General features: G+C 62.2%; 34 protein-coding genes. 9 read left to right on the plus strand and 25 right to left on the minus strand.

Translation table 11 applies throughout. The features are described from left to right. From NP534_RS07355 to NP534_RS07370, 4 genes are all read left to right on the plus strand, one after another. Positions 1 to 355 (plus strand): polysaccharide biosynthesis C-terminal domain-containing protein (locus NP534_RS07355; RefSeq protein WP_274098298.1); only part of this gene is annotated, 355 nt, incomplete at its 5' end. Further along, positions 342 to 1,247 carry a glycosyltransferase gene (locus tag NP534_RS07360; RefSeq protein ID WP_274098299.1) on the plus strand — a complete coding sequence of 302 codons (906 nt, stop codon included), beginning with the start codon at positions 342 to 344 and terminating at the stop codon, positions 1,245 to 1,247. The genes NP534_RS07355 and NP534_RS07360, both read left to right, overlap by 14 nt. A 60-nt stretch (positions 1,248 to 1,307) precedes the next feature. Then, positions 1,308 to 2,927, plus strand: coding sequence for a hypothetical protein (locus tag NP534_RS07365; protein WP_274098300.1), 1,620 nt, complete (start codon positions 1,308 to 1,310; stop codon positions 2,925 to 2,927). A 250-nt stretch (positions 2,928 to 3,177) separates the two neighbouring features. Next, positions 3,178 to 4,482 (plus strand): hypothetical protein, encoded by a 1,305-nt coding sequence (locus NP534_RS07370; RefSeq protein ID WP_274098301.1) that lies wholly within the window; start codon positions 3,178 to 3,180, stop codon positions 4,480 to 4,482. Positions 4,483 to 4,530: 48 nt separating this feature from the next. Here NP534_RS07370 and NP534_RS07375 read toward each other — a convergent pair whose 3' ends face one another. From NP534_RS07375 to mtnA, 16 genes are all read right to left on the minus strand, one after another. Then, positions 4,531 to 5,661: a glycosyltransferase gene (locus NP534_RS07375; RefSeq protein ID WP_274098302.1), complete on the minus strand. Its 1,131-nt coding sequence runs from the start codon at positions 5,659 to 5,661 to the stop codon at positions 4,531 to 4,533. Further along, positions 5,658 to 6,584, minus strand: coding sequence for an NAD-dependent epimerase/dehydratase family protein (locus NP534_RS07380; RefSeq protein WP_274098303.1), 927 nt, complete (start codon positions 6,582 to 6,584; stop codon positions 5,658 to 5,660). The genes NP534_RS07375 and NP534_RS07380 overlap by 4 nt, the downstream gene beginning before the upstream one ends. Positions 6,585 to 6,779: 195 nt before the next feature. Then, positions 6,780 to 7,904 (minus strand): non-hydrolyzing UDP-N-acetylglucosamine 2-epimerase, encoded by a 1,125-nt coding sequence (gene wecB, locus NP534_RS07385; RefSeq protein ID WP_274098304.1) that lies wholly within the window; start codon positions 7,902 to 7,904, stop codon positions 6,780 to 6,782. Continuing rightward, positions 7,897 to 8,907: a polysaccharide biosynthesis protein gene (locus NP534_RS07390; RefSeq protein WP_033700690.1), complete on the minus strand. Its 1,011-nt coding sequence runs from the start codon at positions 8,905 to 8,907 to the stop codon at positions 7,897 to 7,899. The genes wecB and NP534_RS07390 overlap by 8 nt, the downstream gene beginning before the upstream one ends. Before the next feature lie 21 nt (positions 8,908 to 8,928). After that, positions 8,929 to 9,789, minus strand: a complete 861-nt coding sequence (locus tag NP534_RS07395) for a dTDP-4-dehydrorhamnose reductase family protein (RefSeq protein ID WP_274098305.1) — start codon at positions 9,787 to 9,789, stop codon at positions 8,929 to 8,931. Further along, a complete protein-coding gene (locus NP534_RS07400; RefSeq protein ID WP_274098306.1) occupies positions 9,786 to 11,045 on the minus strand; it encodes a glycosyltransferase family 4 protein in 1,260 nt (419 codons plus the stop codon). The genes NP534_RS07395 and NP534_RS07400 overlap by 4 nt, the downstream gene beginning before the upstream one ends. Positions 11,046 to 11,563: 518 nt before the next feature. Further along, positions 11,564 to 12,991, minus strand: coding sequence for an MBL fold metallo-hydrolase RNA specificity domain-containing protein (locus NP534_RS07405; RefSeq protein ID WP_274098307.1), 1,428 nt, complete (start codon positions 12,989 to 12,991; stop codon positions 11,564 to 11,566). A 102-nt stretch (positions 12,992 to 13,093) separates the two neighbouring features. Next, the gene (locus NP534_RS07410; RefSeq protein ID WP_274098308.1) at positions 13,094 to 13,357 is read right to left on the minus strand and encodes a lipopolysaccharide assembly protein LapA domain-containing protein; all 264 of its coding nucleotides are present in this window, start codon (positions 13,355 to 13,357) and stop codon (positions 13,094 to 13,096) included. 19 nt (positions 13,358 to 13,376) lie between these two features. After that, positions 13,377 to 13,673, minus strand: coding sequence for an integration host factor subunit beta (ihfB, locus tag NP534_RS07415; protein ID WP_003252675.1), 297 nt, complete (start codon positions 13,671 to 13,673; stop codon positions 13,377 to 13,379). A gap of 502 nt (positions 13,674 to 14,175) precedes the next feature. Then, on the minus strand, positions 14,176 to 15,852 hold the full coding sequence (rpsA, locus tag NP534_RS07420; RefSeq protein ID WP_003252673.1) for a 30S ribosomal protein S1: 1,677 nt from the start codon (positions 15,850 to 15,852) through the stop codon (positions 14,176 to 14,178). 124 nt (positions 15,853 to 15,976) lie between these two features. Continuing rightward, the gene (gene cmk / locus NP534_RS07425) at positions 15,977 to 16,663 is read right to left on the minus strand and encodes a (d)CMP kinase (RefSeq protein WP_033700694.1); all 687 of its coding nucleotides are present in this window, start codon (positions 16,661 to 16,663) and stop codon (positions 15,977 to 15,979) included. Further along, positions 16,660 to 18,867 carry a bifunctional prephenate dehydrogenase/3-phosphoshikimate 1-carboxyvinyltransferase gene (locus tag NP534_RS07430; protein ID WP_274098317.1) on the minus strand — a complete coding sequence of 736 codons (2,208 nt, stop codon included), beginning with the start codon at positions 18,865 to 18,867 and terminating at the stop codon, positions 16,660 to 16,662. The genes cmk and NP534_RS07430 overlap by 4 nt, the downstream gene beginning before the upstream one ends. A gap of 109 nt (positions 18,868 to 18,976) precedes the next feature. Beyond that, a complete protein-coding gene (gene pheA, locus NP534_RS07435) occupies positions 18,977 to 20,071 on the minus strand; it encodes a prephenate dehydratase (protein WP_033700696.1) in 1,095 nt (364 codons plus the stop codon). Next, a complete protein-coding gene (gene serC, locus NP534_RS07440; RefSeq protein ID WP_033701507.1) occupies positions 20,071 to 21,156 on the minus strand; it encodes a 3-phosphoserine/phosphohydroxythreonine transaminase in 1,086 nt (361 codons plus the stop codon). Before serC ends, pheA begins: the two co-directional genes overlap by 1 nt. 124 nt (positions 21,157 to 21,280) lie before the next feature. After that, positions 21,281 to 24,043, minus strand: a complete 2,763-nt coding sequence (gyrA, locus tag NP534_RS07445; protein ID WP_274098309.1) for a DNA gyrase subunit A — start codon at positions 24,041 to 24,043, stop codon at positions 21,281 to 21,283. Between the two features lie 289 nt (positions 24,044 to 24,332). After that, positions 24,333 to 25,409, minus strand: coding sequence for an S-methyl-5-thioribose-1-phosphate isomerase (gene mtnA, locus NP534_RS07450; RefSeq protein WP_274098310.1), 1,077 nt, complete (start codon positions 25,407 to 25,409; stop codon positions 24,333 to 24,335). A gap of 110 nt (positions 25,410 to 25,519) precedes the next feature. Between mtnA and ubiG the strand changes: the two genes are divergently transcribed. The 3 genes from ubiG to NP534_RS07465 are packed head-to-tail and all read left to right on the plus strand — an operon-like array spanning position 25,520 to position 27,675. Beyond that, a complete protein-coding gene (ubiG, locus tag NP534_RS07455; protein ID WP_227696853.1) occupies positions 25,520 to 26,218 on the plus strand; it encodes a bifunctional 2-polyprenyl-6-hydroxyphenol methylase/3-demethylubiquinol 3-O-methyltransferase UbiG in 699 nt (232 codons plus the stop codon). 2 nt (positions 26,219 to 26,220) lie between these two features. Then, a complete protein-coding gene (mupP, locus tag NP534_RS07460; RefSeq protein ID WP_186659278.1) occupies positions 26,221 to 26,892 on the plus strand; it encodes an N-acetylmuramic acid 6-phosphate phosphatase MupP in 672 nt (223 codons plus the stop codon). A gap of 42 nt (positions 26,893 to 26,934) precedes the next feature. Further along, positions 26,935 to 27,675, plus strand: coding sequence for a YciK family oxidoreductase (locus tag NP534_RS07465; protein WP_186659275.1), 741 nt, complete (start codon positions 26,935 to 26,937; stop codon positions 27,673 to 27,675). A gap of 65 nt (positions 27,676 to 27,740) precedes the next feature. Here NP534_RS07465 and NP534_RS07470 read toward each other — a convergent pair whose 3' ends face one another. The 7 genes from NP534_RS07470 to NP534_RS07500 all read right to left on the minus strand — a co-directional run bounded on the left by NP534_RS07470 (position 27,741) and on the right by NP534_RS07500 (position 35,511). Further along, positions 27,741 to 28,526 (minus strand): TenA family transcriptional regulator, encoded by a 786-nt coding sequence (locus NP534_RS07470; protein ID WP_274098311.1) that lies wholly within the window; start codon positions 28,524 to 28,526, stop codon positions 27,741 to 27,743. A 62-nt stretch (positions 28,527 to 28,588) separates the two neighbouring features. Beyond that, on the minus strand, positions 28,589 to 31,045 hold the full coding sequence (locus NP534_RS07475; protein ID WP_274098312.1) for an EAL domain-containing protein: 2,457 nt from the start codon (positions 31,043 to 31,045) through the stop codon (positions 28,589 to 28,591). A 124-nt stretch (positions 31,046 to 31,169) separates the two neighbouring features. Continuing rightward, positions 31,170 to 33,002, minus strand: a complete 1,833-nt coding sequence (locus NP534_RS07480) for an ABC transporter ATP-binding protein (protein WP_033700706.1) — start codon at positions 33,000 to 33,002, stop codon at positions 31,170 to 31,172. After that, positions 32,995 to 33,627: a DsbA family protein gene (locus NP534_RS07485; RefSeq protein ID WP_274098313.1), complete on the minus strand. Its 633-nt coding sequence runs from the start codon at positions 33,625 to 33,627 to the stop codon at positions 32,995 to 32,997. Before NP534_RS07485 ends, NP534_RS07480 begins: the two co-directional genes overlap by 8 nt. 3 nt (positions 33,628 to 33,630) lie before the next feature. After that, a complete protein-coding gene (gene trhO / locus NP534_RS07490) occupies positions 33,631 to 34,563 on the minus strand; it encodes an oxygen-dependent tRNA uridine(34) hydroxylase TrhO (protein ID WP_186659271.1) in 933 nt (310 codons plus the stop codon). Between the two features lie 116 nt (positions 34,564 to 34,679). Then, a complete protein-coding gene (locus tag NP534_RS07495; protein WP_033700710.1) occupies positions 34,680 to 34,976 on the minus strand; it encodes a BolA family protein in 297 nt (98 codons plus the stop codon). 10 nt (positions 34,977 to 34,986) lie between these two features. Next, positions 34,987 to 35,511 (minus strand): DUF2059 domain-containing protein, encoded by a 525-nt coding sequence (locus NP534_RS07500; RefSeq protein ID WP_274098314.1) that lies wholly within the window; start codon positions 35,509 to 35,511, stop codon positions 34,987 to 34,989. Between the two features lie 154 nt (positions 35,512 to 35,665). Here NP534_RS07500 and NP534_RS07505 point away from each other — a divergent pair, with 154 nt between their 5' ends. Next, positions 35,666 to 37,060, plus strand: a complete 1,395-nt coding sequence (locus NP534_RS07505) for a class II fumarate hydratase (RefSeq protein ID WP_033700713.1) — start codon at positions 35,666 to 35,668, stop codon at positions 37,058 to 37,060. 37 nt (positions 37,061 to 37,097) lie between these two features. Here the strand turns inward: NP534_RS07505 and NP534_RS07510 are convergent, their stop codons facing one another. Together NP534_RS07510 and pap are read right to left on the minus strand one after the other, a co-directional pair. Further along, positions 37,098 to 38,063 carry a DMT family transporter gene (locus tag NP534_RS07510; protein WP_033700714.1) on the minus strand — a complete coding sequence of 322 codons (966 nt, stop codon included), beginning with the start codon at positions 38,061 to 38,063 and terminating at the stop codon, positions 37,098 to 37,100. Between the two features lie 130 nt (positions 38,064 to 38,193). Next, positions 38,194 to 39,687, minus strand: a complete 1,494-nt coding sequence (pap, locus tag NP534_RS07515; protein WP_274098315.1) for a polyphosphate:AMP phosphotransferase — start codon at positions 39,685 to 39,687, stop codon at positions 38,194 to 38,196. A gap of 121 nt (positions 39,688 to 39,808) precedes the next feature. Here pap and mnmC point away from each other — a divergent pair, with 121 nt between their 5' ends. Next, positions 39,809 to 41,776 (plus strand): bifunctional tRNA (5-methylaminomethyl-2-thiouridine)(34)-methyltransferase MnmD/FAD-dependent 5-carboxymethylaminomethyl-2-thiouridine(34) oxidoreductase MnmC, encoded by a 1,968-nt coding sequence (gene mnmC / locus NP534_RS07520; protein ID WP_274098316.1) that lies wholly within the window; start codon positions 39,809 to 39,811, stop codon positions 41,774 to 41,776. Positions 41,777 to 41,779 lie beyond the last annotated feature (3 nt).

Genomic DNA, 41,779 nt, shown 5'->3' on the forward strand with positions numbered 1-41,779 from the left:
CAGCGATTATGCCGATGCTTACTATATTTTCGCCATATTGGGCATGTCGCAACTGGCGCAGACCTACGCCGGCACTGCCGGCTTCGTACTGATGATGCTGCAGAAACAACATGTCGCCATGCGCATTTCGGTAGTCAGTGGCGCGTGCATGATCGCCGCCGGGCTACTGGCGATGTGGCTGTATGGAATCATCGGATTAGCCGTGGTATACAGCCTCGGCGGGGTCTGCCAGTCACTGGCGCAAATCTATTGCGTCAAGCGGATATTCAATCTGAACACCACCGCGGATTACACTTCATTGCGCCGCTTCGTGCGCCTTTATTACCGTCGAAAGGTCTCTCATGGTCGCCAGTAACATACAGCCCAAGGTTTCGATCGTCATTCCTACCTACAATACTGGGCGTTATGTGCTGGATGCGATCGACAGTGTGCTTGCGCAGACCTATCCGCATGTCGAGCTGATCGTCGTCGACGATGGTTCGAGCGACGAGACCCCTGCCCTGCTCGAGCAGCACCCAGGCAATTTCATTCGCTATCGGCAGGCCAACGCCGGGCAGAGCGCAGCGATGAACTTTGGCTGGCAACAGAGCAGCGGTGAGCTGCTGGGCTACCTCAGCGCTGATGATCGGCTGCATCCGGGCGCGGTCGAGGCCATTGTCGCTGCCATGGCCCAAGCGCCCGAGGCGGTGCTGGCCTACCCGGACTTCTGCGTCATCGACGAAGACTCCAAACCTGTACGCACCGTGCACACCCCTGATTATGAAGAGCGCCTGCTGATCGCCAACTTCCAGTGCCTGCCTGGGCCGGGGGCGTTGTTCCGCCGTTCGGTGTGGGAGCAGGTGGGCGGCTGGAACACTGGCCTGCGCAACATCCCAGACATGGACTTCTTTCTGCGCCTTTGCCAACACGGGCCATTTACCCGCGTGCCTACACCGCTTGCAGATTTTCGCATCCATTCCGGCTCGACCACTTACAACCCCTGCAACGCCGAACGCTCCGACGAGCCGCTGCGGGTAATCAACAGCCTGTACCAGACGCGCGGGCTGTCGCCCTCCATCCTGGGCTGGAAGCGCAAGGCGCTGGCCAATGCCCTGATGCTGTCTGGCTTCATGCACGGCTTCTCTGGCCGCTATGCGCTGTTCCTGGCGCGCATGGGCAAGGCGGCCCTGCTCGACCCTTCATCGCTCCTGTCGCGCAAGATGGTCAGCTATGTATTGACCATCGTCAGGCCTAAATCCAAAGCCTGAACATTGGCCAGGGCAGTGTCTGCGCAACACTCAACTGAACAGCAACACCGGGGTGCGTCAATGATTCAAGCTGTCCAAGGGCACTTGCTGGGCAATCGCTACCTGCAAGCCACGGCGATGATGATCGTGGCCATTGCCACGGTCGCGGCAGCCTTGAATTATCCTGCCTCGCTGCTGCCGCTGTTGCTCAATGGCGCGCTGGCGGCGCTGCTGGTGCGCAGCGTGCTGAACAACCGCACCAGCTTCTTTTCGTTCTTCCTGCTGGCCTTTCTGATCCTTGGCTGCTGGGCAAAGCTGGTGCTGCACTTCATTCTGGATACCCAGTTTATCGAACCGATAGGCGCCTTCGACGACTCACCGCAGTTGTGGGACGCCGCGCTGATGGCGCTGAACATCACCTTCGCCACACTGCTGGTCTGCCAAACCATCGCCTCACGCCAGCGGCCCCCGGTGGCCATCTCTGTCGACAAGCCCCGGGCACTGCTGGTGCCCGCCCTGTGGCTGGCGTTGGCGCTGACTGGCCTGCTGCTGGCACTCAACTTCAAGTACGCCATTCTCAAGGTAGGCACCGAACCCGCCCTCAAGCTGCCCAGCGTCGTTTATGTGCTGGTATCGTTCATGATCGCCTGGGGCAACCTGATCCTTCTGGCCACCCTGGGTTACTGGCTGGTGCAGGCACGCAGGATGAAGCTGGAGGTGCTGTTCTACATTCTCATTCTGGAAGGCGCGATAACGGCGGTGTCCATGGGCAGCCGGGCGCAGATGATCCTCCACGTCGCGGCTCCATTCGTGGTCTACCTTACCCACAGCCGTGAGCTGGTCACGGCGTTACGCGTGGTCCAGTGGGTCAGGATCCTGGCCGTCACCGCAGCGCTGTTCGTGGCTTCGCTGCTGCTGGTTTCCGCCGATCGCCTGCATTCGTTCGCCCAGGCCAGGCCGGTCGGGGCGCCGGTTGCCGTCAGCAGCCAGCTACTGGCCAGCGCCGCCAACCAAACCAGCGCCCAACCGAACCTCGCGCTCAGCGGCATGACCCTGGTCCCCGCCGACGCCGCCCAAGCCGTCACGGCCATGCTCGCCCCCGCCATGCCGTTGTTGCGCATCGCCGCCCAGGCAGTACCGCTGCCTGTGATGCCACCCGAAGAAACAGCCCAGATCAAGCGCGAACGCTGGAAAGGCATGCTCATGGAACTGAGCAAGCTGGTGGTGGACCGTTGGGTAGGCCTGGAAGGCGTACTGGCGGTCGTCAGCCACGAGGACACCGGCTGGCCGCTGTTTGTCCGCAGCCTCGCCGAGCGCCCGGAAAGCGGCACCCAGGCAATCTACCAGCGGATGTCGGATGCGCAGTACCAGACCTTCGAAAACTTCACCTTCATGACCATTCCGGGCCCGATTGCCATCCTGCTCTACAGCGGTAATCTTGCCTTGCTGGCAGGAGGCCTGGCGTTGTTGTTCCTGGTCGGCACCCTGGCCGAACGGCTGGCCAGCCAGCTGGTCGGCAATATCTTCACCCAAGCCACCATAGGCGTAGCGTTGGCGTATCTGGTGGTGCAAACCAACTTCCCCCGCGTGCAGTTCTTCTTCCTGATCGAACTGGTGGGTTTCATCGCAGGGTTATATCTGGCACGCATCCTGGTGACTGCGCCACGGCCAGGTCAGGCATCCCTCATACCGACCCCTTAGCCCCTGTCGCAGTTGTAAGAAAATTCCGACGAACGTCGTGTTTTGCACCGCACACTTTCGCTCAACTTTTGTCACAGTTAGGTCAACCCTCATTATTACAGACCAGGCACATGCCGCTGCTGAACCCAGCAAGCGGCATGCCCAGGTGTGATCAGGCAGATCCCCTACGATGACAGCAGCTATCAGGACTTACAGCGCGACCCCGTCCCTCGATGCATGCGTAGCGCCGCTTTTTGCGCTGTGTGCATGGGTGACGCTGAACCCGTATTTTCTCTGGTATTCGTTGCGCCATATGGCGGTTGCAGGGCTGCTCTCAGGTTGCCTGGCCGTCGTTGCATTCCTGCTCGGTGATCGGCCACGCCGGCGCGAGCTGCCAGGGTTCATCCTGATCTGCCTGTTCGTGGTCTATATCAGCATGCTGCCCAAGATCGACGGCACCACCACACGCTGGTATTTCGTACTCCCAACGCTGATGGCATTGTGTGTGTTTTCCGACCAGCGACGCGGCAAGGTGCTGCAGTGGTTTGGCTGGATCTTTGCTATCAGCCTGATCCCCGGCATCGTTGTGTCCCTGTGCGCCATCGCCAACATCCCCATTACGCTGGACCGCGTGCCCCTGCTCAACCCGACAATGGCCGAAGCGGGCGGGTACTACTTGCATGCCCCGGGCGCGTTGCTGTTGTCGGGCAACAACCTGTCGCTTCCCTGGGGAGGCGAACTGTATCGGCTGTGCGCGATGTACGATGAACCCGGCATGGTCGGCACCCTCGCCGCCTTCCTGTTGGCGGGCAACCGGTTCCGCCTCAAGCCCTTCCCGTTTCTGATCATCTTCGTCGGCGGCGTGCTGTCGTTCTCGCTGGCTTTTATCGTCATGGCATCGCTGGGCTTCCTGTTCCGCCTGGTACAGGCCCGTTCACCGATCACGTTGCTGCCCTTGGCCGTGCTTGGCCTGTTCGGCCTGCTGGTGCTGGGCATCATCAAGCCCAGCGCACCGCCGCCACCTGTCGCGCAGGCAGCCACGCAGGCAGCCGATGAAAAAGCAGTGACTCAGAGTGGGGATCTACTGTTCTCACCCGCCGCCGACTCCGCCAACGGGTCAGCCAATGATGCTGCGACAACGCCGCAAGTGCCGGCAGCCCAGCAGCCAGAGCAGCACCTTCGCCAGACTCAGTACCTCAATAACCGGTCGCTGCCGGAAATGGACAAACTGTTGGCGCGCTATTTCGATGCTGACACCAAAACCCTGCTGTTCGGCATGGGCGCTGACTCCAGCGTGGTGTATGGCGGGGTGTCCCAGGTTGTCACGCGATTGCTCACGGACTTCGGCCTGATAGGGGCGCTGTTGTTCGCCCTGAGCATGATCAGCCTGACCTTGGCCATTACGCACAATGCCAAGCGCCGGTTGTGGGTGTTGCTGTTCTTCGTGCTGTTCGCGCTGAGCATCTACCAGCGGCCCATCGTCTGGATGCCCTATGCCTTCACCATGTTCATCTGCAGCTCGACCCTGGCCGGGCGCCGCAAGTCTGCATCGAACCTGCAGCAGCCAGCTACCTGAAGCCGCTGACGCCGTGCACGTAGCCCATGCTACGTGCACGGCGCAACCTCAATCCTTCATCGACCCACTGCGCAGCAGTTGGGTGAAGCGACGCAGCATGACCTGAACCGTCGCCGACCAGGTGTAATGCTCAAGGATGAAGGCTTTGAGCCGCGCGCCCTTGGCCTTGAGCTCAGCCTCATCTTCCAGCATCCGTTGCAGCCCTGAAGCGATGCCCTCGGCATTGGCTGGAACCACCATGCCGCCCTGTACATCCTCGACCTGGTTGAACCCGCAGGTGTCGGTCAGCAGTACCGGCAGCCCGACCACCCCTGCCTCCAGTGCAACCAGCGACATGGCTTCCGAGCGCGACGGGATGACCAGCAGCATCGCCTGGCGATAGACCTGGGTGCGTTGCGCCTCATTCAGAAAACCGATGAAGTGGATCCGCTCGGCCAACCCTGACGCGCTCACCTGTGCCTGCAGTGCTTGTTGCATGCCAAAATCCGGCCCCGCCATCACCAGCGGGTACCGCTGCGCGGCCGGCGTATCGAGGTAGGCCTGAATCAGATAATCCGGCCCCTTGACCGGGGCTAGCCGCCCCATGAACAGAATGAAGGGTTCGTCGGGAACAACGACGGTGGGTGCCTGTTGCTGCTCGCCTGGCTCGGCCACGGCATTGCCGATCACCGGCACACTGGCCTGAGGGACGTCAGCTACCTGCGCGATCACGCCCTGCTCCAGGTCGGTAATCGCGATGAAGCCCGAGGCGCCTTTGATCAGCCAGCGCCCGACGCTCAAGTGGAAGGCTTTCTTGATCGTTGATGGCGCCCCCACCGAAGCGAATTCCCCTGCCGGGCACAAAACGTAGGGGCGCCTTGCGAACAGCGCGAGCAGGCCCATGGCCACGCTCAGCAGGTTCCAGTAACCCATGATGTGCAGCACATCGGCATTCCGCACTAGGCGCCAGGCACGCCAGGGGTTGAGCAACGGGATGGGAAAGTGCCGGCCGATACGGCCGGTGATGTAGCTTTGCACGCCGTGCTCATCGAACTCGCGCTGCCAGGAGTTGCCGGTCATGGCGATGGCTGCACAACCGCTCCCCGCCTTTGCCAGATGGGTGGCCAGGTGGCGGGTACGCTCGGCCGTGCCACCGCCCAGCTTGGCATCGAGTGAAATGTTGACCAGCAGTACCTTCATGCCGACTCCTTGAGCACTGCAATGTAGCGGTGCAGTTGTTGCTTGAAGTCTGCCGTCGGGGGTTGCCGCCATTCGGCAAGCCGGGCTTCGCTGAAGCGTCGCATGGGGTTGGCATTGCTGACCTTGCGCAGGCGTAGCAGCAGCCCTAACAAGGCCTGGGGCACATGCGGCAGGTAGCTGATCGATGGCCGCCCGAATGCCTTCAGCAGGGCATCCTGCAGGTAGCCGAAGTTGTTCTCGGCCGCCGCATCATCGGTCACCAGCACCACCTCGCCTTGACGTATCTCGGGCACTTGCGCCACGAACACCAACGTCTGCCCCACCTTTTCGACACTGACCAGGTGCATCCGCCGCGGCCCGTACAGCACCCGGCGCAAGCCCAGCTTCCAGGCCGGGGCACTGGAAACTTCACGCACGAACGACACGATGTTCAACCCACCATCGCCAAACACCGCACCCAGGCGCAGCACCAGTACTTCAAAACGGCTGGCCGCCACCGCCCGCACCAAGGCCTCGGCAGCGGCATGCTCGCGCTCGTAGGGGGTTCGGGGCTGGATCGGGGTAGCGGCATCGACCACCGGGTCCGGGGCAGCGCCGAAGACATCGATACTGGATACATGCACGTAGCGCTTCACCCGCACTTGCTCGCAGGCTTTCAGCACATTGACGATGGCAGGTTCGAACCAGCCGCTGCCATCCGGCCTGAGCAGGTTGATCACGGTACAACCGGGCGCCAGGATGACCGCCAGCGATTCGGGGTCATCCACATCGAACCGTTCGATGCGCACATTGGCGGCGCACAACCAGTCAGGTTCGGTACGGTGAATCGCATAGACGACTTCGGTGTCACGAAGTGCACTGCATGAATCAAGGAAGTGCCGGCCGACAAAGCCGCTTCCCCCAATAACCACCAGCTTGTTCATGTGCTGTTCAATCCTCCATGCGGCCTGTTTCGGCAGTCGCCTTTGCCCCACTCGGTCGCACCACCGGGCCTCGCGTAACAGAGGGGCAGGCATTGCGGGGGTCAGTGGGCGGCACGCCGGGGCATGCCGGTGCTGGGCACGGCAGAGATGCAGGGCTGCCCGCGATCAACCGACGGGCAGCCTTGGCGAGGTGCTTTACTTGGACCAGACCGTGCGGTTGATGTAGTCCGTGTAGCTGTAGACGATACGCACGACCTGCTTGGACACCGGGCCGCCGAGGTAGTCCTGCACAACCGGTATCACCCGCTGGGTGCGGTCATGCTGACTGATCACCACGCGAACGGCATCCAGTACGCGATCCGGCGTGAGGCCGCACATGATCAGGGTACCTTCGTCCATGCCTTCGGGCCGCTCATGGGCATTACGAATGGTCACTGCTGGAAGATTGAGCAGCGAAGCCTCTTCGGTAATGGTCCCGCTGTCGGAGAGCACGCACAACGCACCCATCTGCAGGCGGATGTAGTCCAGCAGGCCGTAGGGTTTGACGAAGCGGATCAGCGGGTGATCGAGGCTCTCGCCCAGGTCTTCGAGGCGCTTGCGGGTGCGTGGGTGGGTCGAGACGATGATCGGATGGCCATAGGCATCGGCAAGCGCGCGCAACGAGGCAAGCAGGTCGCGCAAGTTCTGCGGCGTGTCGACGTTCTCTTCGCGGTGCGTGCTGACGATGAAGTACTTGCCCTCCTCCAGCGCCTCGCGCTCCAGCACCGTCGAGGCATCGATCCGCGGCCGGTAGTAGTCGAGCACTTCCTGCATGTGCGAGCCGGTCTTGATGATGGTTTCCGGGCGGATACCTTCATCCAGCAGGTAACGCCGGGCATGCTCGGTCAGTACCATGTTGATGTCGCTGAGGTGGTCGAGCACCTTGCGGTTGAGCTCCTCCGGCACGCGCTGATCGAAACAGCGGTTACCCGCTTCCATATGGAAAACAGGAATCTTCCGACGCTTGGCGGCAATTACCGCCAGGCAAGTATTGGTATCGCCGTAAAGCAGCAGCGCATCGGGCTTTTCCAGCTCGAAGATTTCATCCGACTTGGCAATCACTTCGGCGATCGTACCGGCCGCCGTCGTACCCACGGCGCCCAGGAAGTGGTCCGGCTTGCGAATGCCCAGGTCGTCGAAGAACACCTGGTTGAGCTCGTAGTCGTAGTTCTGCCCGGAGTGCACCAGGATGTGGTTAGCCTGCTCATCGAGTTCAGCGATGACGCGGCTCATCTTGATCAATTCGGGCCGAGTACCGACCAGGGTCATGACCTTAAGCATTGAGTTCTTCCTGGATGTAGTCGAGTTTCAGCAGCAGGGCCTTGATGCCCTCGATATCAAGCCGCTCGGTATTGTGGGAGGTGTAGTCATCGAGCTCGGAGATATGCTGCTCGCCTTCGACAAAGTACTTCTTGTAGTTCAGGTCGCGGTTGTCGGCAGGGATGCGGTAGTAACGGCCCATGTCATCGGCCTTGGCCATCTCTTCCCTGGAAATCAGCGACTCATAGAGCTTCTCGCCATGGCGGGTGCCGATCACTTTTACCGGGTTTTCCCGCTTGAACAGCTGCTTGAGTGCTTCTGCCAGGTCTGCGACGGTCGACGCTGGCGCTTTCTGCACGAAGATGTCGCCCTGCTCGGCATTTTCGAATGCGTGCAGCACCAGGTCGACGGAGTCTTCCAGCGACATGAGGAAGCGCGTCATGTTCGGGTCTGTCACCGTCAGCTCGTTACCGGCCTTGAGCTGGTCGACAAACAGCGGAATTACCGAGCCACGCGAAGCCATGACGTTGCCGTAACGGGTCGCACAAATCACCGGGCCTTGCTGAGGGATCATCCGCGACTTGGCGACCATGAGCTTTTCGGCCATGGCCTTGGAGATGCCCATCGCATTGATCGGGTACACCGCCTTGTCGGTACTGAGTACCACGACGCGCTTCACGCCATTGGCAATGGCCGCGTTCAACACGTTCTCGGTGCCGATGACATTGGTCTTGACCGCTTCCATGGGGTAGAACTCGCAGGACGGTACTTGCTTGAGCGCTGCGGCATGGAAGATGTAGTCGACCCCGACCATCGCCTCGGCAACACTTTGATAGTCGCGCACGTCGCCGATGTAGAACTTCACCTTGTCATTACCCAGGGCGATACGCATGTCTTCCTGCTTCTTCTCGTCACGGCTGAAGACGCGGATTTCCTTGACCCTGGTGTTTAAAAAACGCTTGAGTACCGTATTGCCGAAAGAGCCGGTACCACCGGTGATCATTAGAATTTTGTTATCGAACACGTGTGCGCTCCTTGTAATACGTTATTGACGCTGTGCGTGCATGAATTCTATGAGCGCCGGCCAGGTTGGCGGCTGGTAGCCGGCATCGGCGCGAAAACGCGAGGAGTCCAGCGAGCGGTCGATCACCAGCTTGTCATCCGGCACGATCTGGATGTCCTTGCCGTATACCTGCGCCACTTGCTTGAGCAGCTCATATTTGTCGATAGGCTCGGCCGAGACGTGATAAAGCCCCTTCAAGGTGGGGTTTGGAATCACGTACTCCAGCATGACCCGGGCCAGCTCGGCAGTCGGCAGCCCAGAGAAGATCGCTTTGTTGAAACCTTTGACGCTGCCTTGCTGGGACAGGAACCAGTCAACCAGCGAGGCGTTGCTCTGCAATTCATGGCCAATGATCGAAGTGCGCAGCGTCACCGCATCGTCCAGGTCATGCAGTTCGCCGATGAACTTGGATTTACCGTACAGGTCGGTGCAATCGGACTCATCCTGCTCACGGTACATGCCCTTGGTACCTGAAAACACACAGTCGGTGCTGACATGGATCAGGCGCGCGCCCGCTACCCGGCACAAGGTTGCCAGCCGATGAGGCAGCATGGCGTTGATGGGCAAGGCGGTCAGCGGGTCCTTGGCATCGGCCAGTTGCTTGATCAGGCCCACGCAGTTGATCACCACGTCGGGGCTGGCTTTGGCAAACGCCGCCATCAGCGCGTCGGCATCGAGCACGTCGACCCCGGTCAACAGGCACTCTGACTGTTGTGGCGTGAAATGCCTGAGCGCGGACGAGGACCGCAGGGTGCCCAATACACGATGTTGTGAATTCGCCGAGAAATACCGGAAGACGGCGCTCCCCAACATGCCCGAGACACCCAATACCAATATGTTCATCGCGTCGTCTTGTCCTGTTCAATCCGTTGTTCGAACATTCGCACCAGTGTCTTGCACTGCGCCCTGAGTTCGAAATGTTTCAAGAAGTAGGCACGTGCCTTGGCGCCCATCTGCTCGCGCCGCTCCATGGGCATCGTCTGCATCGACTGTATGCAGGCTGCGAGCCCGGCACCGTCTTGCGCCGGGCAGGTTATACCGGCGCCAGCGTCGTTGATCACGCGGGCACCCTCGCCGTCCAGGCAACCAATGATCGGCCGGCCGGCTGCCAGATAAGCCTGCACCTTGCTTGGAATTGTAAAACTGAAAATCTCATCACGCTTGAGTGTAACCAGCAACGCCGAACTGAGCGCGAAGAGTTCAGCCATTGCCGACCGCGGGTAGGCTCCGGTGATGATCAGGTTATCCAGCCCCCACTTGTGTTTTTCTTCGCTCAGCCATGCCGCCTTGCTACCCGTGCCAACCATCACGATCCTGGCTTGCGACTGCTCGGCCTGCAGGATACGTGCGGCTTCGATGACGGTTGACAGCCCCTGGGCACTGCCCAGGTTGCCGGCAAAGACGACGCAGAAATGTGCTCGCAGCAGTGCCGTCAGCGATTCGGGCAAGGGGCTGACTTCGCCAGACTCGTCTTGCTGCAGGTAGGAATTGGGGTAGTAGTTGATCTTGTCTGCCCGCGCATAGCGCTTGACCGGCTCGATGAACGCCCGCGACTGCACCAACAACACATCGACCGCCCAGTACAGCCCGCGCACCAGCAGCCCGACAATGGACAGGAGGAACTTGTTACGCACGAAGCCGGTAGCTTCCAGGCTTTCTGGCCACAGATCCTGAACCCACAGAAAAACCGGCGCGCGGTGTACGCGCTTCATGGCGAGGGCAGGGATGACGGAAATGATCGGTGACGGCGCAAAGACGAAATAGATATCGAACTTGCTGCGCTTTGCGTGGCGCCTGAAATACCTGACACCATTGGCAACAAACGACAGGTAATTAAGGATGAGGTTTTTCGCCCCACCGTGCTTGCGCGGCCGCAGGGGCGCACGGTGAACTGTAACCGTGTCGGCGAAGCGATCTTCGACAGGATCATTGGCGGTATAACCTGGGAAAACCTCTCCACCTGGATAGTTAGGTTTGCCCGTGAACACTTCAACATGCACGCCCAGCGCACTCAACTCCCGAACGATATCATTGATGATGAAGTTCTCAGGGTAGAAATACTGGCTGACCACAGCAATTTTCAAAGGGGCTTGCGTCACACTGACTTATCCTTCTGGGCGTGGCGGTATCGGTGCTGCATGAAGTGCCCTGAACCCTCGCGGTAGCGGGCGCGGATGCTATCAGATGGCAAGCGCTGGCCTGCGGAATACAACCATTTCGCCATCACCACTAATCCACCGCCATTCCACGAACCTCGGAATACCAGGAGACAAGCAGCCCACTACTATTGTCCTAGCCACTTCCCGATGTTGACGCATGTTATTGTAGTTACCCAAGGATCGCCATCCTTTGGCCATCAATTAATAAACTGTAGCTTGCTAATGTTTTGCTGCAACCCATGCCAACACACGGCCATCAAGCTACTACCCTGCGCCAGCGGCTTCAACCCCTTGGCGCAACACCCACGATAAGTCTCTCATTTGCGATTGCAAGTTCCACACACGCGTGAAAAAAAGCTGCCATCCATCGGATCGTACGTAGCATTTCGCCGCCCAGTGTGGAGATAGATCCCTATTTGGCGAAATTGCCAACCTGCCTCTGTGCATAGCCCGGCCCGTCAAGGAACACTGACCGATACCGTATATCCCTGCTGCTTGGATTGCGCTTCAATAGCCTTGCCCAAGGTTTTTTTTGCCGCCTGCTCACCGTGAACCAGCACCACACGCCTGGCCGGCTGCGGGCCTTGCGAAGCGAACCGCACCAGCCCCGCCTGGTCGGCATGCCCCGAGTAGCCTTCGACGGTCATCACCTTCGCACGTATCTCATACCCCTGCCCGTCCAGATCAATCTGCACCAAGTCCTGTTTGCCTTCGCTTGCCTGTATGGCGGCGCCAGGCGTGCCTTTTGCCTGATAGCCAACAAAAAGCACCTCATGCCGCGGATCTTCCAGCATCGCCTTCAGGTAGTTGACGATACGGCCGCCCGAGCACATGCCATTACCCGCTAGCACGATCGCTGGGCGGCCCGTACTCTTGAGGTAATTGACCACCTGTTGGTGCCGGGCATGGGTATCAACGGCAACGAGTTGGTCGAACCCCAGCGGATTGCGCCCCTCACCCACGCGCTCCCTGGCCTCGGAGCTCCAGTAATCGTGCAGTTCACGGTAGGCGCTGGTGATGCGCTGTGCCAACGGCGAGTCGAGGATGACGGGCAACTGTGACCAATCGAGGCCATCGCGCGCGGATGCTGCCGTATCAGACAGCAATGACTTGTGATGCAGGATGTCCTCGATCTCGTACAGCAATTCCTGGGTCCGGCCGAGACTGAATGCGGGGATAAGCAGGGTTCCGTGGTCTGCCAGCGCATGATCGATGGCGGTTTCCAACTGCTGCCGGCGATTGCTGCGTTGCGGGTGCAGACGGTCACCATAGGTGCTTTCGAGTACGAGCACGTCGGCACGTTCTGGCGGCTGCACAGGGCGCAACATGGGATTACGACCGCTGCCCAGATCCCCCGAGAACACCCAACGACTATCACCCCCAACCAAGCGCACATCGCACTCTACATAGGCAGAGCCCAGCAGGTGGCCAGCGCGCTGCAAGCGGATGCGGCAGTCGACACCAGCGCGTTCGACAACATCATGCCAATGCCCGAACGGCACCGATATGATCAGCGCATCAAGGATGTCGAGATAATGTGCCACGTGTACCGGTTCACGACTGATGCTCAACCTGTACGCATCCTCCAACACCAGCGGAAGAAGCTTTGCAGAAGGTTCGCTACAGAAAATGGGGCCTCGGTAGCCGGCTGCCAGCAGCGCCGGAATACGGCCAACATGGTCGATGTGCACGTGGGTGAGGATTAGCGCCTGAACGCTACCCACGTCGAAACCAAGGGGGGCGGACTCTGCGCCCGGCGACGCATCGGCACCTTGCTCCAGACCGCAATCGATCAGCAGGCTGACACCGTGGTCAAGGTGAAGCTGGTGACAAGACCCGGTGACACCTCGGGTGCCGCCATGATGAGAAAGGACGGGGAATTCCATGCTGCCGCGTACTCGCCTGGGCCGACAATGAAGTCCGCTATTACTTCACGACAGCCGTTCCAGGCATAGAGGAAATGCCCCAAGCATGCGTAAGAAATTTCCTTAGTTACCGCTTAGTGCCGCCTCACGGGCAGAAGCGCGAATTTTGCGTTTGCTGCGCTGCACACCGTAGGCGCCCAGCAGTGGGCCGACCGCCAACCCGACGACCAGCGCCGCCAGCACGAGCACCGCAACCGGCACGGCCGGTGCCGCCCAGCCGAACAGGACCAGCGAGACAGCCTGCTGATTCTCCAGCACGAAGAACAGCACCACAGCCGCCAACAACAGCACGAACACCGCCGCCAGGGCGCGCTTGAGGTTCCGCATCAGATTGCTCCTTGGTTGATCAGGCTTCAGCCTCGTCTTCTTCATTGACCCGATCACGCAGCTCTTTGCCGGGCTTGAAGTGCGGCACGAATTTGCCTTCGAGGCTGACCGACTGGCCGGTCTTGGGGTTGCGGCCGACACGGGGCGCACGATAGTGCAGCGAGAAGCTGCCAAAACCGCGAATCTCGATGCGATCGCCCGTGGCGAGGCATTGTGACATCTGCTCAAGCATGGTCTTGATGGCTAGCTCCACATCCTTCGAGGAGAGCAGCCCCTGATGGGTGACAATACGTTCGATCAGCTCCGACTTCGTCATATTTTTCCCTTCGTTATCAAGCAGCTAGATCATTGCTTAACCAGTTTGTAGCACGCCGGGAAGGATTTGAACAGGGTGGTTCTTGACTTAATAAAAAAATTCAAGATTGAAGTTTTACAAGAATGGTCTAGCCGGCAAGGGCCTATGGGTGTTCTGCTGTGGATTTACGGTGACACGGCAATCGAGCGCCGCCCGCGCGGCGCATCGCGAGCTGCGCTCGCTCCTACGTTTGTTGCGGGCCAGTTTTTCCTGCGAGATTTGCGCGCGAACGCCTTGGCGCATGGCTCGATATCGCGTCGTACAAACAAGGCGGTCGCGCGCGACTGTCACAGGCATGACTGGCCCAAAACAAACGTAGGAGCGAGCGCAGCTCGCGATGCGCCGCGCGGGCGGCGCTCGATCGTCCAGGCGCCCCAAAACTAACGGCGAACACCATAAAACCCGCGCAAACACAAAAAAAAAGGCGACCCGAGGGTCGCCCTTTTTACCGATCAAACAGAACTTAGTTCTGCTTGGCCATTGCTTCGCGCAGCAGCGCAGCCATGGTGGTGTCGGCAGCCGCTTCCGGAGCGTTTTTCAGGCTCTGGATGGCTTCACGCTCTTCAGCGTCGTCTTTCGATTTGATCGACAGGCTGATAACGCGGGACTTGCGGTCAACGCTGATGATCTTGGCTTCGATCTCTTCGCCTTCCTTCAGAACGTTACGCGCGTCTTCAACGCGGTCACGGCTGATTTCGGAAGCTTTCAGAGTGGCTTCGATGTCGTCGGCCAGGGTGACGATGGCGCCTTTGGCGTCAACTTCTTTCACAATGCCCTTGACGATAGCGCCCTTGTCATTGACAGCAACGAAGTTGGAGAACGGATCGTCTTCCAGCTGCTTGATGCCCAGGGAGATGCGCTCGCGCTCTGGATCGACCGACAGGATGACGGTTTCCAGCTCGTCGCCCTTCTTGAAACGACGTACGGCTTCTTCGCCGGTTTCGTTCCAGGAGATGTCGGACAGGTGAACCAGGCCGTCGATGCCGCCGTCCAGGCCAATGAAGATACCGAAGTCGGTGATCGACTTGATGGTACCGGTGATCTTGTCACCCTTGTTGAACTGGCCGGAGAAGTCTTCCCATGGGTTGGACTTGCACTGCTTGATGCCCAGGGAGATACGACGACGCTCTTCGTCGATGTCCAGAACCATGACTTCCACTTCGTCGCCAACCTGAACGACTTTCGACGGGTGGATGTTCTTGTTGGTCCAGTCCATTTCGGAAACGTGTACCAGACCTTCAACGCCTTCTTCCAGCTCAGCGAAGCAGCCGTAGTCGGTCAGGTTGGTAACGCGAGCTTGTACGCGAGTACCTTCTGGGTAGCGGGCAGTGATAGCAACCCACGGATCTTCGCCCATCTGCTTCAGACCCAGCGAAACGCGGTTGCGCTCACGGTCGAACTTCAGAACGCGAACGTCGACTTCGTCGCCAACGTTAACGATTTCGGAAGGATGCTTGATGCGCTTCCAGGCCATGTCGGTGATGTGCAGCAGGCCGTCGATACCGCCCAGGTCCACGAAGGCGCCGTAGTCGGTGAGGTTCTTGACGATACCTTTGACTTGTTGGCCTTCCTGCAGGGTCTCCAGCAGGGCTTCGCGCTCGGCGCTGTTCTCGGCTTCCAGCACGCTGCGACGGGAAACGACAACGTTGTTGCGCTTCTGGTCCAGCTTGATGACCTTGAATTCCAGCTCTTTGCCTTCCAGGTGGGTGGTGTCGCGCACAGGGCGGACATCAACCAGGGAGCCCGGCAGGAACGCACGGATGCCGTTAACGTCGACAGTGAAGCCGCCCTTAACCTTACCGTTGATAACGCCCTTGACCACTTCTTCGGCGGCGAAAGCTGCTTCCAGAACAATCCAGCACTCGGCGCGCTTGGCTTTTTCACGGGACAGTTTGGTTTCGCCAAAGCCGTCTTCGACCGCGTCCAGCGCAACGTGAACTTCGTCACCGACCTTGATGGTCAGCTCGCCAGCTTCGTTGTAGAACTGCTCGAGCGGGATGACGCCCTCGGACTTCAGGCCAGCGTGTACGGTAACCCAGTCGCCGTCGATGTCGACAACGATACCGGTGATGATCGCACCCGGCTGAAGATTGAGGGTTTTCAGGCTTTCTTCAAAGAGTTCTGCAAAGCTTTCGCTCATTTTAATTCCTGTAGATTCGGGCGAAACAGACGCCCATCGCCACATTCCAGACAATGTGGGTTTCGTTATTTAAAAGGAAAGCCGGCAGGACGTTGACTGGTGCACCTGCCTGCTCTCCTGGCTATCAGTGAAGGTCGCGTAGTGCGATCTCACTCCTGATACGTTGCAACACCTGCTCGATGGACAACTCGGTGGAGTCCAACTGAATGGCATCGGCCGCTGGTTTCAGCGGGGCCACTGCACGTTGGGTGTCACGCTCATCGCGTGCACGAATCTCATCCAGCAGACTCGACAGACTAACATCTTCGCCCTTGCCCTTCAACTGCAGGTAACGGCGACGTGCCCTCTCCTCCGCGCTGGCGGTGAGAAAGACCTTCAATGGCGCATCCGGGAACACCACGGTGCCCATGTCACGCCCGTCGGCAATCAGGCCTGGAGCTTCCTGGAATGCGCGCTGACGCATCAGCAATGCATCGCGCACGGCGGGCAGCGAAGCCACCATCGAGGCGCCCGCGCCGACGGTTTCGGTGCGGATGACGTTACTGACGTCCTCACCCTCGAGGATGATCTGTTGCAGCTTACCGGGCTCGGCCGCGATGAACTGCACATCCAGATGGGCGGCAAGCTGCTTGAGCAGCTCTTCGTTGGTCAGGTCGACACCGTGATTGCTCGCGTTGAAGGCCAGCAGACGGTACAGCGCGCCAGAGTCCAGCAGCCGCCAGCCCAGCTCGCGGGCCAGCAGCCCGGCAACCGTGCCCTTACCCGAACCGCTTGGCCCGTCGATGGTGATGACTGGCGCCTGGGTGTTCACGACTTGCCCTCTTCAGCCACACGAATGCCAACTTCGGCACACAGCGCCAGGAAGTTGGGGAACGAGGTGGCGACGTTGGCGCAGTCATGGATACGGATCGGCGCACTGGCGCGCAGCGAGGCAACGCTGAAGGCCATGGCGATTCGGTGGTCACCGTGGCCGTGCACTTCACCGCCGCCAATCTGGCCGCCGTCGATGATGATGCCATCCGGGGTCGGCTCGCACTTCACGCCCAGGCTGATCAGGCCGTCGGCCATCACCTGGATACGGTCGGATTCCTTGACCCGCAGCTCTTCGGCACCGCGCAGCACGGTGCGCCCTTCGGCGCAGGCCGCGGCAACGAACAACACCGGGAACTCGTCGATGGCCAATGGCACCAGGTTTTCAGGGATATCGATACCCTTCAGCTGGGCGCCGCGCACGCGCAGGTCGGCCACCGGCTCGCCGCCGACTTCACGCTGGTTCTCCAGGGTGATATCGCCGCCCATCAGGCGCAGGATGTCGATTACACCGGTACGGGTCGGGTTGATGCCGACATGCTCGAGCACCAGCTCCGAGCCCTGGGCGATCGAGGCCGCGACCAGGAAGAACGCCGCCGACGAGATATCGGCAGGCACTTCGATGCGGGTTGCAGTGAGCTTGCCGCCGGACTGCAGCGACGCCACCGGGCCATTGGTCTGCACCGCATAACCAAAGCCACGCAGCATGCGCTCGGTGTGGTCACGGGTCGGCGCAGGCTCGGTGACGGTGGTCTTGCCTTCGGCGTACAAGCCGGCCAGCAGCAGGCACGATTTGACCTGGGCACTGGCCATCGGCAGCGTGTAGGTGAGCGCCTTGAGCTTGTGACCACCACGAATGGTCAACGGTGGGCGGCCTTCGGGGCCGGTCTCGACCACTGCGCCCATTTCACGCAGCGGGTTGGCCACACGGTTCATCGGGCGCTTGGACAGTGAGGCGTCACCGGTCATGGTCACGTCGAACGCCTGGCCAGCCAGCAGGCCGGACAACAAGCGCATCGAGGTGCCGGAGTTGCCCACGTAGATTGGCCCGGGTGGCGCCTTGAGGCCGTGCAGGCCGACGCCGTGAATGGTCACGCGCCCCTGGTTCGGGCCTTCGATGACCACACCCATGTCACGGAAGGCCTGCAAGGTCGCCAGCGCATCCTCACCTTCGAGGAAGCCTTCGACCTCGGTCGTGCCTTCGGCCAGCGAGCCGAGCATGATCGAGCGGTGGGAAATCGACTTGTCGCCCGGTACACGGATTCGCCCGGACAGGCGGCCACCCGGTTGGGCCAGGAAAATCAGATCGTTGGCGTTCATAGCGTCCACATAGGCCCGGCGGGCCAGGATTTTACTGAAATGCTCGCGGGCAACACGTGCGCGGGTGAATACACCCAGCAACTGGTGCCCGTCCCCTGCATCGATCGCGTCGCGCAAGGCGTCGAGATCGCTGCGATATGTATCAAGCGTGCGCAGGACAGCTTCGCGGTTGGCGAGGAAGATGTCGTGCCACATGGTCGGGTCGCTGCCAGCGATTCTCGTGAAATCGCGAAAGCCCCCCGCAGCGTACCGGAAGATCTCGAGGTTTTCATTGCGCTTGGCCAGCGAATCGACCAGGCCGAAGGCCAGCAGGTGCGGCAGATGGCTGGTGGCAGCCAGCACTTCGTCATGGCGCTCGACCGGCATGTGTTCGACATCGGCATCCAGTGCGCGCCACAGGCGGTCGACCTTGGCCAGGGCGACCGGGTCGGTTTCCGGCAGCGGCGTGAGGATGACTTTGTGGCGGCGGAACAGGGTGGCATTGGAGGCCTCTACCCCACTTTGCTCGGACCCAGCGATCGGGTGGCCGGGGACGAAGCGCGACAGCCGCTCACCCAGCACCTGGCGCGCAGCGCGAACCACATTGCCCTTGGCGCTGCCGACGTCAGTGATCACGGCGCTGCCAAGGTCGAGCGGGGCCAGGCGCGCGAGGAGCTTTTCCATGGCCAGGATGGGGACGGCCAACTGGATGACGTCGGCGCCGACACAAGCGGCGGCGAGGTCTTCTTCGCAGCGGTCGACCACGCCCAGGGCCACGGCCTGCTTGCGCGAGGGGGCATCCAGGTCGACGCCGACCACTTCGCGACACAGGCCGCTTTCACGCAGGCCCTTGGCGAAGGAGCCGCCGATCAGGCCCAGGCCTACGACGACCAGGCGCCCGATGATTGGCGCGGGTTTGTTTGTTACGGCATCTACCACGAGTGCGAACCCTGTTCAGAAATCAAGACAGTCTGTGGGGCCACTGGGGCCGCTGTGCAGCCCCCAAGGCCATCAATCAAAGCACCGCCTTCGGATACGACCCCAGCACCTTCAGCCCCACAGCCTCCTGGCTGATCTGCTCCAGCACCGCCTTGATCAACGGGTCACGGTGGTGGCCGACGAAGTCGATGAAGAACACGTAGGTCCACTTGCCGCTGCGCGACGGACGGGTCTCGATGCGGGTCAGGTCGATACCGTTCTGATGGAACGGCACCAGCAGCTCGTGCAGGGCACCTGGCTTGTTGCTCATCGAAACGATGATCGAGGTCTTGTCGTCGCCGGTCGGCGGCACTTCCTGGTTGCCGATCATCAGGAAGCGCGTCGAGTTGTCCGGACGGTCTTCGATCTTCTCGGCCAGGCGGGTCAGGCCATACAGGTTCGCCGCCATGTCGCCGGCGATCGCTGCCGAGTTCCACTCACCCTTGACCCGTTTGGCCGCCTCGGCATTGCTCGAGACCGCCACGCGCTCAACGTTCGGGTAATGCGCATCCAGCCACTTGCGGCACTGGGCCAGGGACTGAGCGTGGGAGTAGATACGGGTGATGCTGTCGGTCTTGGTGCTCTCGCCCACCAGCAAGTGGTGGTGGATGCGCAGCTCGACCTCACCACAGATCACCATGTCGTGCTCGAGGAAGCTGTCCAGGGTATGGCTGACCGCACCCTCGGTGGAGTTTTCCACCGGCACCACGCCGAAGTTGACGGCGCCAGCCGCCACTTCGCGGAACACTTCGTCGATGGCCGCCATCGGGCGGCTGATCACGGCATGGCCGAAGTGCTTCATCGCCGCGGCCTGGGTGAAGGTGCCTTCAGGGCCCAGGTAGGCGATTTTCAGCGGCTCTTCCAGGGCTAGGCAGGACGACATGATCTCGCGGAACAGCCGCGCCATCTCTTCATTGCCCAGCGGCCCCTTGTTGCGCTCCATGACCCGCTTGAGCACAGCTGCTTCGCGCTCAGGGCGGTAGAACACCGGCTTTTCGCCCTCGGCGAGCGTGGCGGTCTTGACCCTGGCCACTTCCTGGGCACAACGGGCGCGCTCACTGATCAGCTCGAGGATCTTCTCGTCGAGGCTGTCGATGCGAACGCGCAGCGCCTTCAACTCGTGTTCGGACATCAGCCGTGCTCCTTCTCGAATTCCGCCATGTAGCCAACCAGCGCCTCAACCGCTTCCAGGCCCAGGGCGTTGTAGATCGAGGCGCGCATGCCGCCGACCGAACGATGGCCCTTGAGGTTGAGCAGGCCACGGGCGTCGGCACCGGCCAGGAAGGCTTTGTCCAGGCGCTCGTCGGCCAGGCGGAACGGCACGTTCATCCACGAACGGGCATTGATGCTGATCGGGTTGGTGTAGAAGTCGCTGGCGTCGATGAAGCCGTACAGGCGGTCTTTCTTGGCGCGGTTGCGCTGCTCCATCGCTTCGACACCACCCTGCTCCTTGAGCCACTCGAAGACCAGGCCCGAGAGGTACCAGGAATAGGTGGCGGGGGTGTTGTACATCGAGCCGTTGTCGGCCGAAACCTTGTAGTCGAGCATGGTCGGGCAGCTGCTGCGGGCCCGGCCCAGCAGGTCTTCGCGAACGATCACCACCACCAGGCCGCTTGGGCCGATGTTTTTCTGCGCGCCGGCGTAGATCAGGCCGAACTGCGACACATCGATCGGGCGGGAGAGGATATCGGACGACATGTCGACCACCAGCGGAACGTCGCCGGTCTCGGGAACCCAGTCAAATTGCAGGCCACCAATGGTCTCGTTGGACGCATAGTGGACGTAAGCCGCGTTCTTGGTCAGGTTCCAGTCGTTCTGACCCGGGATAGCCAGGTAATCGTAGGGCTTGGCACTGGCGGCGACATTGATGTTGCCGAAACGACGCCCTTCCTCGATGGCCTTCTTCGACCAGATGCCAGTTTCGACGTAGTCGGCGGTACCGTTTTCCGGCAGCAGGTTCAGTGGGATTTCGGCGAACTGCTGGCTGGCACCGCCCTGCAGGAACAGGACCTTGTAGTTGGAGGGGACGGACAGCAGGTCACGCAGGTCCTGCTCGGCCTTCTCGGCGATGGCCACGTAATCGTCGCTGCGATGGCTCATTTCCATCACCGACAAGCCCTTGCCATGCCAGTCCAGCATTTCGGCCTGGGCGCGCTGCAGGACAGCGTCAGGAAGCGCAGCAGGGCCTGCGCAGAAGTTAAAGGCTCGTTTGCTCACATCCACTCTCGCTCTGCCAAAATAGAACAAATCGTCACTTGCTGGCCCCGCCCCTGTAGGAGCGGCCTGCTCAATCAGTCAAACGGGGCGACCTTGGTCGCCCCGTTCGGGTTGTTGCGTGTGCTTACTCTTGCGGTGCCTCTTCGGCGCCCGCGCCGTCATCATCGACAGCCTCCGGCGCGTCACCTTCCGGGTCCGCCTCGACCAACTCGTCGAGCTCTTCCTCGGATGGCTCCTGGATACGCTCCAGGCCGACCAGCGTTTCGTCCGCCGCCAGCTTGATCAGCGTAACACCCTGGGTGTTACGGCTCAGGCTGGACACCTCGCCAACCCGTGTCCGCACCAAGGTACCCTGGTCGGAGATGAGCATGATCTCTTCACCTTCCTGGACCTGGATGGCACCGATCAACAGACCGTTGCGCCCCTTGGTGCCCATGGCGATCACGCCCTGGCCACCACGGCCGCGACGCGGGAACTTGGACAACGGCGTACGCTTGCCGAAGCCACGCTCGGAGGCGGTGAGGATCTGCGCGCCGGACTCAGGAATCAGCATCGAAATGATCTGCTGCCCCTTGCCCAGCTTCATGCCACGCACACCACGGGCGGTACGGCCCATTTCGCGCACCACGCTCTCGGCGAAGCGGATCACCTTGCCGGCGTCGGAGAACATCATGACTTCCTTGGCACCATCGGTGATGGCCGCGGCAATCAGGGTGTCACCTTCTTTGAGCTTCAGGGCGATCAGGCCGTTGGTGCGTGGACGGGCGAACTGCACCAGCGGGGTTTTCTTGACGGTACCCGAAGCAGTCGCCATGAAGATGTACGCGCCAGTCGGCTCAGCTACCCACTCAAGGGTGTCGCCCTCTTCTTCATCGATTTCTTCCGCTTCGACCACTTCGCCTTCGATCACGCTTTCGTCGCCGTCTTCCAGCTCTTCATCCGGATCGGCGCTTTGCTGCAGGGCTTCGAGATCGATCTGCAGCATCGCGGTGATGCGCTCACCTTCTTCCAACGGCAGCAGGTTGACCAGCGGGCGGCCACGGGCAGCGCGGGAGGCCTCCGGGATCTCGTAGGTCTTCTTCCAGTACACCTTGCCCTTGCTGGAGAACAGCAACAGGGTGGCGTGGCTGTTGGCGACCAACAGGTGCTCGATGTAGTCCTCGTCCTTCACACCGGTCGCCGACTTGCCTTTGCCGCCACGGCGCTGGGCCTGGTAGGCGGACAGCGGCTGGGTCTTGGCATAGCCACCGTGGGAGATGGTCACCACGCGCTCTTCTTCCGGGATCATGTCGCCGTAGTTGAGGTCGTGGCTGGCGTTGAGGATTTCGGTGCGGCGGGCATCGCCGTATTCGGCGCGGATCGCTTCCAGCTCTTCGCGGATCACTTCCATCAGGCGCTCGGCGCTGCTGAGGATGCGGATCAGTTCGCCGATCTGCTCGAGGATTTCCTGGTACTCGGCCAGCAGCTTCTCGTGCTCGAGGCCAGTCAGGCGGTGCAGGCGCAAGTCGAGGATCGCCTGGGCCTGTTCCGGCGACAGGTAATACTTGCCTTCGCGCAGGCCGAATTGCTCTGGCAGGTCTTCAGGGCGGCAGGAGTCGGCGCCGGCGCGCTCGACCATCACCTGCACAGCGCTGGATTCCCAGGCAGTGGCAATCAACGCTTCCTTGGCTTCAGACGGCGTCGGCGAAGCCTTGATCAGGGCGATGACCGGGTCGATGTTGGACAGCGCAACCGCCTGGCCTTCAAGGATGTGGCCACGCTCGCGGGCCTTGCGCAGCTCGAACACGGTACGGCGCGTGACCACTTCACGGCGGTGACGGACGAACGCTTCGAGCAGGTCCTTGAGGTTGAGCAGGCGCGGGCGACCGTCGATCAATGCCACGACGTTGATGCCGAACACGCTCTGCAGCTGGGTCTGCTGATAGAGGTTGTTGAGCACCACCTCCGGCACCTCGCCGCGACGCAGCTCGATGACGATGCGCATGCCGTCCTTGTCGGACTCGTCGCGCAGCTCGGTGATGCCTTCGATCTTCTTCTCTTTGACCAGCTCGGCGATCTTCTCGATCAGGCGCGCCTTGTTCAGCTGGTACGGCAGCTCGGTGACGACGATCTGCTGGCGGCCACCGACCTTGTCGATGTCCTCGACCTCGGAGCGGGCACGCATGTAGATGCGGCCACGGCCGGTGCGGTAGGCCTCGATGATGCCCTGACGGCCATTGATGATGCCGGCAGTCGGGAAGTCCGGGCCCGGGATGAACTGCATCAGTTCATCGATGGTGATTTCCGCATTGTCGATCAGCGCCAGGCAGCCGTCGATGACCTCGCCGAGGTTGTGCGGCGGGATGTTGGTCGCCATGCCCACGGCGATACCGCTGGAACCGTTGACCAGCAGGTTGGGGATCCGGGTCGGCATGACCGCAGGGATCTGCTCGGTGCCATCATAGTTGGGCACCCAGTCGACAGTCTCTTTGTGCAGGTCGGCCAGCAGCTCGTGGGCCAGCTTGGCCATGCGCACTTCGGTGTATCGCATGGCTGCAGCGTTGTCGCCGTCCACCGAACCGAAGTTGCCCTGGCCGTCGACCAGCAGATAGCGCAGCGAGAACGGCTGGGCCATACGCACGATGGTGTCGTAGACCGCAGTGTCGCCGTGCGGGTGGTACTTACCGATCACGTCACCGACCACACGGGCGGACTTCTTGTACGGTTTGTTCCAGTCGTTGCCCAGTTCGCTCATCGCATAGAGAACGCGACGATGCACGGGCTTCAAGCCGTCACGTGCATCGGGCAGCGCTCGCCCGACAATCACGCTCATCGCGTAGTCGAGGTAAGACTGTCTCAGTTCGTCTTCGATATTGACCGGGAGGATTTCTTTGGCCAGTTCGCCCATGAGAAGCCTGATTCCTTTTTCTGGTGAAACTTCGCAGCTCCATCAAGGGCCGAACGAAGCTCGCCGCCGCGACGCGCAGTGGTGCGACGACTTACGACAAATCAATGAGTTGTGCCATGGATCTGCGCAAATTTGGCCGCCGTGATGGGCGGTCTTGGAAACTGCCGGATGTTATCACAAAGGCGGCCGGCAAGTGTACGCCATGGTTTCTCTGGCGCGGCGTAAATCGAGCGCCGCGCGGGCGGCGCTCGATCTCACAGCCGCCAATGATGCCGCGCCGGATACCCCTTCAGTGCAGGCGCTTGCGGCACATCAATTGAGCCAGCTTGGCGGTATCCGGGCGCTCGATCATGCCACGCTCGGTCACGATCACGTCGATCAGGTCCGCCGGGGTCACATCGAATACCGGGTTGAACACCTCGACATCCGGTGCCACGCGGGTGCCAGCGTAATCCAGCAACTCGTCGGCATCGCGCTCTTCGAGGGGGATATCCTCGCCCGTGGCCAGGTTCAGGTCGATGCTGGTGCTCGGCGCCACCACCATGAAGCGCACACCGTGGTGCATGGCACTGACCGCCAGTTGATAGGTGCCGATCTTGCTCGCCACATCGCCATTGGCGGCAATGCAGTCGGCACCGACCACCACCCAGGTAATGCCCTTGGTCTTCATCAGGTGGGCCAGGGCCGAATCGGCGCACAACGTGACCGGGATGCCTTCGTTGGCCAGCTCCCAGGCAGTCAGGCGCGAGCCCTGCAGCCAGGGGCGGGTCTCGCCGGCGTAGACCCGCTCGACCATGCCTTCCAGGTACCCCGCGCGGATCACCCCCAGCGCGGTGCCGAAGCCACCGCTGGCCAGGGCACCGGCATTGCCGTATGTGAGCAGGGTCTGGGCATTGCCCTGATGACGGCGAATCAGCTCGATGCCGTGCTGGGCCATGGTCAGGTTGGCTTCGCGATCGCTTTCATGGATCGCCACTGCTTCGGCCTCCAGCACCGCCAGCACGTCGTCTTCCGGGCGCAGGCGCTGCAGGCGCTCGCGCATGCGGTTCAGCGCCCAGAACAGGTTGGCAGCGGTGGGGCGCGCTTCGGCCAGGCTGAGGAAGTCCTCTTCAAGGTCGAGCTCCCAGTCGCCGCCCTCGGCCAGTCGCTCTTCCAGGGCCAGGACCAGGCCGTAGGCCGCGGCAATACCGATGGCCGATGCGCCGCGCACGGCCATGTCACGGATCGCTGCCACCACCTGCGCAACATTGTCGCAGGCCAGCCAGCATTCCTGCGACGGCAGCAAGCGCTGGTCGAGCAGATGCAGAACGCCGCCTTGCCAGCGGATCGCGGTCACCTTCTCCGCCGCCAAAAGTCGCTCGCGCATCGCCTCTCCCCGTCGTTCGGATATCAAAAGCCGGCGATTATAGCGACCCTCGGCCTTGAGCGCTCGGGTATACTCCGGCCCAATTTAGCGAAGTTTCAGAGGACTCTTAAATGAGCAACGTCGACCACGCCGAAATTGCCAAGTTCGAAGCCTTGGCCCACCGCTGGTGGGACCGTGAAAGCGAGTTCAAGCCGCTGCATGAAATCAACCCGTTGCGCGTCAACTGGATCGACGAGCGGGTCGGCCTGGCTGGCAAGAAGGTACTGGACGTGGGCTGCGGTGGCGGCATTCTCAGCGAATCCATGGCCCTGCGTGGCGCCAAGGTAACCGGCATCGACATGGGCGAGGCACCGTTGGCGGTGGCCCAACTGCACCAGCTGGAATCCGGTGTCGAAGTGGAGTACCGGCAGATCACCGCCGAGGCGCTGGCCGAAGAGATGCCCGAGCAGTTCGACGTGGTCACCTGCCTGGAGATGCTCGAACACGTCCCCGACCCTTCGTCGGTGATCCGCGCCTGCTACCGCATGGTCAAGCCCGGCGGCCAAGTGTTCTTCTCCACCATCAACCGCAACCCCAAGGCCTACCTGCTGGCCATCGTCGGCGCCGAGTACGTGCTGAAGATGCTGCCGCGCGGTACCCACGACTTCAAGAAGTTCATCCGCCCCTCGGAGCTTGGCGCCTGGAGCCGCGTTGCCGGCCTTGAGGTCAAGGACATCATCGGCCTGACCTACAACCCGCTGACCAAGCACTACAAGCTGTGCGGCGATGTGGACGTCAACTACATGATCCAGACCCTGCGCGAGGAATGAGCATGCGTTTGCGAGCGGTACTCTTCGACATGGACGGCACCCTGCTCGACACGGCGCCGGACTTCATCGCCATCTGCCAGGCCATGCTCGCCGAACGCGGCTTGCCGGCAGTGGACGACAACCTGATCCGCGGAGTGATTTCCGGTGGCGCCCGCGCCATGGTCGCCACCACCTTCGCCATGGACCCGGAGGCCGAAGGTTTCGAGGCCCTGCGCCTGGAATTCCTCGAGCGCTACCAGCGCGACTGCGCGGTGCACAGCAAGCTGTTCGACGGCATGAGCGAGCTGCTGGCCGACATCGAAAAAGGCAACCTGCTGTGGGGCGTGGTCACCAACAAACCGGTGCGCTTCGCCGAACCGATCATGCAACGCCTGGGCCTGGCCGAGCGCTCGGCGCTGCTGATCTGCCCGGACCACGTGAAAAACAGCAAGCCCGACCCCGAGCCGCTGATCCTGGCCTGCAAGACCCTGAACCTGGACCCGGCCAGCGTTCTGTTCGTCGGCGATGACCTGCGCGACATCGAGTCTGGCCGCGATGCCGGCACCCGCACGGCGGCGGTGCGCTACGGCTATATTCATCCAGAGGACAACCCCAACAACTGGGGTGCCGACGTGGTGGTGGACCACCCGCTGGAACTGCGCAAGGTGATCGACAGCGCGCTGTGCGGCTGCTAAGCGTCAAGCGCCAGCACCGCCCATAGAGATAGGGAATAGACAATGTTCGACTACACCGCCCGCCCCGACCTGCTCAAAGGCCGGGTCATCCTGGTCACCGGTGCCGGCCGCGGCATCGGTGCCGCGGCCGCCAAGGCCTATGCCGCACTGGGCGCCACCACGCTGCTGCTGGGCAAGACCGAGGCCAACCTCAACGAGGTCTACGACCAGATCGAGGCCGCCGGGCACCCGCAACCGGTGGTGATCCCGTTCAACCTGGAAACCGCCCTGCCCCACCAATACGACGAGCTGGCGGTCATGATCGAAGACCAGTTCGGGCGCCTCGACGGCCTGCTCAACAACGCCTCGATCATCGGCCCGCGTACGCCACTGGAGCAGTTGTCGGGTGACAACTTCATGCGCGTGATGCACATCAACGTCGATGCCACCTTCATGCTCACCAGCACCCTGTTGCCGCTGCTCAAGCTGTCGGAGGACGCCTCGGTGGTGTTCACCTCCAGCAGCGTCGGGCGCAAAGGCCGGGCTTACTGGGGCGCTTACGGAGTGTCGAAGTTCGCCACCGAAGGCCTGATGCAGACCTTGGCCGACGAACTGGAAGGGGTTGCACCGGTGCGCTCCAACAGCATCAACCCGGGCGCCACGCGCACGGCGATGCGGGCCCAGGCCTACCCGAGCGAGAACCCGCAGAACAACCCGCTACCGGAAGAGATCATGCCGGTGTACCTGTACCTGATGGGGCCGGACAGTACCGGGGTGAATGGGCAGGCGTTCAACGCTCAGTGATTTGTGGGTTGTCGGTACCGGCCTCTTAGCGGGTAAACCGCGAACAGGCCGGTACCGGCAAACGATCAGCCAGCCGCCAACACCGGCCGCACCCGCCCCTGCTGACGCCCTTCCAGCTGCATGCAGCGCTCCAGGAACAGGTACATGCAGTCGTAGCTCTTGCAGATCGCCCGGCGCAGCTCGGTACGCAAACCCAGCGTCGGGTTTTCCCCCGCCAAGGTACAGATGATTTCCAGCGCTTCCCACGGGTGCGCATCGTCGTACTGCGCATGCATCTTCAGCCACTTCATGGCGCGCTTGCGCTGGTCCTCGGGGAAGCCCATGGCATAGGTGTCATTGGCGCACACCACCGCTGACCACTCCCCGGTCGCGCCTTCGATGGCATAGTTGGTCGCCGCCATGGAGATCGCCAGGTTTTCGGTGGCACACACCCGCCAGCACCAGTCGTTCAGCCCGTTCAATTCAGGCGGCACTTCCTGGGCTTGCAGCTCATGCAGGTGAATGCCATGGGCGTGGCACCAGTGCACCCAATAGTCGGCATGGTTCAGCTCGACCCGGATATTGCGCATCAACCAGCGCCGCGCCATGTCTTCACCAGGGTGCCGGCCATAGCGGGTCTTGGTCAGGTTATGGGCCATGTACAGCGAGAACTGCTCGACCACCGGCCAGCCGCCGATCAGGTACTGACGGATGGTCGATGGCTTCAGCCGACCATCGCGCAGGCGCTCGTACAGCTCATGCTCGACCACCCGGCGCTTGCTTTCGCGGCACTCTTCAATCAGTTGCTGAGCCCATTGGGGGTAACTGGCGGGGTCCATCAATGGCCCGATACGAACGAATGCATCAATCACTTTCAGCTCCTTGATCCATGTGATTTTTCGGACGTCTTGTGTCAGCGAAAGCCGCTGTCTAGCTAGCGAAATGTGCCAGGTGCCCGCTGCAACAGAGGCCTGGCGGCGATCCGTTGGCGTTGCAGACTGTCACAGGTGAACACCTGGGGGCGTTCGATCAGGTAGCCCTGGGCGTAATCCACGCCGATTTCCTGCAGGGCCTGCTCGATCAAGGGGGTTTCGACGAACTCGGCAATGGTCCGCTTGCCCATCACATGACCGATGTGGTTGATGACCTCCACCATGGCTCGATTGACCGGGTCGTCGAGCATGTCTTTGACGAAACTGCCGTCTATCTTCAGAAAATCCACGGGCAAATGCTTCAAATAGGCAAACGACGACATGCCGGCACAGAAGTCGTCGAGCGAGAACCTGCAGCCCAGCCCTTTCAGTTCGTTGATGAAGCGAATGGCACTGCCAAGGTTGGCAATCGCACTGGTTTCGGTGATCTCGAAGCAGATCATGCGCGGCGGGATGGCGTACTCGACAAACAACCGCTGCAGGTACTCGAGAAACTTGTCGTCACCGATGCTCGACCCCGACAAGTTGATCGCGCAGATGGACAATGGCCCTTCGCGGCCTTCATCCAGGCACTGGCGGATGACCTGGAACACATTGCGAACCACCCAGCGGTCGAGGGCGGTCATCAGGCCGTAACGCTCGGCCGCCGGGATGAAGCTGCTGGGCAGGATGGTACGGCCACTCTCATCATGCAGGCGCAGCAGGATCTCGATATGCCCAGGGCCTTCGATGGCCTTCAACGCGGCGATTTCCTGGGCATACAGGCAGAAGCGGTTTTCTTCCAGGGCCACGTGCAAGCGCTGTATCCAGGCCATCTCGCCAAAGCGCATGGACAGCTCGCTGTCGTCGGCGTGGTACACCTGAACCCGGTTGCGGCCCTTTTCCTTGGCCATGTAGCAGGCCATGTCGGCAGCGCGCAGCAAGGTTTCCAGGGTGCCGGGCGCCTGCGCCATGTTCACCAGGCCAATGCTCACCGTGGTGACGAACGGCCGCCCCTTCCATACAAAATGCAGGCTCTGGACCATCTGGCGCAACTGCTCGGCAATGCGCTCGGCCTGGTCCGGCGGGCAGTTTTCCAGCAGCACGCCGAACTCGTCACCGCCCAGCCGGGCCAGGGTGTCGCCTTCACGCAGGCCGGACTGCAACACGGCGCAGATATGCCGCAACAGCTCGTCACCCGCAGCATGGCCACAGGTATCGTTGACCAGCTTGAACTGGTCCAGATCGAGGAACATCAGCGAATGCCGCCCCGCCTGGCGCGCCAGGCCGTTGAGCGCCAGCTCCAGGCGGTATTCGAACTCGCGGCGGTTGGCCAGGCCGGTCAAGGCGTCATGGGTCGCCTGCCAGGACAGATTGGCGATGTACTGGCGCTCCTGGGTCATGTCGTGCAGCACCAGCACGATGCCGCTGACCTGCCCGTCGCTGACAATGGGCGAACCCACCAGGTTGATCGACACGGTGCTGCCATCCAGGCGCTGGATCAGCCTGGCATGCTCGGCGCCACCCCTAAGGCTGCCGCTGAGCACCTGCTCGACCAGGCTGCGGCCATCTTCCTCGGCCTGTTCGTCCACCAGGCTGAACAACGCCGAAAGCGGCAAGCCCTGAGCCTGCCCGGCCTGCCAGTGGGTAAGCTGTTCGGCGGCGGGGTTCATGTAGCCGATGCTGCCTTCGACGTCGGTGGTAATGACTGCATCGCCAATGGCCTGCAGGGTAATCTGCGCCCGCTCCTTTTCTGCTTGCAGGGCACTGGCGAATGCCTGGCGCTGGGCCAGCAACTTGCTGGAACGCCGCCAGGCGATGGTAATGAGGAACAGCGCAGTCAGCAGGTTGGTGATCAGCAACACCTGCAGCAACATGCGCGACCCTTCCCCCAGCGCGTCGCTGAAGGCCCGGGCGGCCGGGGTGACCCCTTCGTTGATGGCGACGATACGGGCCTTCCAGTCGCTGATGGTGCGGGCGCTGACCGGGCCGTCGGCAAACCCTTTGCGCATTTCGCTGGCAAGCACATCCAACTGGCCCAGGTAGCGGTCGCCGATGTCCCAGTAGTCGATGGCTGTCTGCATGTAGCTGATGTTGCGGAAGTTGCGATAGAACCAGATGATGCGCTCGACGTCGTTGGCGTGGTTGCCGCCCTGCAGCACAGCTTGGCGCGCAGCGTTCAGGTCTGGGTTGGGCTGATCGAGTACCTCACGCAACTGGTGGTCGCCTTGGGGCACCGTGATGGCCTGGCGGTAACGCTGGTACGTGCCTTCATCACGGTTGTCGGCGTACAGGTTGAGGTAATAGATGGCGTCTTTCTGAGCCTTGGACCACAAGCTCTCGCCCGCTACATAGGCCCGCACCGCCGAGAGCGTGTAAAGGCTGATACTGCCCAGCGCCGCCTGGAAAACCACGACGGCGATGAAGGGCCAGATGATACCGAGCAACTTCGGCGCTTCTAGAGTGCGATGTCCCTTCATGGAGTCCCTGTCACAGAGCAGATAAGGCTCGAATCAACCCAGACAAGCACAGCGTAGGCCATTTGCCATCTGCGCGGAGGGGATTTTTATGACAGCAGACAGCCTATTCAGCCTGTTGTGGGGCTCAGGTTTGCTGAAGGTGCCCGTACAGCTTGGCGTACAACCCACCGTCGGCGATCAGTTGCTGATGGTCGCCATCTTCGGCCACATGCCCACCATCGAACACCAGCACCCGATCAGCCTGCTTCACTGCCGACAGGCGGTGGGCGATGATCAGCGTGGTCCGGCCATCGAGGAAGCGTGCCAGGGCCTGGTGCAGGTTGTACTCGGTGGCGGCATCCAGCGCCGAGGTGGCTTCGTCGAGGATCACCACCTTGGGTTCGGCCAGTACCATCCGGGCGATGGCCAGCCGTTGCCGCTGCCCCCCGGACAGGCGCACGCCAGAGCGCCCGACCACACTGTCCAGGCCTTGCGGCAAAGCCGCGATGGTGGCGTCGAGCTGGGCAATGCGCAGCGCCTGCCAGCAGGCGTCATCGCTGCAATCGCGGCCCATGGTCAGGTTGGCGCGTACGCTGTCGTTGAACAGCGAAGGGTGCTGCAGTACCACCGCGACGTTTTCGCGCAGGGTCTCCAGGCCGATCTCCTGCAGGCTGGCACCGCCAAAGCGGATGGTCCCCGCCTGGGCGCTGTACAGGCCAAGCAGCAGTTGCACCAAGGTGCTCTTGCCGCCGCCACTGGCCCCCACGATGGCCACCTTCTCGCCCGGGGCGATGGACAGGTCAAGGTGGTCGAGCACCGGTTCCTCGGCATAGGCAAAGCGCAGGTCGCGAACCTCGATGCCCACCGTCTCGCGCCCCGCAAATGGGTCAGTGGCGGCCGGGTACTGCGGCTCGTCGGCACGCGCCAGCAGCTCGTTGAGCCGGCTCAGGGCACCGCCAGCGGCATAGTAGGCGTATTGCAGGTTGAGTAGTTGCTCCACCGGGCCGATCATGAACCACAGGTAGCTGAACACGGCCAGCATCTGGCCGATCGACAGGTCGGAGAACAGCACCGTGAGCATCGCCGCGGCGCGGAAGATGTCGATGCCGAACTGGAACAACAAACCACTGGCGCGGCCACTGGCGTCGCTTTTCCATTGCGAGTCCACGGCGTAGTCGCGCACTTCCCGCGCACGCAGGCCAAGCCGACCGAGGAAGTAGCCCTGGCGGTTGCCGGCACGGATCTCCTGGATGGCGTCGAGGGTTTCCGACAGCGCCTGGGTAAAGCGCGCGGTGCTGTCGTTTTCAAGCTTCTTCAGGTGCTTGACCCGTTTGCCCAGCTGCACGGTGAAGTAGATCACCAGCGGGTTGAACAACAGGATCAGCAGCGCCAGCTGCCAGTGCATCCAGATCAGGATCGCCGCCGTACCGGTCAGGGTCAGCATGGCCACCAGGAAGCGGCTGAGGGTCTCGCCGACGAACTTGTCGAGGGTGTCCAGGTCGGTGACCAGGTGAGTGGTCACGGTGCCACTGCCCAGGCTTTCGTATTCCTTGAGGGAAATCCGCTTGAGCCGCTCGATCAGGCGGATGCGCAGGCGGTAGACGATGTCCTTGGCCAACCCGGCGAACAGCTTGGCCTGCACCACGTTGAAGGCCAGGGCCGCCAGGCGCAGGCAAAGCGTCAGCGCCAGCATCAGGCCGATATAGCCAGCGGCCACCTGCCAGTTGGCCGGCAGCACCTGATTCATCCACTTCAGCGCAGCATCGCCGTTGCCAAGCAGCACTTCGTCCACCAGCAGCGGTAGCAGCAAAGGGATCGGCACGCTGCAACAGGCCGCCAGTACGGCAATCAGATTGGCGGACCAGAGGTTTTTCTTGTGATGCAGGGCCAGGCGGCGGATTTCCGCCCAGCTCAGCCGATCGGCCGCACTGTGAGGCTTCCCCGGCACAGGGTCGGGTGACCCAGGCACATCAAGCACAGGCAGCCTGCTGCAGCCAGCGGCCGAGCAAGGGTTGCAAGCGCTCCAGCGGCTGGTAGCCGTTGGTCAGCAACGCCAGCTGGCCGTTGCGCTCGGCCAGCAAGGTGGGGAAACCGGCAATACCCAGGTCCTGCGCCCAGGTGAAATCAGCGGCGGTGGCCACACGGGTCTCGGCGCGGGCGAAGGCCTCGGCGAATGCCGCACGGTCAAAGCCTGCCTGTTCGGCCAGTTCGACCAGCTGCGGCGCGGTGGTGACGTCGACGCCGGCCGCGTAGAACGAGCCCTGGATCAGCGCCAGCAGTGGCCAGACGCGCTCGGCGTCCAGCTCGCGGGCAGTGACCAGGGCGCGGCAGGCAGGCTCGGTGTCGTAGACGAACCCGTCCGGCATGGCGCCCTCGAAACGAAACGGCTGACCGGTGGCTTCGGCCACCGCCTGCCAATGTTCGAGGATGTACTTGCGGGTCGAGGCATCCAGGGCGCTGCCGCCCGTGCGCAGGCCGCCTGGCACCACGCGGGTCGGCACGCCGGCTTCACGCGCCTGGGCGATCAGGGCTGCGGCCACCGGCGCAAAGCCCCAGCACCAGGAGCACATCGGGTCCATCACATAAAGCAGGCGTGCAGACATGCATCAGGCCTCGGCTTTGTAGTTGTAACCGATCGGGTGCGGCAGGTTACGCGCCTTGGCCAGTTCGATCTGCTTCTGCCGGTCGATGGCGCTGCGGCGAGTCTTCTCGCTCAGGCTGTCCCAGCAGTGCGGGCAGCTCACACCTGGCGAGTAGTGCTCGGACGCGCGTTCCTCTGCATTGATCGGATGGCGGCAGGCATGGCACTGGTCATATTCGCCCTCGCTCAGGTCATGACGCACCGTGACGCGGTTGTCGAAGACGAAGCAATCGCCGTCCCACAGGCTTTCTTCCTGAGGCACTTCTTCGAAGTACTTCAGGACGCCACCTTTAAGATGATAGACCGCCTCGAAGCCTTCACCGAGCATGTAGCTGGAGGCTTTTTCGCAACGGATGCCCCCGGTGCAGAACATCGCCACCTTCTTGTGCTTGCTCGGGTCGAAGTTGGCCTTGATGTAGTCGGGGAACTCGCGGAAGGTTTCGGTCTTGGGGTCGACGGCGCCCTTGAAAGTGCCAATGGCCACTTCGTAGTCGTTGCGGGTATCGATCAGCAGCACTTCAGGGTCGCTGATCAGGGCGTTCCAGTCCTTGGGCTCGACGTAGGTCCCCACCTGCTGGTTGGGGTCAACGCCCGGTACGCCGAGGGTGACGATCTCTTTCTTGAGCTTGACCTTGGTGCGGTAGAACGGCTGTTCGTCGCAGTACGATTCCTTGTGGTCGACATCCACCAGGCGTGGGTCATTGCGCAGCCAGGCGAGCAGGCCGTCGATGCCTTCGCGGGTGGCCGACACGGTGCCGTTGATGCCTTCGTTGGCCAGCAGCAGGGTGCCTTTGACGTCATTGTCGAGCATGGCCTTGAGCAGTGGCTCGCGCAGTTCGACGTAGTCTTGCAGGGTGACGAACTTGTACAGCGCCGCGACGACGATCGGTTGTGACATGAAACTGAATCTCCTGGTGGTTGCCCTCGTAAGGGGCGGACCGGGTTGGACAAAAAGCAGGGGGCCGCAAAGCGGCCCCCGGATGGTGCAGATTCTACCAGATCAACAAAAAGGATTCAGTGCCCACCGCCTGCACACACCGGCGAGGCCGGTGCAACACCCACCTTGGCCCACTCCTCGGCGGTGTACGTGTGGATGGCCAGGGCATGAATCTCGCCCATCAGCTCACCCATGGTGGCGTAGACCTTCTGGTGGCGCTTGACGCTGTTCAACCCGGCAAACTGCTCGCTGACGATCACTGCCTTGTAGTGGGTCTCCTGACCACGACTGTGCATGTGACTTTCATTGAGCACTTCCAGGTGTTGCGGCGCCAGCGTTGCCAGTTGTTGCTCGATGCGGTGCTGCATGCTCATCACGCGTTACTCACTTCTTGGCGGGGACGGCGGCCTTGCCAGCGTTCGGGTCAAGCTCTTTGGTCATGTCTTCGAGCAGCTTGTTGACCACCGGCACTGCTGGTTCCAGGCTCTGCTGGGTCAACTGGGCCGACTGCTGGGTAACCTTTGGCATTTCGCGCAACACTTTCTTGCCCAGCGGCGACTCGTAGAATTTGACCAGGTCCTTGAGCTCGGTCTCGGTGAAGGTCGCGGTGTACAGGTCGACCATTTTCGGCTTCAGCTTGCTCCAGCCGATGGCGTTGTCCAGGGCGGCATTGGCCTTGGCCTGGTAGCTTTCCAGTACCGGTTGCTTCGACGAAGGTGCCTTGGTCTGGGCAAAGCGCTGGGCGAACATCTGTTGGACCTGCATATAGACCGGAGTGCCCAGCTTGTCGGCGTTGGCCAGGGTCAGGAATTTCTCGGCGGCAGCGTTGTGACTGGCGGTGGCAGCGAGTACCTGGCCGCTGGCACAGGCCAGGGCGACGGCGGCACAGAGGACACGGAGACGGGTCATTGCATTTCCTTCAAGAGAGGGAGGCGGGTACCTCAGAGATGAGCATTCTGCGCTGTGGTGGCGATGTGCTCAAGTGGGGACGACGAGCGATGGAACCGCTCTGTCGAATCAGGGCCTAAACTGCGATTTCGAACCACAAAGGAGTGAGCGCAGAATGAGCCGTATCGAGACAGACAGCCTGGGCCCGGTCGAAGTTCCTGAGGACGCCTACTGGGGTGCGCAGACCCAGCGTTCGCTGATCAACTTCGCCATTGGCAAGGAACGCATGCCCCTCGCGGTGCTGCACGCCCTGGCGCTGATCAAGAAGGCCGCAGCACGGGTCAACGATCGCAACGGTGACCTGCCGGCCGAAATCGCCCGGCTGATCGAGCAGGCCGCCGACGAAGTGCTCGACGGCCAGCATGACGATCAGTTCCCGCTGGTGGTCTGGCAGACCGGCAGCGGCACCCAGAGCAACATGAACGTCAACGAAGTCATCGCCGGCCGTGCCAACGAACTGGCCGGCAAGGGCCGCGGCGGCAAGACGCCGGTGCACCCCAACGACCACGTCAACCGCTCGCAGAGTTCCAACGACTGCTTCCCCACGGCCATGCACATCGCCGCAGCCCAGGCGGTGCATGAACAGCTGCTGCCGGCGATCGCCGAGCTGTCGGCAGGGCTGGCCGAACTGTCGGCGCGCCACCAGAAGCTGGTCAAGACCGGCCGCACGCACATGATGGACGCCACGCCGATTACCTTCGGCCAGGAGGTTTCCGCCTTCGTCGCCCAGCTCGACTATGCCCAGCGCGCCATCCGCGCCACCCTGCCCCCGGTCTGTGAGCTGGCCCAGGGCGGCACGGCCGTGGGTACCGGCCTGAACGCGCCACACGGCTTCGCCGAAGCCATCGCCGCAGAGCTGGCCGCGCTGTCCGGCTTGCCGTTCGTCACCGCGCCCAACAAGTTTGCGGCGCTGGCCGGCCATGAACCGCTGACCAGCCTGGCCGGGGCCTTGAAGACCCTGGCCGTGGCATTGATGAAAATCGCCAACGACCTGCGCCTGCTCGGCTCCGGCCCGCGTGCGGGGCTTGCCGAAGTGCGCCTGCCAGCCAACGAGCCGGGCAGCTCGATCATGCCTGGCAAGGTCAACCCGACCCAGTGCGAGGCGCTGTCGATGCTGGCCTGCCAGGTGCTGGGCAACGACGCGGCGATCGGTTTTGCCGCCAGCCAGGGCCACTTGCAGCTGAACGTGTTCAAACCGGTGATCATCCACAACCTGCTGCAGTCGGTGGAACTGCTGGCCGACGGCTGCCGCAACTTCCAGCAACACTGCGTGGCCGGCATCGAGCCCGACGCCGAGCAGATGGCGGCGCACCTGGAGCGCGGTCTGATGCTGGTGACGGCGCTGAACCCGCATATCGGCTATGACAAGGCAGCGGAGATTGCCAAGAAGGCGTATGGCGAGGGCAAGACCTTGCGCGAGGCGGCGCTGGAGTTGAAATACCTGACCAACGAACAGTTCGATCAGTGGGTGCGGCCAGAGAACATGCTGGCACCGGGCGGCAAGGGCTGATTCAGCGGCTGCCGCTACTGGCCCTTAGCGGCGCAGGTTAGAGATGCACCTGCGCCAGGCGGGCCTTTCTCGCCCGCCAGCCAGCGACCAACGAAGGCCCCAGCGCCACCAACGCCGACCCCAGCACCACCGTCACCGCACCCAAATACCCCAGGGCATTGATGTCCTCGGCATGCACATACGCCGGCCACATCCAGGCTGCAATAGCCACTGCCACAAAGGTCACCAGCGGGGTCAACGCCAACGTCGCACTCACCCGCGAAGCCTCCCAATGCGCCAGGGCTTCGGCGAAGGCACCATAAGCCACCAGGGTATTCAGGCAGCAGGCCAGCAGCAGCCAGCCCTGCAGCGGCGACAGTTGCAACGCTTCCAGCGGATGCACCCAAGGCGTGAGCAGCGCGGCGCAACACAGGTAGATCACCATCATCACCTGCTGTGAGTGCCATACCGTCAGCAGCTGCTTCTGGCTCAGGGCGTAGAACACCCAGATGCTGGTCGCCAGCAGAATGGTCAACACGCCTGTGGTGTATGCGCCGAGCGAGGTCAGCAGTTCTTCCAGGCGCTGGTTGAAGAACAGGCCGAACCCCCCGATCAGAATCAGCAGGCCCACCCCCTGCCCCAAGCTGAACCGCTCCTTGAACACGAACACGCTGGCCACCAGCAACAGCACCGGGCCGACCTGTACAACCAGTTGTGCGGTGCCAGGGCTGAGCAACTTGAGGCCGATCAGGTACAGCACGTAGTTGCCCATCAGGCCGAGCACGGCCACAGCCACCAGCCCTTTGCCCTTGCGCCCGAGCTTGCCGAACGCTGGCAGCCGGCGATTGGCCCCCAGCCAGGCGAACAACAGCCCGCCGGAAACCAGCAGGCGGTACCAGGTGACGGTGACCGGGTCCATCACCAGCAACACCTGCTTGAGCTTGATCGGCAGGATGCCCCACAGCAGCGCGGTCAGAAGTGCCAGGAACAGGCCATAGACCCTGCGTCCGGAAGTGGTGTGCATAAAGCCCTCATTCAAGCCCGTGGTGGGGGTGGTTGGATTCTACGGGCTTGACGGGTGGCAGCGGGGCAAACAGCCGTGAAAAGAATTCATCAGGTCATTCCCCCGCGGCATGGCTGAAGCACCATTGGGGCTACTTCTTGTCTTTGGCAAATGCCGCTTCCAGCGCCTCATTGATAGTGCGCAATACCTTCACCCGTGCCCAGCGCTTATCGTTGGCTTCGACCAGCGTCCACGGTGCGATCTCGCTGCTGGTGCGGTCGACCATGTCGCCCACCGCCTCGGTATACAGGTCCCACTTTTCGCGGTTGCGCCAGTCGTCCTCGGTGATCTTGTAGCGTTTGAACGGGATCTGCTCGCGTTCCTCGAAGCGCTCCAACTGAGTCTGCTGGTCGATCGCCAGCCAGAACTTGACCACCACCACGCCCGCATTCACCAACTGCTCTTCGAAATCATTGATCTCGCTGTAGGCGCGCATCCAGTCGGCCGGGCTGCAGAAACCCTCGACCCGCTCCACCAGCACCCGGCCATACCAAGACCGGTCGAAGATGGTGAACTTGCCCCGCGCCGGAATCTGCCGCCAGAACCGCCACAAGTACGGCTGCGCACGCTCGTCTTCGCTGGGCGCGGCAATCGGCACGATACGGTACTGGCGTGGGTCCAGCGCGGCTGCCACTCGGCGGATCGCGCCGCCCTTGCCGGCCGCATCGTTACCTTCGAACACCGCCACCAAGGCATGCCGACGCATGTGTTTGTGGCGCAGCAGGCCGGCCAGGCGCGCCTGCTCGGTCACCAGTTGCTCCTGGTAATCCTGCTTGTCCAGGCGCAGGGTCATGTCCAGGGCGCCGATCAGGCTGCGCTGGTCGATGCTGCGGCCCAACGGCGCGACGTTGCCGTGGTGCTTGCCCTTGGGGTTGTTGGCCAGGGCGGCTTGCAGGCTCTCCAGTAGAATGCGCCCCACCGCCAGGCTGCGATAATGCGGGTCGACCCCCTCGACCACGTGCCACGGCGCGTAGTCACGGCTGGTACGGCGCAGTACCCGCTCGCCAAAACGCACGAAGCGGTCGTAGGTCTCGGATTGCTGCCAGTCCAGCGGGCTGATCCGCCAGCTGTGCAACGGGTCGTCCTTGAGCGCTTTGAGGCGGGCTTTCATCTGTTTCTTGGAGAGGTGGAACCAGAATTTGATGATCAGCGCGCCTTCGTCGCACAGCATCTGCTCCAGCCGTTCGGCGCCGGTGATGGCCTGGTCGAGTACCGCGTCCTTGAATACCCCGTGCACACGCCCCTGAAGCATCTGGCTGTACCAGTTGCCAAAGAACACCCCCATCCGCCCCTTCGGTGGCAGCGCCCGCCAGTAGCGCCAGGCCGGTGGCCGGGCCAGTTCCTCGTCGGTCTGCTGGTCGAAGGTGAGCACATCGATCATGCGCGGGTCCATCCACTCGTTGAGCAGCTTGACCGTCTCGCCCTTGCCAGCCCCTTCGATGCCGTTGATCAGCACAATCACCGGGAACCGCGCCTGCTGCTTGAGCTCGTACTGGGCTTCGAGCAGCGCTTCGCGCAGGGCAGGCACTTCGGCGTCGTAGGTTTCCTTGTCGATGCTGTGACCGATTTCGGCGGATTCGAACATGCAGTGGCTCCTTCAATGGATAAACAAGACTAGCGGATTTGTGCTGTGGCTGTGCCGCTGCAACCTGCGCAAAAAACGCAGATGGCATAAAATCCCGGCATCCGCTGCAACCGAGCCCACCATGTCCACCCTCCTCCAGCATGCCCAGATCGACTGGGACGACCAGGGCCGCCCCCATTCGCGGCAGTACGACGATGTGTACTTCGCGGTCAACGAAGGCATCGAAGAAACCAAACACGTCTTCCTCGGCCAGACCCGCCTGGGCGAACGCTTCGCCGACCTGGCGCCGCACGCCTGCCTGGTGATCGGCGAAACCGGGTTTGGCACCGGCATGAATTTTTTCTGCGCCTGGCAGTTGTTTGACCAACACGCCCATGCCGACGCCCGCCTGCATTTCGTCAGTGTCGAAAAGTACCCGCTCGGCCACGCCGACATGGCCAGGGCAGTACGCCTGTGGCCGGAGCTGGCTGCTTTTACCGAGCCATTGCTTGAGCAGTACGTGGCGGTGCACCCGGGGTTCCAGCAGTTCACCTTCGACAACGGTCGGGTCACCCTGACGCTGTTGATCGGTGATGTGCTCGAACAACTGCCGCAGCTCGATGCACACATCGATGTGTGGTTCCTCGATGGCTTCGCCCCGGCCAAGAACCCCGACATGTGGACCCCGGAACTGTTCGCGCAACTGGCGCGGCTGTCACACGCGGGCACCGTACTGGGCACCTTCACCACCACTGGCTGGGTGCGGCGCAGCCTGGTCGAAGCCGGCTTCGCCATGAAGAAAGTGCCGGGGATCGGCAAGAAGTGGGAGGTGATGAGCGGCGCCTACACCGGGCCGACAGCCGCCCGTCAGTACGTGCCCTGGTATGGCCGCCCGCGCAGTGTCGAAGGGCCGCGCGAAGCCTTGGTGATCGGGGCCGGGCTGGCGGGCAGTGCCACTGCCGCCAGCCTGGCCAGGCGTGGCTGGCAGGTCACGGTACTGGAACGTCACGACGCCCCCGCCCAGGAAGCGTCCGGCAACCCGCAAGGGGTGTTGTACCTCAAGCTGTCCGCCCATGGCACCGCCCTTTCGCAGATGATCCTGGCCGGTTTCGGCTACACCAGGCGCCAGCTCGAAAGCCTGCAGCGGGGCCGCAATTGGGATGCCTGTGGGGTGCTGCAGCTGGCGTTCGACAACAAGGAAGCCGAACGCCAGGGCAAGCTGGCCGCAGCCTTCGACCCTGACCTGTTGCGCGCGCTGGGCCGTGAAGAAGCCGAGGCGCTTGCCGGGGTGGCCCTGCCTTCAGGCGGCCTGTTCTACCCGGAAGGCGGCTGGGTACACCCGCCGGCCCTGTGCCTGGCGCAGTTGCAGCACCACGGGGTTCGGCTGCTGGTGCACCATGAGGCGGTGGCACTGCGCAAGGTCGATGACCTGTGGCAGGCCTGGGATGGCGAGCGCCTGCTGGCCAGCGCCCCCCTGGTGGTGCTGGCAGGCGCCGCCGATGTACGGCGTTTCGAGCCCTGCGCACAGTTGCCGCTCAAGCGCATCCGCGGGCAGATCACCCGCCTGCCGGCGACCGATGCCAGCCGTGCCCTGCGCACGGTGGTGTGCGCAGACGGCTATGTGGCGCCACCTCGGGAGGGCGAACATACGCTGGGCGCCAGCTTCGACTTCCACAGTGAAGACTTGGCGCCGACCGTTGCCGAACATAAAGGCAACCTGGCATTGCTGGATGAGATCTCCATCGACCTGGCACAGCGACTGGATATTGCCTCGCTCGACGCCGAGCAGTTGCAGGGCCGTGCAGCGTTCAGGTGCACCAGCCCCGATTACCTGCCGATCGTCGGGCCGATGGCCGACCCGCAGGTGTTCGCCGAAACCTTTGCCGTGCTGGCCAGGGATGCGCGGCAAGTGCCGGAAGTGGACTGCCCCTGGCTCGACGGGCTGTATGTGAACAGCGGGCACGGGTCACGGGGGTTGATCACCGCGCCGCTGTCGGGCGAATTGATTGCTGCCTGGGTGTGTGGCGAGCCCTTGCCGGTGCCTCGTGCAGTGGCCGAAGCGTGCCATCCGAACCGGTTTGCGTTGCGCAGGTTGATTCGAGGTAAGTGAAAG

This window comes from Pseudomonas sp. 39004 (genome assembly GCF_028682155.1).
Lineage (GTDB): Bacteria > Pseudomonadota > Gammaproteobacteria > Pseudomonadales > Pseudomonadaceae > Aquipseudomonas > Aquipseudomonas capeferrum.

Bases quoted from the DNA above. Each gene is read 5' to 3' on its own strand.
- rpsA (WP_003252673.1), bottom strand. From the start codon at position 15,852: ATGAGCGAAAGCTTTGCAGAACTCTTTGAAGAAAGCCTGAAAACCCTC.
- NP534_RS07510 (WP_033700714.1), bottom strand. From the start codon at position 38,063: ATGCACACCACTTCCGGACGCAGGGTCTATGGCCTGTTCCTGGCACTT.
- NP534_RS07360 (WP_274098299.1), top strand. From the start codon at position 342: ATGGTCGCCAGTAACATACAGCCCAAGGTTTCGATCGTCATTCCTACC.
- ihfB (WP_003252675.1), bottom strand. From the start codon at position 13,673: ATGACGAAGTCGGAGCTGATCGAACGTATTGTCACCCATCAGGGGCTG.
- NP534_RS07365 (WP_274098300.1), top strand. From the start codon at position 1,308: ATGATTCAAGCTGTCCAAGGGCACTTGCTGGGCAATCGCTACCTGCAA.
- NP534_RS07505 (WP_033700713.1), top strand. From the start codon at position 35,666: ATGAGCCGTATCGAGACAGACAGCCTGGGCCCGGTCGAAGTTCCTGAG.
- gyrA (WP_274098309.1), bottom strand. From the start codon at position 24,043: ATGGGCGAACTGGCCAAAGAAATCCTCCCGGTCAATATCGAAGACGAA.
- wecB (WP_274098304.1), bottom strand. From the start codon at position 7,904: ATGCTTAAGGTCATGACCCTGGTCGGTACTCGGCCCGAATTGATCAAG.
- mtnA (WP_274098310.1), bottom strand. From the start codon at position 25,409: ATGCGCGAGCGACTTTTGGCGGCGGAGAAGGTGACCGCGATCCGCTGG.
- NP534_RS07380 (WP_274098303.1), bottom strand. From the start codon at position 6,584: ATGAACAAGCTGGTGGTTATTGGGGGAAGCGGCTTTGTCGGCCGGCAC.
- NP534_RS07475 (WP_274098312.1), bottom strand. From the start codon at position 31,045: ATGAAGGGACATCGCACTCTAGAAGCGCCGAAGTTGCTCGGTATCATC.
- mupP (WP_186659278.1), top strand. From the start codon at position 26,221: ATGCGTTTGCGAGCGGTACTCTTCGACATGGACGGCACCCTGCTCGAC.
- NP534_RS07410 (WP_274098308.1), bottom strand. From the start codon at position 13,357: ATGCGGAACCTCAAGCGCGCCCTGGCGGCGGTGTTCGTGCTGTTGTTG.
- pap (WP_274098315.1), bottom strand. From the start codon at position 39,687: ATGTTCGAATCCGCCGAAATCGGTCACAGCATCGACAAGGAAACCTAC.
- NP534_RS07465 (WP_186659275.1), top strand. From the start codon at position 26,935: ATGTTCGACTACACCGCCCGCCCCGACCTGCTCAAAGGCCGGGTCATC.
- trhO (WP_186659271.1), bottom strand. From the start codon at position 34,563: ATGTCACAACCGATCGTCGTCGCGGCGCTGTACAAGTTCGTCACCCTG.
- ubiG (WP_227696853.1), top strand. From the start codon at position 25,520: ATGAGCAACGTCGACCACGCCGAAATTGCCAAGTTCGAAGCCTTGGCC.
- pheA (WP_033700696.1), bottom strand. From the start codon at position 20,071: ATGTCCGAACACGAGTTGAAGGCGCTGCGCGTTCGCATCGACAGCCTC.
- NP534_RS07395 (WP_274098305.1), bottom strand. From the start codon at position 9,789: ATGAACATATTGGTATTGGGTGTCTCGGGCATGTTGGGGAGCGCCGTC.
- NP534_RS07375 (WP_274098302.1), bottom strand. From the start codon at position 5,661: ATGAAGGTACTGCTGGTCAACATTTCACTCGATGCCAAGCTGGGCGGT.
- NP534_RS07405 (WP_274098307.1), bottom strand. From the start codon at position 12,991: ATGGAATTCCCCGTCCTTTCTCATCATGGCGGCACCCGAGGTGTCACC.
- NP534_RS07485 (WP_274098313.1), bottom strand. From the start codon at position 33,627: ATGTCTGCACGCCTGCTTTATGTGATGGACCCGATGTGCTCCTGGTGC.
- mnmC (WP_274098316.1), top strand. From the start codon at position 39,809: ATGTCCACCCTCCTCCAGCATGCCCAGATCGACTGGGACGACCAGGGC.
- NP534_RS07500 (WP_274098314.1), bottom strand. From the start codon at position 35,511: ATGACCCGTCTCCGTGTCCTCTGTGCCGCCGTCGCCCTGGCCTGTGCC.
- NP534_RS07495 (WP_033700710.1), bottom strand. From the start codon at position 34,976: ATGAGCATGCAGCACCGCATCGAGCAACAACTGGCAACGCTGGCGCCG.